Genomic DNA, 54,015 nt, shown 5'->3' on the forward strand with positions numbered 1-54,015 from the left:
GGCCGCCGAGAAGGCCGAGGCCGACCGCGTCGCCGCCGCCGAGGCCCGGCAGCGCGAGCAGGACGAGCGCCAGAACGACCGCTCCTACGATCGCCAGAACGATCGTTCCAACGACCGTCAGGGCGAACAGCCGCGCCGCGAATGGCGCGACCGCGACGACCAGCCGCGCGAGCCCCGCGCCGAGGGCGATGGCCCCGCCGGCGAGGGCGGCCGCCGCGAGACCCGCCGCGAGCGCTGGGAACGCCGCCAGCAGGAACGCAACGAGCGCTTCAGGAACGAGCGCGGCGAAGGCGATCAGGCGTCCGCGTCCGCGTCCGCGTCCGGGGACGACGGCGAACCGGCCCCCGCTCAAGCCCAGGCCTCCGACGGCCGCGAGGCCGAGCCGGCGCCCGCCCGCGCCGAGCGGCCGCAGCGCGAGCGTCGCCCGCGCCGCGACGCCGCCGCCGACGCCGCGGGCGACGACGCCCCCACGGCCCTGCCGGGATTCCTGACGCGTTCCGCCGCCCCGGCCGCTCCGGCGCCGGACGGCCCGCCCGAGGGCGGCGAGGCCGAGGCTCCCGCCCCCCGGCGCCGCGCCCCACGCCGCAAGGCTGAGTCGCCGGCAAGCGAAAGCTGACGGAATCGCCCGCGACGGGCGAGGGCGCTTGACGTCCAACGCCCGGTCCGGTCAAGGAGCCTGTGTACGTTCTCGGACCCCCGCGGCGCGCTCGACGTAGGCGGCGGTCCGCGACCCCACGGGAGCGCCGCATGCTTCGTCTGTTCCGGCCGTCGGTCCTGGGCCTCCTCGCCGCCGCCACGATTTCCGCCTGCGCCGCCACCCCGCCGCCGCCGCCGGTTCCCGGCGGCCCGGGCTCCAGCCCCGTGCTGCGCGACTGGCGCGGCATCGTCACCGCCTCCGACCGGGACCGCTACAACCGCCTCGACGCCGCCTGGTCGCTGGCCCTGCAGCAGGCTCGGCGCCAGCGCGGCTCCGGCGATCTCGCCGCGACCGGCGAGCTGATCGAGCCGCGGGCCCAGCGGCCGGACGTCACGCCCCCCGCCGGCGACTACCGCTGCCGCACCGTCAAACTGGGGTCGCAGGGCGGCGAGGAGGGCCTCGGCTATGTCGTCTACGGCTGGTTCGCCTGCCGTATCGAACAGACTCCGAACGGCCTGAAATTCTCCAAGCTGACCGGCAGCCAGCGCCCCGCCGGCCTGCTGTTCCCGGAGAACGACCGCCAGATGGTCCTGCTCGGCTCCATGGCCCTGGCCGACGAGCCGCCCGCCAACTCCTACGGCCAGCGCCCCGACCGCGACCTGATCGCCGTGCTGGAGCGGATCGGCGAGCGCCGCTGGCGGCTGGTCATCCCGTGGCCCCAGGCCGAGTCCAATCTCGACCTGATCGAACTGGTCCCGGCCTGAGCCAGGCGGCCATGGCCGTCCGCCGCGTCGCCGTCGTCGGGGCCGGCCCCTCGGGCCTCGCCTGCGCCCTGATGCTGGCCCGGCAGGGCCGCGACGTCGTCGTCTTCGAGCGCTTCGAACAGGCCGGCCCGGTCGGCGCCGGCTTCATGCTGCAGCCGACCGGCCTCGCCGTCCTCGACCACCTCGGCCTGACCGGCGAAGTCGCGGCCATGGCCCAGCCGATCGATCACCTCTTCGGCCGCGAGGCCCGCCGCGGCCGCATCGTCCTCGACGTCCGCTACGCCGATCTGCGCCGCGCGCGTCCGGCCCTCGGCGCCCATCGCGCCGCCCTGTTCGAGGTCCTTCACCGGGCCTGCCGCGACGCCGGGGTGTGGTTCGAGACCGGCCGCGAGATGGTCGCGGCCGCGGCGGGCGTCCTCACCGACGCGCGCGGCCTCTCCACGCCCGCCTTCGATCTGGTGGTCGACGCCTCGGGCGCCCGTTCGCGGATCGCCGCGGCCCTCGGCGGGCGAACGCAGGGCCGGCCGCTCGCCTGGGGCGCCCTGTGGGCCACCGTCCCCTGGCCCGGCCCGCCCTTCGACGAACGGGCCCTGCAACAGGTCTATCGCGGCGCGGCGAAGATGATCGGCGTCCTGCCGGTCGGCGCGCGCCCCGGCGCTCCGGACCGGCTCGCCACCTTCTTCTGGAGCCTGAAGACCGCCGACCATCCCGCCTGGCGCGCCGCCGGTCTCGACCGCTGGAAGGCCGAGGTCCGCGCCCTGTGGCCCGAGACCGCCGGCCTGCTCGAGACCCTGACCGACCCGGACCAGCTGACCCTCGCCCGTTATGGCCACCACACCCTCGCCCGCCCCGCCGCCCACCGGCTGGCGGTCATCGGCGACGCCGCCCATTCGACCAGCCCGCAGCTGGGACAGGGCGTCAACATGGGGCTGCTGGACGCCCGGGCGCTGGCCGACGCCCTCGCCCGCCACCACGACCTGCCTGACGGCCTCGCCGCCTACGTCCGCGTGCGGCGCTGGCACGTCCGCCTCTATCAGGCGCTCAGCCTCGGCTTCACCCCCTTCTACCAGGCCGATGGCCGCGTGCTGCCGTGGGTGCGGGACCACCTGCTCGGCAAGGCGGCGCGTCTTCCCCTCTCGCCCCGGCTGCTGGCCGCCACCGTCTCGGGCCTGCTGCTCGACCCGCGGCCGCGCTGAACCCCGGCCCGCTTCAGCCGTTCGGCCCACTCGCCCCAAGGGAGTTCCGGATGCGCCTGCCCCCCGCCGCCCCGTTCGCCGCCGTCTCGCTGGCCGTCCTGCTCGCCGCCTGCGGCCCGGACCCGGAGACCGGGCCCGCCGATCCGGGCGCGGGCCCGGGCGAGGGAGCCCCGCCGCCGGCTGCGGCCGAGGCCGCGCCCGCCGAACCGGCCGGACCGGCCCCCGGCGAACAGGGCGGCGGCGCCGACTGGCGCCAGGTGGCCAGCACCGCCGACGCTTCCGCCCTCGGCCGCCTCGACCAGGCCTGGCGTCTCGCCCGCGCCGAGGCGGAGGATGCCGGCTTCGCCACGCAGGTCGAGGCGCTGGGTCCGCTGGTCGATCCCAATGCGGGCCAGACCGGTCGGCTCCAGCCGCCGCCCGGCGCCTACCGCTGCCGCACCATCAAGCTGGGCGCGAACAGCCCGGGCGGTCTCGCCTGGGTCGCCTACCCCTTCTTCCGCTGCACGGTCGAGCTGACTCCCGGCGGCGACCTGGTGCTGACCAAGGCGACCGGCTCCCAGCGCTCGCGCGGCCTGCTCTATCCCGACACCGACCGCCGCCTCGTCTTCATCGGCGCCCAGGCGTGGGGCTCGGACGAGACCGGCTACCCCGCCTATGGCCAGATGCCCGAGCGCGACCAGATCGGCGTCTTCGAGCGCATCGGTCCGGAACGCTGGCGCCTCGTCATCCCGTGGCCGAAGCAGGAGGCCAAGCTGGAGATCCTCGAACTGGTCGGCTGACTGCGCCTTGACCGCGGGGCCGGACGCCGCGACCCTTCCGCGAGCGGGACGGTCCCGCATCCTGTCCGGAGGAGGTCGCCATGCGCGGTTTCAGCATCACCATCGGCGCGGTCGTCGCCGTCGTCGTCGTCGGCGTTCTCGTCCTCATTGGTCTGCCGACATACAACGTCTACGCCCGGCAGATGCAGGGCAAGGCGGCCTATGAGCAGGCCGTGCAGGACCGTCGCATCCGCGTGCTCGAGGCCCGGGCCGCGCTCGACTCGGCCCAGCTGACCGCCCAGGCCGAGGTCGCCCGCGCCCGCGGCGCCAACGAGGCCAACCGCATCATGGCCGAAAGCCTCGGCGGCCCCGAGAACTACCTGCGCTGGGCCTACATTCACATGCTGGAAGAGTCCGCCGACAAGCCGGGCCGCGAGATCATCTACATCCCCACCGAGGCGGGCATGCCCATCCTCGAGGCGGGACGCCGCCCCGCTCAATAGGGGCCGGCGGCCCCCTGCGGCGCGGTTTGCGCCAGATCAAGGCGCCGGATCGCCTCCGGCGCCAGGTTCGGGCGTCTTCCGCGCCGGAGCGACTCCATGGCCAGCCAGATCACCGCCGCTTCCCGGTTTGAACCGCCGGCCTTCTCCCGCCTCTCGATCTCGATGCACTGGCTGATGCTGGTGCTGCTCGCCGCGGTCTACGCCTGTATTGAACTGCGCGAATTCTATCCGCGCGGCAGCGACCTGCGCGAGGCGCTCAAGACATGGCATTTCATGCTCGGCCTGTCGGTCTTCGCCCTGGTCTGGGTGCGGCTGATCGCCCGCGCCCGGTCGCCCCGCCGGGGCCCGCCCCGGACCTGGCCGGACCGGCTGGCGGCGCTCGTCCACCTCGCCCTCTACGGCCTGATGATCACCCTGCCGGTGCTGGGCTGGATGGTGCTCAGCGCCGAGGGCGAGCCCATTCCCTTCTTCGGCCTCTCGCTGCCCCCGCTGGTCGCCCCGAACGAGGGGCTCGCCGAACGCGTCGAGGATCTGCATACGACCCTGGCCACCGTCGGCTACTGGCTGGTCGGGATCCACGCCGCCGCCGCCCTGTTCCATCATTATCTGCTCAGGGACGGGACGCTCCGGCGTATGCTGCCGGGCTTCCGATGAGGGAAACGCCCGGCGCGCGCGGCGCCGCCGATCTGGAGTCTGCCCGATGAGCCGCCTGCCGACCCACCCCGAGCGACACCGGGTCTCGCGCATCGGCTGGCTGAGGGCCGCCGTGCTGGGCGCCAACGACGGACTGGTCTCGACCGCCAGCCTCGTCGTCGGCGTCGCGGCGGCCGAGGCGTCCCGCGGCGGCGTGCTGATCGCCGGCGTGGCCGGGCTTGTGGCCGGGGCCATGTCGATGGCGGCGGGCGAATATGTCTCCGTCAGTTCGCAGGCGGATACGGAACGGGCCGATCTCGCCCGCGAGCGGGCCGAGCTGGCCGGCGACCACGAGGCCGAGGTCGCGGAACTGGCCGGCATCTATGCCGCCCGAGGCGTGGATCCCGACCTGTCGCGGCAGGTGGCCCTGCAGCTGATGGCCAGGGACGCCCTCGGCGCCCATGCGCGGGATGAACTCGGCATCTCCGAAATCACCACGGCCCGCCCGGTCCAGGCGGCCCTGACCTCGGCCCTGACCTTCGCCCTGGGCGCCCTGCCGCCGTTGCTGCTGGTCCTGTGGGCGCCGCTCGGCGGCATGATCGCCTGGGTCGGCGCCACCGCCCTGGCAGGCCTGATGGGACTCGGCGCCCTCGGAGCCCTGGCGGGCGGCGCCGACATCGGACGCTCCGTTCTGCGGGTGGCCTTCTGGGGCGTCATCGCCATGGCCGCGACCGCCGGCATCGGCCGGCTGTTCGGAACGGTCGTCTAGGCCGGGCCGCCGCTCCGGGCTTGAAACCGTCACAGTTCCGCAGTCCTCTTCGTCAACGGAGACCTTGAATGAACCCCACGCCCGCCCCCCTGGAACTCGGAACGGTCCAGAAGCTGCGAAAGGTCGCCGTCGGCCTCGCCCTGGTCGGCCTGATGGCCCTGGCCGTGGCGACACAGTCGATCGGCGGCGTCGACAGCGCATGGCATGAGACGGTCGAGTCCATCGGCCTTGTGGCGATCGCCCTGTCCATCGTCGGCCGCGCCTGGTGCACCCTCTACATCGGCGGTCGCAAGAAGGCCGAGATCGTCGACCGGGGGCCCTATTCGGTGAGCCGCAACCCGCTCTACGTCTTCAGCTTCGTGGGCGCCTTCGGCATCGGGGCTCAGAGCGGCAGCCTCGTCATCGCGGCCGCCTTCCTCGCGGCGGCGGTGCTGGTCTTCCATTTCACCGTGCTGCGCGAGGAGGCCTTCCTGCTCCGCGAGTTCGGCGACAGCTACGCCCGCTACATGGCCCGCACGCCCCGCTTCTGGCCGCGCTTCTCGCTCTGGCGGGACGCCGACGAGCTGACCATCCGCCCGTCGCTGTTCCTGCTGACCCTTCGCGACGGTCTGGTCTTCCTGCTCGCCATCCCGCTGTTCGAACTGATCGACGCGGGCCAGTCGGTGCACTGGCTCAAGGTGCTGGCCCACCTTCCCTAGGGGCGGCGCGGCGGGCTCAGACCTTCGTGAGCCGCAGGTCGTGGAAGTCGTAGCTGAAGTCGGCGTCCGGTGAGACCGCCTTCATCGTCGCCGACACCGGCCGCCCGTTCTCGATCTTGAAGGTGACGAAGGTGTCCTCCTCGCGCTTGTCGGGGAAGCGGGTCCGCATCGTCTCGCCGTCATAGGGCTCCAGCGGGCCCTTCAGCGCGGGCGTATGGGTGAAGTCCAGCCACAGGCCGCTCTTGCGCGACCGGCCCCGGCCTGTCGTCCGGGTTTCGATGACGATGTCGCCGTACCACGGGTCCCGCCACGTTCCGGCATAGGCCTCGAGCGGCAGGGACGGCGCGGCGCCGGCCGCCTGCTTCGCGTCGATCTCCGCGGCTGCGGCGATCGACTTGGCGTCGCCTTCGTCGCGCAGCCGCACGCTGTCGGCGATCCAGTCGAACCCGGTCTTGCCCATGACGATGTCGGCGATGCCCGAGCGCAGGGCCCGCAGCAGGAAGCTCTCCTCGGCGTTCGAGAAGATCGAGAAACCGGCGTCCCGCCCGGGGATCAGCACGGTCGCGGAAATCCCGCCCGGCGAGCCGCCGCCATGGGTGATCATCCGCTCGCCGCGGTAGTCCTGGACCTGAAAACCCATGGCGTAGGTCGAGGCGATGGCCCGGCCCGGCAGCTCCGCCGTGGGCCCTTCCGACGAGCCGATGATGATATTCGGCCGCCACATCTCCTTCGCCGCCGCTTCCGAGAACAGCCGCGTCCCGTCCGGCAGCTCGCCCATGGCCAGGCGCACGCCGATCCATTTCGCCCAATCGGTCGCCGTGGTGCAGATGCCGCCCGCCGCCGCCGCCGAATCCCAGTTCCACACCTCGGCGATGGACTCGGCGATCTGCACCATCTCGCCCTGATAGCGCAGCGGCGGTCCGACGCGGGCGTGCGGCAGGGCCGACCTCGCCGGGTCGGCCAGGCTCGTCATCGGCACGGTCTCGCCCATGCCGACCCGGTCGAGGATGCGGGTCTGGATGAACCGCTCCCACCGCATCCCCGAGACCGCCTCCAGCACCGCCCCGGCGACCACGAACATCAGGTTGTTGTAGTGGTACTGCCCGCGGAACTGGTCCTCGATCGGCACGAACGGGACCGCCGCCAGCACCTCCTCGCGGCTCCGGTCGCTGTTGGGCCAGAACAGCAGGTCGCCGGCGCCGAGGCCGAAGCCGGCGCGGTGGCTGATGGTGTCGCGCACCGTGATCCGCTCGCCGATCACCGGATCCGACAGGGTGAAGCCGGGCAGGTAGGTCTTCACCGGCTCGTCCCACTTCACCTTTCCCTCGTCGACCATCATGGCCAGCGCCGCCGAGGTGACGTTCTTGGTGTTGGAGGCGATGGCGAACAGGGTGTGCTCTTCGGCCCGCGCCGCCTGCCCTTGCCGCTTGACGCCATAGCCCCGCGTCAGCACCGGGGCCCCGTCCTTGACCACCGCCACCGACAGCGCCGGCTGGTCCGGGAAGGCCGCCATGCACGCCTTCACATAGGCGTCGACCGCCTCCGCCAGCGCCTCGCCCGCCGGCGCGGGCCCGGTCTGGGCGTGCGACAGCGTGGGCAGGGCGAACCCGGCGGCCGCGGACGAAACCAGCGCCGCGCGGCGCGTGAGGCGGATGGACATAGGGACGCTCCCGACAGACTTTCGCCGGACGCTAGCCCGACCCGCGCCGACCCGTCCACTCACCCCTTGTGTGGCTCCCTCGCCACACCCAGATTTGCGGCAGCTCAAGGCGTTGCTTTCTGAAAGGACGTCTCTGGGCCCACACTCCGCCTGATCAGGGGACACGCCGTGAATCTCGACCTCTATTCCGACCGCGCCAAACAGGCCGTCCAGTCCGCCCAGTCGCTGGCTCTCGCCCGCCGGCACCAGCAGTTCGCCCCCGAACACCTGCTCAAGGTGCTGCTGGAAGAGCGCGACGGCCTCGCCCGCAACCTGATCACCGCCGCCGGGGGCGATCCGGCCAAGGCCGAGACGGCCACGGAAACCGCCCTGTCCAAGCGCGCCCAGGTCTCCGGCGGCTCGGGCCAGCTCTATCTGGACGGCGACACCGCCCGCGTCTTCGCCGCCGCCGAGGCCGCCTCGAAGAAGGCCGGCGACGCCTTCGTCACCACCGAGCGCCTGCTCGGCGCCATCGCCCGCGAGGGCGGGGTGGCCGCCACCGTTCTCGCCTCGGTCGGGGCCACCCCCGACAAGATCGACGCCGCCATCAACGAGATCCGCAAGGGCAAGACCGCCGACTCCGCCGCCGCCGAGGACGCCTACGACGCCCTCAAACGCTACGCCCGCGACCTGACCCTGGCCGCCCGCGACGGCAAGATCGACCCGGTCATCGGCCGCGATGAGGAGATCCGCCGCACCATCCAGGTCCTCGCCCGCCGCACCAAGAACAACCCCGTCCTGATCGGCGAGCCCGGCGTCGGCAAGACCGCCATCGTCGAGGGCCTGGCCCTGCGCATCGTCAACGGCGACGTGCCCGAGAGCCTCAAGGACAAGAAGGTCATGGCCCTCGACATGGGCGCCCTGATCGCCGGCGCGAAATACCGGGGCGAGTTCGAGGAGCGGCTCAAGGCGGTGCTGAACGAGGTGGCCGCGGCCGAGGGCGGCGTCGTCCTGTTCATCGACGAGATGCACACCCTGGTCGGGGCCGGCAAGACCGACGGCGCCATGGACGCCTCCAACCTGCTCAAGCCCGCCCTGGCCCGCGGCGAGCTGCACTGCGTCGGCGCCACCACCCTCGACGAATACCGCAAGCACGTCGAGAAGGACGCCGCCCTCGCCCGCCGCTTCCAGCCGGTCTTCGTCGAGGAGCCCAGCGTCGAGGACACCGTCTCCATCCTCCGTGGACTGAAGGAGAAGTATGAGGTCCACCACGGCGTGCGCATCGCCGACGGCGCCATCGTGGCCGCCGCCACCCTGTCGAACCGCTACATCACCGACCGCTTCCTGCCCGACAAGGCCATCGACCTGATCGACGAGGCCGCCTCGCGCGTGCGCATGGCCGTCGACTCCAAGCCCGAGGCGCTCGACGAGATCGACCGCCGCCTGGTCCAGCTCAAGATCGAGCGCGAGGCCCTGAAGAAGGAGACCGACACCGCCTCGAAGGCCCGGCTCGAGAAGCTCGAGGACGAGATCGCCGAACTGGAGGCCGAGTCCGACGACCTCACCGCCCGCTGGAAGGCCGAGAAGGAAAAGGTCGGCGCCGGCGCCCAGCTGCGCGAGACCCTCGACCGCCTGCGCGCCGAACTGGCCGCCGCCCAGCGCGCCGGCGACCTCGGCCGCGCCTCGGAGATCGCCTACGGCCAGATCCCCCAGATCGAGAAACAGCTCGCCGAGGCGGAAGCCAATGAAGCCGACAAGTCCGGCCCCCTGACCCCTGAGGTCGTCGACGCCGAACAGATCGCCGCCGTCGTCTCGCGCTGGACCGGCGTCCCGGTCGACAAGATGCTGGAGGGCGAGCGCGAGAAGCTGCTCAAGATGGAGGACGCCCTCGCCCGCCGCGTGGTCGGCCAGGACGAGGCCCTGGCCGCCGTCTCCGACGCCGTGCGCCGCGCCCGCGCCGGCCTCAACGACCCCAACCGCCCGCTCGGCTCCTTCCTCTTCCTCGGCCCCACCGGCGTCGGCAAGACCGAGCTGACCAAGGCCCTGGCCGAATTCCTGTTCGACGACGAGGCCGCCATCACCCGCCTCGACATGTCCGAATACATGGAGAAGCACAGCGTCTCCCGCCTGATCGGCGCGCCCCCCGGCTACGTCGGCTACGACGAGGGCGGCGCCCTGACGGAGGCCGTGCGCCGCCGCCCCTATCAGGTCGTGCTGTTCGACGAGGTCGAAAAGGCCCACCCCGACGTCTTCAACGTCCTGCTCCAGGTGCTCGACGACGGCCGCCTCACCGACGGCCAGGGCCGCACCATCGACTTCCGCAACACCCTGATCATCATGACCTCGAACCTCGGCTCCGACGCCCTCGCCGGCCAGTCGGAAGGCGATGATGTCGAGTCCGTCCGCCCCTACGTCATGGAGGCCGTCCGCGCCCATTTCCGCCCGGAGTTCCTCAACCGCATCGACGAGATCATCCTCTTCCGCCGCCTCGGCCGCGGCCAGATGGCCGGCATCGTCCGCATCCAGCTGTCGCGGTTCGAAAAGCTCCTCGCCGACCGGAGACTGACCCTCGCGCTTGACGACACGGCCGCCGCCTGGCTCGCCGACAAGGGCTACGACCCGGTCTACGGCGCCCGCCCCCTGAAGCGCGTCATCCAGAAGGAACTGATCGACCCGATCGCCCGCAAACTGCTGGCCGGCGAGATCGAGGACGGCAGCGTGATCGCCGTGTCAGCCGGGGAAGGCGGGCTGGAGATCGGGAAGGCGCGGGTGCATTAGGCGGCGCATCTCGCCGCGCCATTTTGAAGCGATCCTCAGTCCCTACTCCTGCGACAGACGCTTTCTGATCTCATCGGCAAGCTCAAGAATACGCGTTGATCTGATCGCCGAACCCAAGTGCATCATTGATTGGACCGAAACATCGAGGTCTTTCGTGAGCACAATACGGCCGCGTTGGTCGATAGTTGGGCCCGCATAAAGAATCCCAAGAAGCTTTATTCTTGGGGTCCCCATGTCGATGCCACCACGAGCTTTGTTGTAGAAGGCGTATGAATTGAAAAGGTAAATCGGCGAGCCTGAGCTACCGGGAAAGCAGGCCGCGTCTATCATGAATTCCTGCCTGCCGTCGTAGGGAAGAGCGGGATGTGAAGCGGTCGTCCCTCGCCTCATGATGGGCATACCATTGGTGCCATCGAAGAGGCCGTTTGGACAACCGACCATCACCACCTCTTCCAACGCATCCAAGTCTGTCCACATCTGTGCATCGGGTATCAGCGACTCGTCCAAGAACACCGCATAGACGTTCTTTCCACCCAAGCTTCCGGGCTTGACCAGCTCTCCTACGGTTATGGCGCACAGGTCGACGCTCGGGTCGAGATGTCGCACAATTCCGCCCTCCCTAAGGGAGATGGTGACGTTGTGGTGGGTGCCAGAGGGTCCCGAGCCATCATCAAGGGCCTGATGAACGCAGATGGACAACCCATCAGCCCCGTCAATAACGTGCTTATTGGTAATCAACAGAGGCGCGACGCCCGGTCCAACGTTGAGATTGAAGTAAAATCCTGTGCCATAGCTTGTGACTTGGCCAGCGCGCATCGCAGCGATGCGAACTGAATTGTACAGCATTTGTTCGGAAGGGCTGGGCATGAGTCAAAATAGCCGCGGAGGGAGATTGGGCAACACCTTGGTTGGCCCTCCGACGGTGCCAGTTCCGCGCGGTATGTTGTTTTCATATGCTTGGGCGACAGCGGCGGCTCCCCTTTCGTCATCCTCCGGCAAGCCGCGGCTTCGCGGCGCAGACCGGGGGACCCAGCGGCGCGCGGGAGCGCGACCCTGTCGGGAGCGCGGTCGGGGACGCGGCGTCCGGTGAGGGCCGCACGCCGCCGCCTGTATTTCGCCGCTTCGCGGCGCCGCTGGGTCCCCCGGTTCCGCGCTTCGCGCGGCCCGGAGGATGACGAAAGGAAGGAACCCCAGCGCGAACCCGCCGCCGCAACCTCCGCTGCGGCTGCATCACGTCGACGCCCGCCGCCGCCGGGCATAGCCTTCCCGCATGGCCACCCACCGCACCTTCATCGCCAGCTACATCATGGCCAGCGGGCGCAACGGGACCATCTACATCGGCTCGACCTCGAACCTCACGAGCCGGGTGTGGAAGCACAAGACGCGCGTGTTTCCCGGCTTCACCGATGACAACGACTGCACCGACCTGGTCTGGTTCCAGCGCCACGTCTGGATGACAGCCGCCATCCGGCGCGAGCGACGGCTCAAGAAATGGCTGCGCGACTGGAAGCTGGCCCTGATCGAGCGCGACAACCCCGGCTGGTGCGATCTCGCCGCCGACTGGCACCCGGTCAACGACCCCGACTGGATGCCGCCCGTAGAGCCGGACTGACCCTTCCTTTCGTCAACCCGGGGCAAGCGGTGCAGCCGCGCCGACCCCGGGACAGGGCGGCGCGCGCGAGCGCGAAGTCGGGAGCGCTGCTCCGCGAGGGATGACGAAAAGCGGGAATTGCTGCGCTGCAAATCCCGCCTCTGTCTCCATAGTTCGAACAGCCACCCCGCTGTTTTCCCTGCACATCATCCCCGCGCCAGCGTCACGAACGCGCCCTGGTGGAAACCTCCCGCATACTGTTCCCATCCCGTCGATGGGGAGGGCGTCGGATCCACGCTCCTCGACGACGGCGGGCTGTGGTCGAGCGATGAAGCCCAGACGATGGAGAGTCCGGGGGTCCTCGAGGGCAGGGATGGATCCTGCCCGCTTGCTCGCCGCGCGCCTTGGGTGCGGTCAGATGGCCTCGCGATGGCGGGGGTATGTCCGTCCCGCCCCGGTTCGTCGCAAGGCGTCCGGGGCGATCCGTCAAAGGCCCGAATGCAGGGCCGCCAGTCGGAGGGCGCGTGGATAACGGCTACGCGGGGCAGCCTGTCTCGTCGAAACGGTACCACTACACCAGCACCGGGCGAGGCCCGGTCGCCCCGCGCCCTCCCCACCTTCCGCGGCTCCCGCCCCGGAAGCCGATCCCCCGTGCCTACTGCCTACTGCCTGTTGCCTGATGCCTGTTGCCTGTTGCCTGTTGCCTCCCCCAGTCCCCAACCCCCGGAGCCCCCGATGAAACCCCGCCGCCCCGCCCGCCAGCGCCGCCGCGACGCCTTCTACCGCGCCGTCCAGTGCATCCGCCTCGACCGCATCGCCGCCGGCACGCTCGAGCCGCGCTTCGACCGCGAGCACTATTTCCTCTGGACGCTGAACGCGCGGGGGCGGGCCGACTACGCCGACTTCATCGTCCCCGGCCTGCTGTTCATGGCCGAATACACCGCCGGGGAAACGGAGGCGGCCGACGACGCGGCGGCGACGCCCGCGCTCCCGCCGCCGGGGGCCGGCGCGATCACCGCTTCCTGAACCGCCCCGCCTCGGCCTTCAGACTCGCCCCCCAGTCGGTCGCCGGGTGATCCGGCTCGGGGACGAAGGGCAGCGAGCCCGCCACGCCGCGGGCGGCCAGGGCCAGGGGCAGGGCGAACAAGGGCAGCAGGCGCAGGGGCTTGCGGCGTTTGTCCGCGACGTCCCAGCCCTCGGCCTCGAAGGCCTCGGCCAGGTCGGCGGGGGACCGGCGATGCAGGTCGCGCAGATGGTCGGGCCAGTCGGCGGGCAGGGGGATTTCGGCGGCCTCGGCCGGGGTCAGGCCGAAGGCGGCGCGGGCCACGGCGTCGACCTCGGGATGGTCGTCGATCAGGTCGGGATCGGCGAGGCGCGGCTTCATCAGCGCCTTCAGCTCCAGATCGTCGACGCCGGGCAGGTCGATCAGGCGGCGCAGGGTCATGGCGCGGCGGCCCTTACGCCGGGGCGCCGAGGAAGTCGCGCTTGCCCAGCGGCACGCCGGCGCCGCGCAGCAGGCCGTAGGCCGTGGTCAGGTGGAAGAAGAAGTTGGGCAGGGCGAAACCGATGACATAGGCCTGACCCTTGAACGGCCATTCGCCGCCGGGGAATTTCAGCACCACCTCGCGGTCCTCCTGCCCGTCGATCGCCTCCCTCGGGACCGAGCCGATCCAGGCCAGGGTGGAGGCGATGCGGGCCTGCAGCTCGGCGATGGTGGTCTCGGTGTCCTCGTTGACCGGGGCCTCGACGCCGGACAGGCGGGCGACGCACAGCTTGGGCCCGTCGCAGGCGATCTGCACCTGTTTGGCCAGCGGGTGCATGTCGTCGATCAGCCGCCGGGCCAGCAGGGCCTCCGGGCTCTGGCCGGTCTCCGCGGCGTGGGCGGCGGCCTTGTCCAGCAGGGCCGACAGGGCCTTGAGGCTGCGGGTGAAGACGGGGACCGTCAGGTCGTACAGTTCGGTGGCCATGGCGGTCTCTCCTCGCGGGTCGGTTACGGCCCCGCTTCTGGCACGGCGCTACGGGAAGGTCACCACCGTCCTGACCGCCGCCCCGTCGGCGAGGGCGTCGAAGGCGGCGTTGATCCGCTCCAGCGGGATGGTCCCGGTCAGCAGCCGGTCCACCGGCAGCCGCCCCTCGCGGAACAGGCGGACGAAGCGGGGGATGTCGCGGCTGGGCACGCAGGTCCCGATGTACGACCCCTTCAGCGTCCGCTCCTCGGCGACCAGCTGGACCACATTGACGGCCAGGGCGGCCTCGGGCGGCGGCAGGCCGGCGGTGACCGTGGTCCCGCCCCGCCGCGTCATCCGCCACGCCGCCTCCAGCGCCCTGACGCCGCCGGCCATCTCGAACACGAAGTCGGCCCCGCCGCCGGTCAGGGCCCTGACCTGCTCCACGGCGTCCGGGTCCGCCGCATTGACTGTCCTGACCGGGCCGAGGCTGCGCGCCAGCGCCAGCTTCTCCTCGCTCAGGTCCACCGCCGCCACCGGGCTCGCCCCACTGGCCAGCGCCCCCAGCACCGACGACAGCCCGACCCCGCCGAGGCCCACCACCGCCACCGACTGCCCGGCCCTGACCTTCGCCGTATTGACCACCGCCCCGACGCCCGTCAGCACCGCGCAGCCGAACAGGGCGGCGTGCTCGAACGGGAGGTCGGCGTCGACCTTCACCAGCGAGCGCCGCGACACCACCGCATGGCCCGCGAAGGCCGAGCAGCCGAGATGATGATGCAGCTCGCCGCCCTCGCCGTGCAGCCGCACCCCGCCGCCCAGCAGCTCGCCCCGGCCATTGGCCGCGGCCCCCGGCTCGCACAGGGCCGGCCGCCCTCCGGCGCAGGGATCGCAGTGGCCGCAGCTGGGCATGAAGACCATGACCACGTGGTCGCCCACGGCCAGGTCGCCGACGCCGGGGCCCAGCGCCTCGACCACGCCGGCGGCCTCGTGGCCCAGCGCCATGGGCATCGGCCGCGGCCGGTCGCCATTGATGACCGAGAGGTCGGAGTGGCACAGCCCCGCCGCCCTGATGGCCACCATCACCTCGCCCGGCCCGGGCGGATCGAGCGTCACCGTCTCCAGCGACAGCGGGCGGCTGTCGGCGTAGGGGCGGGCGGCGCCCATGCTGCGGAGAATGGCGGCGGTCGTCTTCATGCCGGCGAGGCTAGGCGCTTGACGCCGCGTCCGCCAAGCCCAAGGCTCGCCAATGAAGCGCGCGCCAGACGCGCTCAAGCAGCGAGCGACCGCGTCGCGAGCGGTAGCGCACCAACAAGGGGAGAGCTTAATGACCGGGACCATCGAGCGGACCAAGCGCGGCGACTACCGTCGCTTCCAGGCCATCTCGACGCGCTGGATGGACAACGACGTCTACGGCCACGTCAACAACGTCGTCTACTACTCGTGGTTCGACACGGCGGTGAACCGGCTGCTGGTCGTCAACGGCCTGCTCGACATCCACCATGGCAAGGTCATCGGCCTGGTCGCCGAGACCGGCTGCCGCTATTTCGCGCCGACCGCCTTCCCGGACGAGATCCAGGCCGGCGTCCGTGTCGCCCACGTCGGCACCTCCTCGGTCCGCTACGAGATCGGCCTGTTCCGCAACAACGAGGACGAGGCCGCCGCCGTCGGCCATTTCGTCCACGTCTACGTCGACCGCGACACCAAGCGCCCGGTCGCGGTGGACGACAAGATGCGAGGCTTCCTGGAGAGCCTGAAGACCTGAGCCGTCGGCGCCCGAAACGCGCAATGCGTGTTGACGCTCTCCCGGTCCACCTGACATAGCTTTGCCGGGGGAGTGCAGAATGATCATTCGAAACGCCACGCTCCTGGCTGTGGCGGTCGTGTCCGCCGCCAGCCTGGGCGGCTGTGCAGACCGTGAAGGAACCGCCGGCGTCGAGGCCGCCGGAGACGAGGCCCCGGCGCTGGACGCCGGAGCGGCGCAGGCGGCGCTGGCGATGATCGCCCAGGATCTTAATGCCCCCCTCGCCGAGGTGCAGGCCCTGCTCGCGAGCGCGGCGGAGGACGGCGACATCCGCGCCCACGAGCTGACGCTGTACACGCCGGAGGGCTCGCTTCCCCTCGACTGGTGGGTCTGGAACAAGGGGCTCGTTCGCCTGGCGGAGGAGCCGGGCTACGGACCCTATATCGGACTGTCGGAGAAGGGCTCCCGCTTCCTCGGACTCGACGCCGCCGCCTGGCTGAAGCCGTCGCTGGTCGGGTCGCCGCGCATGGAATGCCGCTCCGCCGGGAGCGCGACGAGCGCGGCCTGCAGCGCCGAGGTCGCCTATGCGACGGCCGTTGGACCTGGAATCGACCTGGGCGCGATCGACCTGCCTCAGGCCAACGCCCATCTCGAAGCGGTGTTCGCGCCGGGCCAAGGCTGGTCCGTCAGCCGTCTCTCCACCGACGGCCCGACTCCCTCCGCCATGGTCCGCGCCGCCCTGTTCGGCACGGCCGACGATCGGACCGCGGCGCGCGCCCAGTATTCGACGTCGCTGACGGCCGCGCTCGAGCGGCAGGCGGCCGCGTCGCGGTCGGCCGACGCTCCGGCGCCCGCCGGCCCGGCCTATGCCGCCCCCGCCGCCACCGTCGCCCCGCCGAGCACGGCGTCGAAGCCGGCCGCCCCGGCGGCGGCGGCCCGCACGATCGTCAACGCCAGCTACTCCCGCCAGCCCACGAACGAAGAGTTGACGACCGTCTTCCCGGCGCAGGCGCTCCGGGACGGGATCTCGGGCCGCTCCACCATGAGCTGCATCGTGCTCGTCAGCGGGCGGCTGGACGGTTGCGCCGCCACCGCCGAGACCCCGGCCGGCTACCGCTTCGGCCAGGCGGCTGTCGCGGCGTCGCGCTTCTTTCGGATGAACCCGCGGACGGAAGACGGGACCCCGGTGGCGTCGCGGGTCAGCCTCTCGATCATTTGGACACCCTAGGCCCGAGGGCCTCTCTGGACATCACCCATGCTTAATCGGCTTGAATCCCTCTATCTGAACATCCTACGGGTCGTGATCCTGGTGCTCGCGACCATCCTGCTGGTCGTGGCCGTGATCGGCGCCGCGGTCGCGGGGCCGATGCTGCTGTCATCCTTCGGCGGCGGCGAGACCAACGCCGCGCGCATGGTCAAGGATGACCGGCTGGCGGACTATCTGGGTCAGGGGACCAGCCGAGGCGCGTCGGTCGGGGCCGAGGAGGCCGCCGAATTGGAGGATGCCGCGCGACAGTCGGACCGTCGCCTCCGCGAGGCCGCCGCCAACATCAGCCGCTATGTGCAGGCGAAACAGGGGTACAGCCCGATCGTCGCCGCCGTCACCGGCTATATCCAGGATCGCGCGGACAGCCTGCCCGCCAGCCTGTTCGACCGCTACGCTGACAGCATCCTGAGACTCTCCAAGGACCTCGCCGCCGCCCCCGCCACGGCCGCGCCGATCGACGTCGACCAGCTGATCGACTGGCATTTCGGCCAGTTCGCGAGCGCCGCGGAAGCGGCCCAGCAGCGCGACGCGGCGCGGGCCATGGAAGAGGCGACCCGGCGCGGAACCGCCATGGCCGCCGGCGCGGCGGCGGTTAGCTTCTTCATGATGTTCCTCCTGCTCGTCTTCGTCTTCGTGCTGGTCAAGATCGAGCGGAACCTGCGCCGCCTTCCGGTCTTGGTGGAGCGGGTGGGGGAGGGGCCGACCCCGGTCCAGCCCTAGATCAGTCGTCCAGCCGGCCCATCAGGGCCAGGGCGCCGACGGCGGTCAGCACGCCGAGGGCGAAGGCGGCGACGATGGCGCCGGTGGCGACGGCGGCCGGCACCGTGACCGGGCGGGCCTCGTACCATTCGACGATGTCGGCCTCCTCGAGGTCCTCGTCCGAATAGAGGTCGGCGTCCTGAATGGTGTCTTCGGCGGTCATGGCGGGCTCCGGCGGGGTCTGTCCGGAAATGCCCGGCGAAGCTGGCGGTTCCTGCCCGTGACAGCCGCCCCGCCATCGGCTAGATGCGCGGCTCACTTTTCGCCAGACCCAGAACACATCCTCATGGCCGGCCATTCCAAGTTCAAGAACATCATGCACCGCAAGGGCCGCGCCGATGCGCAGCGGTCCAAGCTGTTCTCCAAGCTGTCGCGCGACATCACCGTGGCCGCCAAGTCCGGCCTGCCGGACCCGGCCATGAACCCGCGCCTGCGCCTGGCGGTGAACAACGCCAAGGCCGAGAGCCTGCCCAAGGACGTCATCCAGCGCGCCATCAACAAGGCCTCCAGCGGCGACGCCGATACGATGGAGGAGATCCGCTACGAAGGCCGCGGGCCGGGCGGCGTCGGCATCATCGTCGAGGCCCTGACCGACAACCGCAACCGCGCCGGCTCCAACATCCGCGCCGCCTTCTCCAAGAACGGCGGGGCCCTGGGCGAGATGAACTCGGTCGCCTTCATGTGGGACCGGGTGGGCCAGATCATCTACCCGGCCGAGGCCGGCACCGAGGACGAGGTCATGGAGGCGGCCATCGAGGCCGGCGCCCAGGACGTCGAGAGCGACCTGGTCAAGCCTGACATCTACGAGGACGCGCCGGGCCACACCATCTGGACGAAGTTCGAGGACCTCAACGAGGTCGCCGACGCCATGTCGAAGGTGCTGGGCGACCCGAAGTCCACGGCGCTTGTCTGGAAGCCGCAGTCCGAGGTGCCGGTCACCGGCGAGGCGGTCGGAACCCTGATGAAGCTGCTCGATGCGCTCGACGCCGAGGACGATGTGCAGAACGTCTATTCGAACGAGGACATCTCGGACGAGGACCTGGCGAAATACGCCGGCTGACGCTCAGCGGGCGAAGCTGCGCAACTCGTCTGTGACCCAGCCGTCCGGATTGCGCAGGGGCCGGCCGGGACGGCGCAGCCGGATCAGCCCGTGCAGGGCCTCGGTCAGGTCGACCAGCTGATCTTCCGACAATTCGACGGCGGCGCGCAGAACCTCGGCCCGAAGCTCGTCATAGGCCTGCGGCGGCAGGCGCCGTTCCACTGGATGCCCCATGCCAGGCCTCCGCCATGCGCAGCACGCGGCCGCGACCGACTGTAACCTCGCAGCGCGCGTCGGGTTCCCGACTCGATGCGCCGTCTCCCGGACGGACCGGCAGGGCGGGGGGAACGGCGCGGTCGCCACGCCCGTTGGCGCGTTATGGACCTGGCCTCGCTTCCGGACTTCGCCCTGCCCCTGCTCGCCGCCGTGCTGGCGGGGGGGCTGATCGGTTTCGAACGCGAGTGGCGCGGACGAGCCGCCGGGTTCAGGACCCACATCCTCGTCTGCCTCGCCTCCTGTCTGCTGATGGAGGCGGCGGTGTCGCAGGGCGCTTGGCGGTTCGCCGCCCTGCCCGGGACCGAGATCGTCAGCGACCCCACCCGGATGGCGCACGGGGTGCTGACCGGCATCGGCTTCCTCTGCGCCGGCGTGATATTCCGCGCCGGATTCTCGATTCACGGCCTGACCACGGCGGCGTCGCTGTGGATCACGGCGGCCATCGGCCTGCTTCTGGGGGCGGGGCTCTTCGAGCTCGCGGCGACGGGGACCGTGCTCACCGTCGTCATCCTGGCGGCGCTCCGGCTGGTCAGCGTGCGATTGCCGCAGCAGACCATCGTCGACGCGGCCGTGGTCTGGCGACGGGACGCGCCGGGTGCGGAGGAGGCGGTCGAGGCCGCCATCGGCGAGATCGGCGGGTCGCCCGGCGGCGACCGGTACGAACTGCTCGACGGAGGAGAGTCCGTGCGGCGGACCTTCCGGCTGAGGGCGGTCGGCGACGAAAGCCTCAAGGCCCTGGCGAGCCGCCTGCGCGCCCTCGAGGGCGTCACCGGCTACCGTCTCGACCCCCGTGACGACTGACGCCGCTTGCCCGGCCGGCGGAGACGGGCCTAGGTTGAGGATTCGTCAGTTTGCGGAGTGAATCTTGATAGATTGGGATCTGGTCTGGCCGGTCGCCGCGGCCATGACGGCGGGAGGGCTGATCGGGGTCGAACGCACCTATCACGGGCATCCGGCGGGGTTCAGGACCCACATTCTCGTCTGTTTGACCAGCTGCCTGCTGATGCTCGCGGCGATGCACCAGGCGACCTGGGAGTTCCTCGCCCTGCCGGGCCAGACGGTGGTCATCGATCCCACCCGGATGTCGCACGGCCTCCTGACCGGCATCGGCTTCCTGTGCGCCGGCGTCATCTTCCGCGAGGGCTTCTCGGTGCACGGCCTGACCACGGCGGCGTCGCTGTGGGTCACCTCGGCGATCGGAGTCCTCTACGGCGTGGGCATGCTGAATCTGGCCCTGATCGGCTCCGGCGCCACCCTCGCCGTCCTGGCCGTGCTGCGGCTGCTCGACGCCAAGCTGCCGCACGTCGGGGTCATGGACGTGACGCTGCGCTGGAAGCAAGGGGCGGCGCCCAGCGAGGCGGCGCTGCGCGACATGCTGCGCGCGCGGGGACTCCGCGCCGTGCGCATCGGCCACGTAATGAGCCCCGACTGCCTGATCCACGAGCACCTGCTCAAGGTGAAGGGCCCCATGCCCATTGACGCCGACGCCCTGGTCGCCGAGCTGTGCGGACGCGAAGGCCTGGCCGGCTTCTCGGTGCTGCCCCGCGACGAATAGGCCGCAGCGGGCGCTTGACCCGCCGCCTCGTCATCCCGATTTGCGGCTCTCCCCGCCGAAGGAAGGATCGCCATGCAAGGCTTTGTCGCCAACATCGAAGACCTGACCGTCAGGAACACCGACTTCCGGCGCGTGCTCTACACCGGCAAATATCTGCAGCTGGTGCTGATGACCCTCCAGCCGGGTGAGGAGATCGGCGCCGAGGTCCACGAGGACCACGACCAGTTCTTCCGCATCGAGAGCGGCTCGGGCGAGGTGTCGATCGACGGCAAGCGCACGCCGGTCAAGGACGACGACGCCATCATCGTTCCCGCGGGCGCCCGGCACAATGTCGTCAATACCGGCGACGCGCCGCTGATGCTCTACACCCTCTATGGCCCGCCCGAGCACCGCGACGGCGTGGTCCGCGCCACCAAGGCCGAGGCCGACGCCTCCGAAGAGCATTTCGACGGCAAGACCACCGAATAGGCTCGCGCGCACGCCGGTCATTGTCCGCTAACCCTCTTTGCGGCATGACTGGAACGGATGGCGAACACCTTGATTCCAGATGGGGCGACCCGGATACTCGGTCTCGACCCCGGCCTGCGCCGCACCGGATGGGGCGTGGTGGCGGCCGAGGGCTCGCGCCTGCGCTGGATCGCTCACGGCGTCGTCGCCCCGCCGGAGACCGCCCCGTTCAGCGAGCGCCTGCTCCATCTGCTTGACGCGATCGGCGAGATCTGCGCCGCCCACGCCTGCGACGAGGCGGCCATCGAGGAGGTCTTCGTCAACATGAACCCGGCCTCGACGCTCAAGCTCGGCCACGCCCGCGCCGCCGTCATGCTGGCCCCGGCCCGCCACGGGCTCAGCGTCGCCGAATATTCGCCCAATCTGATCAAGAAGGCGGTGGTCGGCGCCGGCCACGCCGACAAGACCCAGATCGCCTTCATGGTGAAGCGGCTCCTGCCCACGGCCGGCGATGTGAAGGCCGACGCCGCCGACGCCCTCGCCGTCGCCATCACCCACGCCCAGCTGCGCAAGCGGGCCCTGCTCGCGGGTGCGGCATGATCGGCCGGCTCAGAGGCGTGCTGGCCGAGGTCGAGCCCGACCACTGCCTGATCGACTGCGCCGGCGTGGGCTATGTCGTCTTCTGCGGCGCCCGCACCCTGCAGCGCCTGCCCGCGCCCGGCGACGAGGCCACCCTGCAGATCGACTCGACCTTCAACGCCGAGAGCGGCCCGCGCCTCTACGGCTTCCTGTCCCGCGACGAGCGCCGCGCCTTCCGCACCCTGACCGACATCCAGGGCGTTGGCCCCAAGGCCGCCCTGTCGGTGCTCGACGTCCTCCCCCCCGGGGAGCTCGCCGCCGCCGTGGCCCGCGAGGACAAGGCCGCCGTGGCCCGCGCCAACGGCGTCGGCCCCAAACTGGCCCTGCGCATCGTCACCGAGCTGAAGGGCAAGCCGCTGGGCGACACCTCCTTCACCCCCTCCGCGCCCGGCGTCCACGCCGAGGTCGCTCCGCCCGCGCCCAGCCTCACCGGCGAGGCCGTCTCGGCCCTGCTCGGCCTCGGCGTCGCCGAGGTCAACGCCCGCCGCGCCGTCGACCAGGCCCTGATCCGGCTCGGCGAAGACGCCGACCTGTCGGCCGTCATCCGCGCGGCGTTGCAGGAGCTGGGGCGTTGAGGGGCTCAGTTCTTGCCCTTCTCCCCTTGCGGGAGAAGGTGGCCCGCGCAGCGGGTCGGATGAGGGGTCGCACCGCCGTCACCCCACACGGCCCTGTCCTCCCGCCCGCGAGGCCCCGTCGACCCCTCATCCGTAATGCTTCGCATGCCACCTTCTCCCGCAAGGGGAGAAGGGAAGGGATGCTCCCATGACCGACGACCGCATCATCTCCCCCGAACCCGCCCCCGGCGAAACCTACGACCGCGCCCTGCGGCCCCAGACCCTGTCCGAGTTCGTCGGCCAGGAGCAGGCCAGGGGCAATCTGAAGGTCTTCATCGACGCCGCCCGCGCCCGCAACGAGGCGCTCGACCACGTCCTGCTGTTCGGCCCGCCCGGCCTGGGCAAGACCACCCTGGCCCAGATCGTCTCGCGCGAGCTCGGCGTCGGCTTCCGCGCCACCTCCGGCCCGATCCTCGCCAAGGCCGGCGACCTCGCCGCCATCCTGACCAATCTCGAACCGCGCGACGTCCTCTTCATCGACGAGATCCACCGCCTCGCCCCGGCGGTCGAGGAGATCCTCTATCCGGCCATGGAGGACCACGTCCTCGACCTGATCATCGGCGAGGGCCCCTCCGCCCGCTCGGTGCGCATCGACCTGGCCCCTTTCACCCTCGTCGGCGCCACGACCCGCGCCGGCCTGCTGGCCACGCCGCTGCGCGACCGCTTCGGCATCCCGCTGCGGCTGGAGTTCTACACCCCGGACGAGCTGGTGCGCGTGATCATGGGCGCGGCCCGCAAGATGGGCGCCCCGATCGCCGAGGACGGCGCCCGCGAGATCGCCTCCCGTTCCCGCGGCACCCCTCGAGTCGCCGGCCGCCTGCTGCGCCGCGTCCGCGACTTCGCCACCGCCGAGGGCGCCGCCTCTATCGACCGGCTCGCCGCCGCCCGCGCGCTCAGCCGGCTCGAGATCGACGAGGCCGGCCTCGACGCCAACGACCGCCGCTTCCTCAAGGCCCTGATCGAGAACTACGGCGGCGGTCCCGTCGGCATGGACACCCTCGCCGCCGCCATCGCCGAGGCCCGCGACGCGGTCGAGGACGTCATCGAGCCCTACCTCCTCCAGCAGGGTTTCATCCAGCGCACCCCCCGCGGCCGCATGGCCTGCGCCCGCGCCTACAGCCATCTCGGCCTGACCGAACCGCCGCGCGTCCCCGAGCAGGGCGGCCTGTTCGGGGGCAAGTAGCCCTTCACCCGGCTCGCGAACCCCGGCATGCTTGGCCGCGAACGGAGGACGCATGGCGCCACGGAGGATCAGGGTCGAGCGGTTGATCGCGGTGCTGGGCGCCGCGGTGCTGATCCTCGGCGGCCTGCTGCTCTGGCTCGTCACCCGCAGCGGCGGCATCGGCGGCGGCGAACCCTCGGTCGAGGAGCGGGCGGGGGCCCAGCTACGCGAGCACGTCGGGCCGAACGCCGTCGTCCGCTACACCGAACGCGGCCGCCGCCGGGCCGTCTGCGGCTACGTCTCGACCGACGGCCAGCTGGTCGTCTTCATCTCGCGCCCCAACCGCATCCTGCTGGAAACCGATCCGCTCAAGGCCGAGTTCGACGAGATGCTGCGCGACGTCTGCCCCGGCTTCCTGACCCGCGCCCCGGCCGCGGGCGGAGGCGCGCGCCCATGATCGACCGCCCCACCGCCGGCCGCTTCGAGGGGCGCGAGCACCGCCTGCCGGTCCGCGTCTACTACGAGGACACCGACTTCACCGGCCTGGTCTACCACGGCAATTACGTCCGCTATTTCGAGCGCGGACGGTCCGACGCCCTGCGCCTGATGGGGATCGGCCACGCCGAACTGCTGGACGGCGACCAGCCCATGGCCTTTGTGGTGACGAAGATGCAGCTGGACTTCCTCAGGCCCGCCCGCATCGACGAGGAACTCGTCGTCCGCACCCGCTACGAGGCGATCAAGGGGCCCCGGCTGCTGATCTCGCAGGTCATCACGCGCGGGGACGAAACCCTGTGCCGCGCCGCCGTCGAGGTGGTCTGCATCCACATGGACGGACGCCCTCGCCGCCCGACGGCCGCCTTGCGCGACAAGGTCGGACCGTGGCTGACGGGCGAACCCTGACCACATTGCGAACCTGTCACGTGCAGTCAGTCGACGGTGTGGCTAGACCTCGCTAGATCCGGCTGAATCGCCACATATCCGCCACGCCCGTCCGGTGCACAGGACACACGGACGAATGAGGACGACCGAATGACCATCGCCGCCGAAGCATCGATGATGCTGAACCCCGTGGACCTGTTCATGAAGGCCGATCTGGTGGTCAAGGCCATCATGGTCGGCCTCGGGGTCGCCTCGCTGTGGTCGTGGGCCGTGATCATCGACAAGGCGGTCCGCTTCATCTCGCTGAACAGCCAGGCCACGGCGTTCGAGCGTGCGGTCGGCTCCGGCCGCTCGCTCGAGGAAGTCGCCTCCCAGGCCGGGCCCGACCCGGCGCACCCGCTGCCGCGCATGCTGATCATCGCCCTGACCGACTGGCGCGAGGCGCGCACGCGCGGGCCGCTGACCGAGGGGCAGGGCAATTTGCTGATGGCGCGCATCGACCGCGCTCTGGACAGCCTGATCGCGCGCGAGGGCCAGAGGGTCGAGGGCGGGCTGGGCGTGCTGTCGGTGGTCGCCACCTCGTCGCCCTTCATCGGCCTGTTCGGCACCGTCTGGGGCATCATGAACGCCTTCGGGGCCATCGCCGCCTCGGGCAACACCAACCTCGCGACCGTGGCGCCGGCCATTTCGGAGGCCCTGTTCGCCACCGCCCTGGGTCTGGCCGCGGCCATCCCGGCCTATATCGCCTACAACAAATTCTCCATCGACGCGGGCAAGTTCACCGGCCGTCTGGAGAGTTTCGCCGACGACCTGCAGGCCGCCGTCGCGCGCCGCCTCGGCGCCCCGTCCAGCCCGTCGCCGCAGCCCGCGGCCGACTACAGCCGCCGGGAGCTCTGAGCATGGCTCTCGGAGGCGGTGGCGGCGCGGGCGGACACGTCCGGGGCCGCAGACGGGCCCGCAAGCGGCCCCTCAGCGAGATCAACGTCACGCCGCTGGTCGATGTGATGCTGGTGCTGCTGATCATCTTCATGATCTCGGCCCCGCTGCTGACCACCGGCGTGGAGGTCGAGCTGCCAAAGACCGAGGCGAGCGCCGTCGACGTCACCGATCAGCCGGTGACCGTTTCGATCGACCGCGACGGGGCCATCTTCGTGGGCGAGAGCGGCGTCGACTGGAACGATCTCGTGGCTCGGGTGGCCCGCGAGGGCGGCGCCGAGGCCCGCGACAAGCCGGTCTTCGTGCGCGCCGACGGCCGCGCGCCCTACCAGGCCGTGGCCCGCGTCATGGCCCGGCTCTCCGCCGCCGGCTTCACCAGGCTGAACCTGATCACCGACACCTCCGCTCCGGCCGAGGGAGGCTGATCCCTTGGAGCGTCCCGCCCCGGCCCTGATCGGATCCGTGCTCGTCCATGCGGCGGTCATCGGCGCGGTGCTGTTCGCCATGATGTTCGACGGCGGCCGGCCGCCGCCGCAGATCGTCAATGCGGTGCCGGTCTCGATCGTCTCCAGCGAAATCGTGCTCGGCGGCCCGGCCGACGCACCTTCCGAGGAGCCGGCGGTGGACGCCGCCGCCGCGCCGCCTGTCGAGGCGCCGGAGCCCCCGCCGCCGACGCCGACGCCGGTCCCCACGCCGCGCCCGCCCGAGCGGACGGTGGCGCCCCGGCCCACCCCGCGCCCGACCCCGCCGCCGCCGCCCGCCAACCCGCCGCCGGCGAAGAAGCGCGAGACGCCCCGCCCTCGCGAGGAGACGCTCGACCTCGGCAAGCTCGCCGCCGAGCGCCGCAACAACTCGCCCCGGCGGGACACGCGGCCTCCGTCCGGCCAGCAGTCCAGCGGCACGGCCGGCCAGACCAGCGGCCCGGTGATCACGGCGATGTTCGAGCAGGTCTACCCGAACTGGACGCCGCCCTGTCAGACGCCGGGCGCGGAGGATCTGCGCATCCAGATGGATGTGACCCTCGACGCCCGAGGCCGCATCACCGACGGGCCGACCCTCGTCGGGGCTCGCAACGAGTCCGTCTGGCGGGCCGTCGCGGCGGGGGCGATGCAGGCGGTGGTGCGCACCGCTCCCTTCGACGTGCCGCCGGGCTTTACGGGAGGCGAGTACCGGGCGACCTTCCTGACCCGGCGGATGTGTGGAGGCTGATCCGGCATGATTCTCGCCCTGACCGCGTCACTGGCCCTCGCCGGGCAGGCGGCGCCGCCAGCCCAGGCCTCCGAAGAGCAGCAGGTCCAGGCCGCCGCCGACTTCGGGCAGGTCTATCGAAACTGGACCGTCCATTGCTCCATCCCGGGCATTCGGGAGATGCGCATCTCCTTCGATGTTGAGCTGGACGCCAACGGCGCGATCGTCGGGCAGCCGGTGCTCGTCCGTCCCCGGAACACGCCGGCGTACCAGGCGGCGGCCCACGGCGCGCGACAGGCCCTGCTGGCCTCCGCGCCCTTCGATGTCCCGGAGGGGTATCAGGGCGGCCGCTATCGCCCGACCTTCCTTCCGGGGCGGGTGTGCCCGGAAGCTGACGAAGACTGATCAGGCCCGAAAGTCGCCCCATTCACGGCCATGCTGCTTCCTCACGAACGGTCCGGTGATAAGGATCGGCGAACGTCTGACTTGCGGGAGCTATCGATGCCTCTGAACCGACTTCTGGCCGGTGTCGCCATTCTGGCCATGACGGCGAGCGCCGTGACGGCGCAGACGCCCCCCGCCCAGCCCGGCCAGACGGGTCCCCAGGAAGTCATCATCGACCAGGGCGTGCTGCGCCCGTTCCAGATCGCGGTGGTCGATTTCAACGGCGAGAACGGCTCCGACCTCGCCAGCGTGATCCGCGCCGACCTGCGCCGCTCCGGCTATTTCGAGCCGCTGGACCCGGCCAGCTTCGTCGAGACCGGCCTGACCCTGGCCAACGCCCCGAACTTCCCGCAGTGGACCTCGATCGGGGCCCAGGCCGTGCTCTACGGGTCGGTCACCCCGCGGCCCGACAACCGCTACGATTTCGGCTTCCGCCTCTACGATCCGTACCGCCAGTGCCAGCTGGCCTCCTACCGCTTCACCGCCACGCTCGAGCAGTCGCGCCGCATCGGCCACAAGATCGCCGACCTGGTCTATCAGCGCATGACCGGCGAGGCCGGATTCTTCGACAGCCGCGTGCTGTTCGTGTCGGAGAGCGGCACCCAGCTGAACCGCCTTTCGCGCCTCGCCATCTCCGACCAGGACGGCTTCAATCCCGTCTACCTGACCCAGGGCGACGAGATCATCATGTCGCCGCGCTTCTCGCTGAACGATCCCAACGAGATCACCTACGTCGCGCTCGGCAAGGACTACAGCCGCATCTACCTGTTCAACCTGTCGACCGGGCGGCGGGAGTCGCTGGGCGAGTTCGACGGCCAGGTGCTGGCCCCGCGCTTCTCGAACGACGGCTCCAAGATGGCCTTCTCGATCATCCGGGGCGGCAACACCGACGTCTATGTGATGGACCTGGCCAGCCGGCAGGTGCGCCGCCTGACCAACGACCCGGCCATCGACACTTCGCCCTCGTTCAGCCCGGACAACAGCCAGATCGTCTTCACCTCGGACCGCTCCGGTTCGGCGCGACTGTACGTCATGCGCGCCGACGGTACCGGCCAGCGCCCGATCTCGCGCGGGGGCGGCATCTACACCGCCCCGAACTGGAGCCCGCGCGGCGACCTGATCGCCTTCACCAAACAGGGCGGCGGCCGCTTCTCGACCGGGGTGATGAACCCCGACGGCACCGGCGAACGCATCCTGTCGTCCAGCTATTTCGAGGAGGGGCCGTCGTGGGCTCCGAACGGCCGCTACATCATGTTCGCGCGCCAGTCGCCGGGCGGCGACACCCGGCTGTGGACCGTCGACCTGTCCGGCCGGGTGATCAACCAGGCCGGCTACAACGGCCGGGGCTCCGACCCCGCCTGGTCCCCGCTCCTCGACGAACAGCCGACCAACGTCGGAGGCGGTGGCCCGGACAGCTGTTCAACCTGAATGCGAGCGGAGCCTTTGGGCTCAATTCCGCGTTATCGCGGCTGGCGAAATCGCTGGCGCGACAGTACCCCGTGATTATAGCAAAGCTGGAGGCCGAGGCCTCGCACCAAGGAGACGATCGATGATGAAGACCTCGACCCTCGTCCGTCTGGCCGCCGTGGGCGTCGCCGTGACGGCCATCGCCGCCTGCACCCCGCGCCGCCCGGTCGACACCGGCGCCGGCGACGCCCCGGCCCCTTCGACGGGCCCGCAGTATCCGACCGCCCCGAGCGGTCCGGTCGACGGCGGCAACCTGGGTTCCGCCGCGCCTGGCTCCGAACAGGACTTCGTCGTCAACATCGGCGATCGCGTCTATTTCGACCTCGACAGCTATGAGATCCGTCCCGACGCCTACCCGCGCATGGACGCCCAGGCCGCCTGGCTGCAGCGCTATCCGCAGGTCACCGTCCGCATCGAGGGCAATGCCGACGAGCGCGGCACGCGCGAATACAACCTCGCCCTCGGGGCCCGCCGCGCCGAGTCGGTGCGCACCTACCTGGTCCAGCGCGGCGTCTCGGCCTCGCGTATCGACACCATCAGCTACGGCAAGGAACGGCCGATCGCCGCCGGCTCCAACGAGGAAGCCTGGGCCCGCAACCGCAACGCCCATACGGCCATCGTCAGCGGCGCCACGCGCTGATCGGGCTCCGTCGTCGAACGTCAGGAGGGGCGGCCGTTTCAGCGGCCGCCCCTTTCCTTTTGACCGGCGCGGGGCGGCGCCGCTAGATCGGGCCAGGCGGACAGGGGAAACGGGCATGGACATCGACGCGGCGGGCGGCGCGGCCTCGGCCGGGATTCTGGCGGGGGCCATTGAGCGGCCGACCGGCCACGCCGGCGACGCCGAGGGCAATTGCACCGACTGCGGCCAGCCGGTGGAGGGCAAGTTCTGCTCCAACTGCGGGCAGCCCACCCATGTGCACCGCTCGCTCCTGCACCTCGGCGAGGAGATGCTTCACGGCGTGCTGCATTTCGACGCCCGCATCTGGCGCACCCTGCCGCTGCTGGCCGTCAATCCGGGCCGGTTGACGCGCGAATGGGTCCAGGGCCGGCGCACCCGCTATGTCTCGCCGCTGGCGATGTTCCTGTTCACCGTCTTCCTGATGTTCTTCGTGTTCAGCTTCTCGGGGGGTCTGGAGCCCGACGTGAACACCACGATGTCGCCGGCCGAGCGGACCGCTCTGATGGAGGATCTCGAGGCGGCCCGGGCGGAACTGGCCGAGGATCTCAGGGCCTCCGAAGCGCAGCCCGGATCGAACGCCCTCAAGCTGACGGCGCGGGCGCAGGAAACCACGGTCAGCATGCTGGAGACGCGGCTCGGCCTCTCGTCCGGCTCCGCCGCGCAGCGCACCGACGGCTTCGTGCCCGGTAGCTGGCAGGCGCAGGTCCACGACGCCGTCGCCTCGGGCGAGATAAAGGTCAGTCTCGGCAACGAGCACCTGAACAAGACGGTGACCAAGAAGCTGCTCAACCCCGACCTGGCGATCTACAAGATTCAGCAGACCGCCTATAAATTCAGCTTCCTGCTGATCCCGATCTCGATTCCCTTCGTCGCCCTGCTGTTCCTGTGGCGGCGGGGCTTCACCCTCTACGACCATGGCGTCTTCGTGCTGTATTCGCTGACCGCCATGTCCATCCTGATGATGGTGATCTCCCTGTTCGGCCCCTTGTGGAGCGGGTTCGCCGTCGCCGGGGCCCTGCTGTTCGCCTTCGGTGTGCCGGCGCACATGTTCGCCCAGCTGAAGGGCGCCTACGGCCTGTCGTGGTTCTCGGCGGCGTGGCGGACCCTCTTCCTGCTGATGTTCGCCAGCATCGCCTTCAGCCTGTTTATTCTGGCCATCATCCTGCTGGGGCTGACCGGATGACGCCTTGCGGCGGCCTCAAATCGGTGGGACGAAAACAACCATGCTGAAGCTGCCCCCCGCCCTCCGCTCCCGGAACGCCCTCGTCGCCGTGCTGGGCGTCGTCCTGGTCGCCGGCACGACCACGGTCGTGGCCCAGACCGCCCCCATGGAGCCGATCCAGTGGGACAGGCGCAGCCTTGAGCGGCTGGACCGCAACGTGCGCCGCCTCGAGCGCGCCCTGACCCAGCGCAACGCCGCCGGCCAGCCGGTCATCATGGAGCCGGAGCCCGAGGTCGTGGCCCTGACCGGCCGCGTCACCATCATGGATCGCCGCCTCAACGACCTCGAGGCCACGCTGCAACGGGTCAATGGCGACCTCGAGCGGCTGACTTTCCAGCTGGACGAGACGACCCGGGACAACGCCGCCCTGGGCGCCCGCCTGCGCGACGCCGAGACCCGCCTGCGCGACATCGCGGCCGCGGCCGAGCGGGAGGCGGAGCTCAACGCCCCGATCAGCTCGACCTCTCCGACCGGCGACCCGGCCCGCGATCTGGCCGCCGCCGTGCGGCTGGCCGCCTCCGACCCGGCCATGGGCGACCGCGCCCTGCAGACCGTGACCCTCGCCTGGCCCGATACGCCGCAGGCCCGCGAGGCCAGCGCCCGCCTCGGCGACCTGCGCGTCTCCGCCGGCGACAGCGCCGGGGCCGTCGCCTATTACGCGGCGGCGCTTGAGGGCTGGCCGACCACGCCCTGGGCCGCGGCCACGGTGCTGGAGCTGGCCACGGCGCTGAACGCCAACGACCGCAAGACCCAGGCCTGCACCGCCCTCGGCGACTTCGACCGGCGCTACGCCGCAGGGGCCAGCGCCGCGGTGCGCGCCCGGGCGGCCGCCCTGCGCACCGAGTTCGCCTGCCCGGCGGCCCGGAGAGCCGGCTGAGCCTCACCGCCCCCGCCTGGATCGAGCGGATCCGCGAACGGCTGACCGCGCGGCTCGCGCAGACTACGGACCGGCCTGTCGCCCTGGCCCTGTCCGGCGGCGGCGATTCCATGGCGCTGCTGGCCGTCGCCTGCGACTGGGCCCGCGACCACGGGCGGCCCCTGCTGGCCCTGACGGTCGATCACGGACTCGATCGCGACAGCGCCCGCTGGACCGCCTTCGCCAGGGAGGCCGCCCGCGCCGCCGGGGCTGACTGGCGAGGCCTGTCGTGGACCGGCCCGAAGCCGGCGGCCGGCCTGCCCGCCGCGGCCCGCGCCGCCCGCCACCGGCTGATCGCCGACGCCGCCCGGGATGCGGGCGCCCGCGTCGTCCTCTTCGCCCACACCGCCGGCGACGTGGCCGAGGGCGAGCTGATGCGGACGGCGGGCTCGAGTCTCGGCCGCCTGCGCGACTGGTCGCCGTCCCCCGCCTGGCCCGAGGGCAGGGGCTTGATGCTGCTGCGGCCGATGCTCGATGTCGGCCGGGCGGAGCTGCGGGCGTGGCTGAAAGGGCAGGGGTCCGGCTGGGTCGACGACCCGGCCAACGACGACCCGAGATACGCCCGTGCCCGCGCTCGTGCTTCCCTTCTCCCATCGGGAGAAGGAGGGGCCCGCGCCGTCAGGCGTGGGAGGATGAGGGGGTACGGTGCAAGCTCTCCCGGCGCCGTATCCCCTCACCCTCCCGCTCGCCGGTCGGCGAGCGGGCCCCTCCCTCTCCCGATGGGAGAGGGATATTTCAGCATCGATCGCGCCGTCTCCGCCCGCACCCTGGCCGCCGCCCTCGTCTGCGCCGGCGGCGGCGACCGCCCCCCGCGCGGTGATCGCCTCCAGCGCCTTCTCACCCGTCTCGAGGCCGGCGAGACCTTCACCGCCACACTGTGCGGGGCCCGCCTGGACGCCGGACCCGATCAAGTCCTCGTGATCCGCGAGCCCGGCGAGTTCATCCGCCGCCCCGCGCCGCCCCTGCTTCTTGCGCCCGGCGTCGAGACCGTCTGGGACGGACGCTGGTCCTTCACCGCCGCGGAGCCGGGATGGGGGGTCGCCCCCGCCGCCGGCCGGATGGCCGCGCTGTCGAGGGCCGACCGCGGCCGGCTGAACGACTTGCCGTCGGCGGCCCGGGGCGGCCGGCCTGTGCTGATCCGGAACGGCGCGGCTGCCCCGGTTCTTGCAGACGCCGCCGTGACCGCGCGCTCGCTGGTCGAAGAGAGACTGGCGCTCGCACTGGACCGAATGACGCACGAGATGGAGCTGGAGCCGCGCGCGCATGGCGCTACGCCCCGGAACCACCTATTTTCTGGCACTGACTTAGGCGAATAGGGGAGCGCGCCGCGCTTCCAGGGATCGAACAAGAATGAATCTTCGCAATCTGGCCATTCTCGGCGCCGTCATCCTGGGCGCGCTCGCCTTCTATGTGGCTGTGGACCGGGGCAGCGGCGCGATCGCCACGCCCGGGCAGAAGGCCGCCTCCGCGCGTCCGCAGGAGATGACCTATTCCCAGCTGCTCGCGGCTCGCGACGCCAGGGACATCAAGGCGGTCGAGGTCAAGAACGAGACCCTGACCCTCCAGATGAAGGACGACCGCAAATACACCGTCGTCACTCCGGTGCCGAACGGCGACCTGATCGAGAGCCTTCAGGCCTCCGGCGCCCAGATCAATGTCAAGAACACCCGCCAGTCGATCTGGGTCAGCGCCCTGATCGGCCTGCTGCCGTTCGTGCTGATCATCGGCCTGTGGGTCCTGATCATGCGTCAGATGCAGGGCGGGGCGCGCGGCGCCATGGGCTTCGGCAAGTCCAAGGCCAAGCTGCTGACCGAGCACAAGGGCCGCAAGACCTTCGATGACGTCGCCGGCGTCGACGAGGCCAAGGAGGAGCTGCAGGAGGTCGTCGACTTCCTCAAGGACCCGGCCAAATTCCAGAAGCTGGGCGGCAAGATCCCCAAGGGCGCCCTGCTGGTCGGCCCTCCCGGCACCGGCAAGACCCTGCTGGCCCGCGCCGTCGCGGGCGAGGCGGGCGTGCCCTTCTTCTCCATCTCGGGCTCGGACTTCGTTGAGATGTTCGTCGGCGTCGGCGCCAGCCGCGTCCGCGACATGTTCGAACAGGCCAAGAAGAACGCCCCCTGCATCATCTTCATCGACGAGATCGACGCCGTCGGGCGTCACCGCGGCGCCGGACTCGGCGGCGGCAACGACGAGCGCGAGCAGACCCTCAACCAGCTGCTGGTCGAGATGGACGGCTTCGAGTCCAACGAGGGCATCATCCTGATCGCCGCCACCAACCGGCCCGACGTGCTCGACCCGGCCCTGCTGCGTCCCGGCCGCTTCGACCGCCAGGTCGTGGTGCCCAATCCCGACGTCAACGGCCGCGAGAAGATCCTCCGCGTGCACATGAAGGACGTGCCCCTGGCCGCCGACGTCAACGTCAAGACCATCGCCCGCGGCACCCCCGGCTTCTCCGGCGCCGACCTGGCCAACCTCGTCAACGAGGCGGCCCTGATGGCGGCCCGCAAGGACCGCCGCATGGTCACCCACCGCGACTTCGAGGACGCCAAGGACAAGGTCATGATGGGCGCCGAGCGCAAGTCGATGGCCATGAACGACGAAGAGAAGCGCATGACCGCCTATCACGAGGCCGGCCACGCCATCGTCGCCATGAACGTCAAGATGGCCGATCCGGTGCACAAGGCGACCATCGTTCCGCGCGGCCGCGCCCTCGGCATGGTCATGCAGCTGCCGGAGGGCGACCGCTATTCGACCAGCTTCCAGCAGATGGTCGACCGCATCGCCATCCTCGCCGGCGGCCGCGTGGCCGAGGAGAAGATCTTCGGCAAGGAGAATGTCACGTCGGGCGCCAGTTCCGACATCCAGCAGGCGACCAAGCTGGCCCGGGCCATGGTCACGCGCTGGGGCTTCTCCGACAAGCTCGGCACCGTCGCCTATGGCGAGAACCAGGAGGAGGTCTTCCTCGGCCACTCTGTCGCCCGTAGCCAGAACGTCTCGGAAGAGACCGCCCGGATCATCGACGAAGAGGTCAAGCGCATCGTCACCGAGGGTTGGAATGTCGCCCGCCAGATCCTGACCGACAAGGCCGAGGACCACGAGAAGCTGTCCCAGGCCCTGCTCGAGTACGAGACCCTGTCGGGCCAGGAGATCAAGGATCTGCTGGAGAAGGGCGTCGCTCCGAACCGCGACGAGAGCAACTTCCCCAACTCGGGCCCCTCGGTCTCGGTGCCGATCACCCCGGTCTCGGACGGCGTCGACGTCGAGCAGCCGACGGTCCACTAGGCGCGGCGCCCCCTCGCCGGTCTCCTGTTCCTTTCGTCATCCCGGGCTCTCGCTGCGCTCGCTCCCGGGATGACGAAAGCGGGAATTGCTGCGCTGCAAATCCCGCCTCTGTCTCCATAGTTCGAACAGCCAACCCGCTGATTTCCCGGCGCATCCTCCCCGCGCCAGCGTCACGAACGCGCCCTGGTGAAAACCTCCTGCATACTATTGCCCATCCCGTCGATGGGGGAGGGCGTCGGATCCACGTTCCTCGACGACGGCGGGCTGTGGTCGAGCGATGAAGCCCGGACGATGGAGAGTCCGGGGGTCCTCGAGGGCAGGGATGGATCCTGCCCGCTTGCTCGCCGCGCGCCTTGGGTGCGGTCAGATGGCCCCGCGATGGCGGGGGTATGTCCGTCCCGCCCCGGTTCGTCGCAAGGCGTCCGGGGCGATCCGTCAAAGGCCCGAATGCAGGGCCGCCAGTCGGAGGGCGCGTGGAAAACGGCCGCGCGGGGCAGTCACCTCGTCGAAACGGTAAAACCAGAAACACATCCGGGCGAGGCCCGGCTGTCCCGCACCCTCCCCACCTTGCGCCGGTCCGCCGGCGGAGGACGAACCCCCGCGCCCACTCCCTGTTGCCTGTTGCCTGTTGCCTGTTGCCTGTCGCCTGTTGCCTGCCGCCTGCCTCGCCCCCTCGCCGCGCCCCGTGCTAGAGCCCGCCGATGAAGCCTGAACCCGCGCCCGAAACCGTCGACGTCCTGATCGTCGGCGCCGGCGCCGCCGGCATGATGTGCGCCATCGAGGCCGGGCGGCGCGGCCGCTCGGTGCGCGTCCTCGACCATGCCCGGGCGCCGGGCGAGAAGATCCGCATCTCCGGCGGCGGGCGCTGCAACTTCACCAACCTCGGGACCGGGCCCGCCAACTTCCTCGGCGAGAATCCGCGCTTCGCCACCTCGGCCCTGAAGCGGTTCACCCAGCACGACTTCATCAAACGCGTCGACCGCGCCGGCATCGCCTGGCACGAAAAGACCCTCGGCCAGCTGTTCTGCGACGACTCGGCGAAACAGATCATCCGTATGCTGACGGACGACATGCGCGAGGCCGGGGCGCGCCTGTCGCTGGGCGTCTCGGTCGACCGCCTCGCCCGCTCCGGCGACGGCTTCGAGGCGGCGCTGTCGGACGGATCGACGGTGCGCTGCGCCTCACTGGTGCTGGCCACCGGCGGCAAGTCGATCCCGAAGATGGGCGCGACCGGCTGGGCCTATGACACGGCGCGGGCGTTCGGCCTGCGCGTCACCGAAACCCGCCCGGCCCTGGTCCCCCTGACCTTCGAGGCCGGCCTGCTCGAGCGGCTGAAGCCGCTGGCCGGGGTGGCGGTCGACGCCGTGGTCAAGGGCGGCGGGGCCGCCTTCGCCGAGGCGATGCTGTTCACCCACCGCGGCCTCAGCGGCCCGGCCATCCTGCAGATCAGCTCCTACTGGCGCGAGGGCGAGGCCATCACCGTGGCCATGGCCCCCGGCGAAGACGTCCACGCCCGGCTCAAGGCGGCGAAGGACGAGAACGGCCGGCAGATGGTGCACACGGCGCTCGGCCACCTGGTCCCGCGCCGCCTGGCCGAGAGCGTCTGCGAACGCGAGGGCGTGCAGGGCAAACTGGCCGAGGTCGGCGACAAGACGCTGCGGCGGCTCGACCAGGCCGTCAACGCCTGGAGCGTCAAGCCGGTCGGCAGCGAGGGCTACCGCACCGCCGAGGTGACCCTGGGCGGGGTGGCGACGGACCAGCTGGACCAGCAGACCATGGCCGCGAAATCCGTCCCCGGCCTCTATGTGATCGGCGAGGCGGTGGACGTCACCGGCTGGCTGGGCGGCTACAATTTCCAGTGGGCCTGGTCCTCGGGCTGGGCGGCGGGCCAGGCCTGCTGAGATGGCTCCCCCGGGCCGCGACGATGCGGCCCCTTGCCGCCGCGGTGCGACCACCCCAGTTTGGGCGTGCGGGACGGGCCCCTCTGGCGCGGCTCCGGCGGTTCCCCTGGCCGTCGGCGGCGCGTGATGTCGGACCGCATCGGGCGCTCCGGCGTTCGACTCCGGCCCAATCCGCGGCGCCGGGGCGCCCGACCCTCTCTGAATCCGCGTGGAGAACGCCCCGATGCCCCTGTTGATGTGCCCCAACGACAACGCCGCCATGCAGACGCTGGAGCGCGGCGGCGTCCAGTTCGACATGTGCCCCAGCTGCCGCGGCGTCTGGCTGGACCGCGGCGAGCTGGAGAAGCTGATGGCCGCCGCCACCGAGGAGGGCCGCGCCTCGGCCGCCGCCGCGCCGCAGCCGGCCGCGCCCCAGCCCTGGGGCCAGCCGCCGCAGCCCGCCTATCGCGAGCCGCCGCGATACAAGGACGATCGCTACCGCGACGACGACTACAAATACCGCAAGAAGAAGCGCGACAGCATCTTCGACATCTTCGACTAGGCCGCGTCGGGTCGAGAAGGCGGAGCCTTCTGACCGCGGCCGAACGATCAGGCCGCCAGGCCCGCCGCCCGCATCAGGCCCTTGAGCGGGGCCAGGGCCTCCGGCGCCGCCGCCAGGGCGGCGCGGTTGTCGGGGGCGCGGAACAGCTTGACCGCCTCCGCCTTGGCCCGGTCGGCGGCGGGCCCCGGCGGGGCCGTCTCGCCGGCGGCCATGCGCAGCAGCACCGACAGCTTCTGCTGCAGCGGGGCGGGGGACCGGGCCAGCATGGCCGTGATCCGGGCCTCGGCCTCGACGGCGCCGCCGACCGAGCCGATGGCGGCGGCGATCTCGGTCTCGTCGCGCTCGCTCAGGCCGCAGCCGCGCACGGCCCGGACCAGCCCGGCCAGTATGCCCAGCTTCTGGGCGGCGGTCTGCTCGGCGGAGGCGGCGCGCATCTCGCCCTCGAAGCGCAGCGAACCGACGCAGGCCGACAGCCAGCGGGCCGCGGCGCGCTTGTTCGCGGTGCCGGTGACGTTCTCGCACAGCCGGGTCAGGGCCTCGGCCTCGCACAGCACCGTGGTGCAGGATTTCACATAGGCGGCCACGAAGTCGGCGGTGACCAGGGCCTTCGACCGTTCGTTGAAGGCCGACTGGACCTCCTCCAGGGTCAGCAGCCGCCCCGCCGTCGCGGTCAGGGTCATGGCCAGGGTGCGCAGGATGTCGATCTCGCCGGCGGCGTCGTTGGGCCGCAGTCGGCGCGGGCTCATCAGCTCGCGCACCACCATCCGGGCCAGGGAGGCCGAGAGCAGCGGGAACTGGCCGGCCGCGACGCGCTCGCCCAGCCGGGCGGCGGGCCCCTCGACCACCGGCACCTGCAGCGCCAGGCGGGCGTCCTGGTTGATCAGGGCGGCGACCTCCCGCGGCGCGACCATTCGCACCACGGCGGCGAGCGACGCCCCCTGGTCGAGGGCCGGGCCGAGCACGTCGGCCAGATTGGTCCGCGCCGCGAACAGCTCGCACATGATCTGTTCGATGGCCACCATGACCATGGCGTGCGGCGGCCCGTCCATCGGGGCCCGCCCGGCCAGGTCCATCAGCCGGTCCAGCCGGGCGCGTCCCCCGCGTGCGCCCTTCATCGCGCCCGAGATGATGCCGCCCATGATGAAGGCGCGGTCGGACTGGCCGACCAGGCGATGGGCCAGATCGGCGAGCGAATGGTTCTCCAGGTCCGGAAACTGGTTCTTGCGTCCGGCGAACAGCAGCCGCTCGATCGCGCGCTCGCTGAGCTTCTGGTAGTGGCGGACCAGATCGTGGACGGGCTGGCCGACGGCCTGGCTCTCCGGCACGGCGACCTTCTGGATGGCGTGCTGCAGCTCGACGCCGGAGGCCTCCAGCTTCTCGGCCAGGTCGGGCCGGTGCAGCAGTTCGAAGGCGGTGACGCCCTGCCGGTTCAGCCAGTCCTCGAGCACCCGCCCGATCAGATCCCGAGCCGTCGGGGCGTAGAGGTCCTGGGGCGAGCCGCAGCGCGGCCCGGCCTCCTCTTCCGGCACCACCCGCTTGCGGGGCGCCTCGGGGGCGCCGCGGGTCAGGACGGTGACGCTGTTGAAGGCCATGGTGTCGGGGTCGAGGGTCTCCTTGGTGACCCGGACGGCGGCCGCCCGGTTGTCGTCCAGCAGTTCCTCGGCCGTCCGGATGGCGTGGGCGCGGTCCTCCGTCGCCATCTGGAGGCTCCAGGGGGCGGGCGCTGTCTTGCGGATATAGACTTCGTAGTGGACGGGGCCGGCCATGAAACACTCGCACTGATGACCCCGCATCATCGCGCCAAGGCTTTAAGGCCGGGTTTCATTGCGCATTCAGGCGGCGCGGCCCATTTTATCGCCGTAATCTCACCCAGTTGATTTAGAACGGTAACGCTTGCCGCGCGTTGAACGCGGGAACGGAAAGCCTGCAAGGAGACCGCCTTGGCCAACATCACCCTGGTCGACGACGACGAAAACATCGTGGCGTCCGTCTCGCTGGCGCTGGAAAGCCATGGTCACAAGGTCACCGCCTGGCACGACGGCGCCTCGGGTCTGGAGGCGCTGGAGTCGAATCCGCCGGACCTGGCCATCCTCGACGTCAAGATGCCCCGCATGGACGGCATGGAGGTGCTGCGCCGGCTGCGCCAGACGTCGCAGATCCCGGTCATCATGCTGACCTCCAAGGACGAGGAGATCGACGAGATCCTCGGCTTCAACCTCGGCGCCGACGACTACATCCACAAGCCGTTCAGCCAGCGGCTGCTGATCGAGCGGGTCAAGGCCCTGCTGCGGCGCACCGGCGCCGACGGCGGCGAGCCGGAGCCCTCGGGCGACGGTTCGACCAAGGCGATCAAGCGCGGCAAGCTGTCGATGGATCCGGCCCGCCACGAATGCACCTGGGACGGCAAGCCGGTGAAGCTGACCGTGACGGAATTCCTGCTGCTGCAGGCTCTGGCCCAGCGGCCCGGCTTCGTGAAGAGCCGCGACAATCTGATGGACGCCGCCTACGACGACCAGGTCTATGTCGACGACCGCACCATCGACAGCCACGTCAAGCGGATGCGCAAGAAGTTCCGGGTGGTCGATCCCGAGTTCGACGCGATCGAGACCCTGTATGGCGTCGGCTACAGATACCGCGAAAGCTGAACCGGACGACCGGTCGGACGACGACCGCCCGCGCCGCCCCCGGCGGTTCGGAGGTTCGCGGCTGGGCGGGTTCATCCTCGCCCTCAACCTGCTCAGCCTGCTGATCCTGTTCGGCGGCGCCCTGGTGCTGAACGAATGGAGCCGCGGCCTGATCGAGGCGCGGCAGGAGACCTTGGCGGCGCAGGCCGAACTGCTGGTGCAGGTCCTCGGCGAGGAGGAGATCGGCGTCACCCGCGGCGAGCCGACCCCGTATCTCGACGGCCCGGCGGCCAGCCAGTGGCTGCGCGACAACTTCATCCCCGAAGGACAGCGGGCGCGGCTGTTTGACGTCGACGGCGTGCTCGTGGCCGACAGCTATGACGTGACGGAGACCATCCCGGGCGAGCCCCTGCCTCCGGCCCTGCCCGCCGGCAGCCCCCCAGTGGCGCCCGACGCGGCCAGAAGGGCCCGCAACAGCCGAAACCTGGAGGAGGCCCGGGCGGCGCTGGCCGCCGAGATCGAGAACGCCCTCGAGGGCCGCTCCTCGGCGACCCTGCGGATGTCGGACAGCGGCGACCGGGTGGTTTCGGTGTCCATCCCCGTGCGTCACGTCGAGCAGGTGCTGGGCGTTCTGACGCTGGAGGCGGGCGACGTCGACGAGACGCTGGCGGCGCAGCGCCTCGCGCTGATGCCGTTCGCCCTGGTGGCGCTGGCCGTTTCGCTGCTGTCCTCCCTGCTGCTGCATCTGTTCGTCGCGCGGCCGGTGATGCGACTGTCGGCGGCGGCGGACGCGGTGCGGCTGCAGCGTGCCCGGGCCATCTCCCTGCCCGACCTCGACGGCCGCAAGGACGAGATCGGCGATCTGGCCCGGTCGCTGGAGACCATGACCGAGACCCTGTCGGATCGGATGGACGCCATCGAACGGTTCGCCGCCGACGTGGCGCACGAAATCAAGAACCCGCTGACCTCCATCCGCTCGGCGCTGGAAACCCTGCCGCTGGTCAGGACCGAGGCGCAGCGCGAGAAGCTGACCGCCCTGCTGCAGCAGGACGTGCGGCGGCTGGACCGGCTGATCACCGACATCTCCAACGCCTCGCGGCTGGACGCCGAACTGAACCGGGACCGGCCGCGCCCCGTCGACCTGACCGTGCTGCTGAGCGAGATCGTCGACGTCTACGAAGCCGCCGTCCAGCCGGGCGGGGGAGTGCATGTGAGCTTCACCGCAGCGGCGCCCGAACACGCCATGATCCGCGGCCGCGACGGGCCCCTGGGCCAGGTGTTCCGCAATCTGATCGACAACGCCCGCTCGTTCAGCCCGCCGGGCGGCGAGGTGCGGGTCAGCCTGTCGCGCGACGACATCGATCCCGACCGGCCGGTGCGGGTGCGGGTCGAGGACGACGGTCCGGGCATACCGCCTGAAAACCTGGAGACGGTGTTCGAGCGCTTCTATACCGCCCGGCCGCGCGGGACCGCCTTCGGGACCAACTCCGGGCTCGGGCTGTCGATCGTCAAACAGATCGTGGAGGCCCATGGCGGCCGGGTCTGGGCCGAGAACCGCCGGGCCCCCGACGGCGGAATCACGGGGGCGCGCTTCGAGGTCGCCCTTCCGGCGGCCCCGACGGGCCGCAGGCCGTGACCTCGGTCGCGACAGGCCGGCAGCCGCTTCACGGCACGGTCGCGGCGCGCTGGTCGCCGGGCGCGGGCTGGCTGGCGGTTCTGATCACCGGACCGTCGGGCGCGGGCAAGAGCGACCTGACGCTGCGGCTGATCGGGTGCGGCTGGCGGCTGGTCGCCGACGACTACGCCCATGTGATCGCCTCGGGCGGGGCCCTGTACGCGGTCGCCCCCGAGACCATCGCCGGCCGGATGGAGGTGCGCGGCGTGGGCGTCGTTCCGGTCTGCGCCCGCGGCCTGACCCGTCTGGCTCTGGCCGTCGATCTGATCGAGGGCGCCGTCGAACGCCTGCCGGAGCCGGCTGTGCGGACGCTCGAGGGGGTGGCGCTGCCGGTGCTCCGCCTCGACGGATTCGAGGCCTCGGCGGTCGAAAAGGTCGCGACCGCGCTCGCCCGGCTTTAACCGGCCGCGGAGTTGGGCTATTCCGCGCGGCTTGCGGCCTGTCCACGGGACGGCCGGACGCGGGGGCGCGAGCTTGGTGAAGCCTTCATGATAGGCCTGGTGATCGTCACCCACGGGGGTCTGGCCTCCGAATTCCTGTCGGCCATGGAGCACGTCGTAGGTCCCCAGCGCGGGGTCGCCGCGATCTGCATCGGGCCGGAGGACGACATGGAGCGCCGCCGGCGCGACATCGTCGACGCCGCCCGGGCCGTGGACGACGGCGACGGCGTCATCCTGCTGACCGACATGTTCGGCGGCACCCCGTCGAACCTCGCCATCTCGGTGATGGAGGAGACCCACGCCGAGGTGATCGCGGGGCTCAACCTGCCGATGCTGATCAAGCTCGCCAGCGTGCGCGGCCGCGAACCGCTGCAGGCCTGCGTCGCCCACGCCCAGGACGCAGGCCGCAAATACATCTCGGTGGCCAGCTGGGTGCTGCAGGGCGAGAAATGAGTGAAGCGGTGAGCGACCGGGGCGGCAAGGCGGCGGCGACCGCCAACATCTGCAACACGCGCGGCCTGCACGCCCGGGCCAGCGCCAAATTCGTCAAGCTGGCCTCGAGCTTCGACGCCGAGGTCCACGTCACCCGCGACGGCGTCACGGTCAACGCCCTGTCGATCATGGGCCTGCTGATGCTCGGCGCCGGCAACGGCTGCGGCATCGAGATCGTCGCCGAGGGGCCGGAAGCAGAGGCGGCGGTGGCTGCGCTCGCCGACCTGGTCGGACGCCGGTTCGACGAAGACCAGTAGGCGGCGGCGCTGAAGCAAAGCTGACAGCACCGGTGAGCGGGCGGTCGCCCCCCCGCTCACCGGCGCCAGTCGTGTCACCCGTCAGGGCGTCTCGGTGATCAGCAGGGCCGCCGAGGCGGTGCCGCCGTTGAAGGTGCCGACCCAGATGTCATAGGTGCCGCTGGACGGCCGGTTGAAGCGCACCTCGGCGTCGCCGTCGCCCCAGCTGTCGTCGTCGCAGTACCAGCGGCCGTCGGGGCCGTTGATGATCAGGGTGGTGTCGGTCGAGGAGCGGGTGCGGAACACCAGCGGCAGCGAGCCGGCGGTGTAGGTGACCTCGTAGTCCGGCGCGTTGGAGATGTCGCCGACGCAGGCCGCCGGCAGGTCGGTGTCGGTATAGGCGTCGATGGAGCCGCCGGCGGTGATGTTGACCCGGTACGGATCCGGCGTGAAGCCGGCGTTGAGGCGGATCTCGCCGAAATTGGCGGTCAGGCCGGCGTTCTGAGCGGCGGCCATGCCGGGCGTGGCGAGCACGGCGGCGAGCGCCATCGCGCTGATGAGACGTTTCATGATTATTCCCCCGATGAGTTGCTGTGGTTCAGCCCTGCACCGGATTCCACGCCAAACCCCGCCCGCCGTCAAGCTGGCAGAACGACGTTGTCAGGTTTCGTGGGGTCGGTGTGGCCGCGGGGGGCCCTGCCCAATCCGGCGAAGCGCGGGAGAAGGGGGGAACAGGAGCAGCCCTCCTTCGCCAAGGCTTCGGAGCGCATCCTGCTTCGCTATACCGCACCTGTCCTGCGAAGCGCGTCAGCGCGAAGCAGGATGGTGGAGCCGAGGGGAGTCGAACCCCTGACCTCGTCATTGCGAACGACGCGCTCTACCAACTGAGCTACGGCCCCGATTTCCGGGTACAGGCGAGGGCGCGACATACGAGCGGGGGCCCGGTGGTGTCAACGGTGTTCCGCGCCCTTCGCGCGCCGCCTGCGCGAATCCTTGGACAGGCGGGACCGACGCGCTAGAAGCGGGGGCAGATAGGGAGCGCTGAATCCATGGGCACCGCCATCGTCTGGCTGGTCAACGCCGTCCTCGGTCTCATGACCTGGGCGATCATCATCTCGGCGATCATGAGCTGGCTGTTCGCCTTCGACGTGATCAACCACCGCAACCGGTTCGTAAACCAGCTGGCGATGTTCCTGGACGCGGTCACCGCGCCGATCCTCGCGCCGTTCCGGCGGGTCATTCCGCCGCTGGGCGGGCTGGACATCACGCCGATCGTGGCGCTGCTGGCGATCCACTTCCTGCGCATCCTGTTCAACGAGATGAGCGCGCCCTTCCTGATGCAGACGCTGGGCTAGGAGCGTGGCTCCGGGGCGACAGCGGCGGCGGCGGGGCGCCCGCCGGGCATCGGGCGCTTGCTTGACGCCGCGACCGTCCTAAGGTGCCGCTCCGATCGGGCCCCGCGCCTGCCAGAACTCCGGACTTCATGACCACGATCCGATCAGTCGCCATCGTCGGCGCGGGCCAGATGGGGGCCGGCATCGCCCAGGCCGTCGCCGCTGGCGGCTACGAGGTGCTTCTCCACGACATCGCGGCCGAGCGTGTGCCGCAGGCCCAGGGGGCGATCGCCGCCAGCCTGGCGCGCCAGGTCGAGCGGGGATTGACGACCCGGGAGCAGGCCGACGCCGCCCTGGCCCGGATCCGCCCGGCGAAATCGCTCGCGGAGGCTGCCAAGGCCGACCTGGTGATCGAGGCCGCGGTCGAGGACGAGGCCGTCAAGAAGTCGATCCTGGCCGACCTGGTCCCGCATCTGGGCCCGGACACCCTGCTGGCCTCCAACACCTCCTCGATCTCGATCACCCGCCTGGCCTCGGCGACGGATCGGCCAGAACGCTTCATCGGCCTGCATTTCATGAAACCGGCGCCGGTGATGAAGCTGGTCGAGATCATCCGCGGCATCGCCACCTCGGCCGCCACCTACGACACCGCCGTGGCCTTCGCCGAAAGCCTGGGCAAGACCACCACCAACGCCGAGGACTTCCCCGCCTTCATCGTCAACCGCATTCTGGTGCCGATGATCAACGAGGCGATCTACACCCTGTACGAGGGCGTCGGGAACGTGGCGTCGATCGACAAGGCGCTGAAGCTCGGCGCCAACCATCCGATGGGGCCGCTGGAACTGGCTGACTTCATGGGACTGGACGTGGTCCTGGCCATCATGAACGTCCTGTACGACGGGCTGGCCGACAGCAAGTACCGGCCCTGCCCGCTGCTGGTGAAATACGTCGAGGCCGGCTGGCTGGGACGCAAGTCCGGCCGCGGCTTCTACGACTATTCCGGCGACACGCCGGCGCCGACCCGATGATCCGCGCCAAGCTTCCCCCGCTGGACCGCCCCGAGGACTTCCCGGGCCAGACCCGGGTGGTGTGGGCGCGCGAGCCCCACCGCATCGTGCTGGCGTCGATCCTCGGCGGTCTGTGGCCGCCGCTGATCCTGACCCTGCCGCTGTGGCCGCCGAAGAACTGGTTGCCCGGTCTCGAGATGGACTGGCGACTGGGCGTGCTGCTGCTCGGCCTGCTGGCTGTGCCCGGCGGCCTGTGGCTGCTCGACAGGGAGCGGCAGCGGACCGGCCGCCCCGCGACGCGCCTGGGCGTGATCTGGCGCTTCATGTTCTACGGCGGCCTGCTGGCGGCGGCGCTGGGCGCGCTGTTCGCCATCCTCCAGTCGGTGATGCAGTGGCTGCACGCGGCCAACGTCGGCGAGGCGGTGGGCGGCAGCGAGACCTCGCTGCTGATCTACGGCGTCGGCGGCCTTTCGGTCGCGGTGCTGGTCGGGGTCAGCTATGCGCTGTGGGCCGGGCTGTGCGCGGCCTTCATCGCCTTCCGGCCGCAGCCGGAGGTGCGCGACAGGCTCGGCCTGATGGGCCGGGGCGAACCGGACTGAGCCCGCCCGGGCAGACCGTTACAGCAAATTCAGTTTGACCGCCGGCCCGTCAGGGCCAAGCTGCGCCTCGCCTGAACGGGGGAAACGCCATGGCCGCAGTCGAGATCGAGCCGACGCCGCAACCGCAGCCGAAGCTTGGGCCCGTCGCGCCTAGGGACCGCATCTTCACGCTCGACATGCTGCGGGGCTGGGCCATCCTCGGCATTCTCGCCGTCAACGCCATGACCTTCGCCTGGCCGTTCGCATTGGAGGCGGGCGGCGACCTCGTCCCGCCCTACCCGCACGATCAGGCCAACATCGTCGGCCACTGGGTCACGGACGTCTTCTTCCAGGACAAGTTCCGCTCGCTGTTCTCCATGCTGTTCGGCGTGTCGATCTTCCTGATCGGCGGCGAGCGGTCCGACCCCGCCCGGGGCGGACTGCTGACCCGCCGGCTGCTGTGGCTGGGCGTGTTCGGCCTGATCCACGGCCTGGCCTTCTGGTACGGCGACATCCTGCTGCACTACGCCTACTGCGGCCTGATCGTCATGTTGCTGCGCTCCTGGTCGGCGAAGCGACTGATCTGGGTCGGCGGCGGCCTCAACCTGCTCTTCGCCCTGTTGTCGGCGGCAGCCATGATGGCCCAGACCCTCGCCTCCGGCGCCGCCGGCGACGGCGGCCAGGGCGGCAATCCCTTCGCCATCGGCCAGGACGATCTGATGGCGCTGATCCAGACCTATCAATCCGGCTGGCCGGGGGCGCAGGTCGAGAACGCCAAGGCCTGGCTGATGCTGCAGACCTTCAGCCTCGGCCTCATTCCCGTGACCATGGGCCTGATGATGCTGGGCCTCGGCCTGTTCAAGGCCGGCTTCCTGGTCGGCAAGTCGCCGACCTGGGTCTATCTGCTGATGCTCGCCATGGGGGCCGCCAACCTTGCGGCCCTCGGCTGGTATGACTGGATCGAGGCCAGCGCGCCCTGGGGCGCGGAGGACGCCTCCGGCGGGCTGGCCGGCGTGGCCGGCAGCTTCGCCTGGGTGATCACCCTCGGCTACGTCAGCATGTTGATCCTGATGACGCGTTTCGGGCTGAAGGTCCTGACGGCGCGGCTGGCGCCGGTCGGTCGGATGGCCTTCACCAACTACCTGACCCAGACCCTGATCATGACCACCCTGTTCTACATGCCGTGGGGCCTGCACTGGTTCGGCGAGCCAGCGTGGGGCCCGGGGCCGCTGTGGATGGCCGTGGGCGGCGTCTGGATCGCCCAGCTGATCTGGTCGCCGCTGTGGCTGTCGGTGTTCCAGATGGGTCCGCTGGAGTGGGTCTGGCGCTGCCTGACCTACGGGCGGATGGTGCCGATCCTGAAGCCCGCCGCCACCGCCGCCCAGGGGGATCCAGTCTCGATCTGACCGCCGGAACGACGCGGCGGGGCGGCCCGGCCCCGGTGAATAGTGCTAGTGAGCGGCGCGACCCTGCTCGCCAGCACTAGCCCTTCTCACCCTCGCCCCTCTAAAAGCCCGACATGACCGACGCCGTCTCCCCACGCCCTGAAGCCCGCAGTCCCCGGGGCTTCGCCGACCGTCGCGGCCGCGACCTCATCGCCGAGCGCCGGCTGGTGAGGCGCGTCTCCGCCGTCTACGAGCGCTGGGGATTCGAGCCGCTGGACACCGGGGCGTTCGAATACGCCGACGCCCTCGGCAAATTCCTGCCAGACGCGGACCGGCCGAACGAGGGCGTCTTCGCCCTGCAGGACGATCCCGACGAGGCCGGCAACGGCGAGTGGATGGCGCTGCGCTACGACCTGACCGCGCCCCTGGCCCGCTTCGCGGCCCAGAACTGGGAGACTCTGCCCAAGCCGTTCCGCCGCTACGCCTTCGGCCCGGTGTGGCGCAACGAGAAGCCGGGCCCCGGCCGCTTCCGCGAATTCGTGCAGTGCGACGCCGACACCGTCGGCTCCGACCGGCCCGAGGCGGACGCCGAGATCATCGCCATGGCCTGCGAGGGCCTGCAGGCCGCCGGCCTGTCCCCTGACCAGGCGGTCCTGCGGGTGTCGAACCGCAAGCTGTTCGACGGCCTGTTCGAGGCGGGGGGCGTCACGGACCCGGTGCAGCGCCTGACCGCCCTTCGCGCCATCGACAAGTTCGACCGGCTGGGCTGGGAGGGCGTCGCCGCCCTGCTGGGCGAGGGCCGTCTGGACGAGTCCGGCGACTACACCAAAGGCGCCAACCTGCCGCTGGGCGTGGCCGCGACGATCGAGGCCTTCCTCGCCTCGGCCGGCGACGCGGCCCTGTCGCGCGCGGCGACGCTGGAGGCCGTGGCCCGCGCCGGCGGCCTGGGCGCCGTCGGCGAGGCGGCCCTGGAGGAGCTGGCGGCCATCGACCGGGCCCTCAACGCCATGAAGGTCGACCAGTCGGCCGTGCGCTTCGACCCGACCATCGTCCGCGGGCTGGAATACTACACCGGGGCGGTGTTCGAGGCCGAGCTGCTGCTCCAGACCACCGACGACAAGGGGCGCGCCGTCCGCTTCGGCTCCATCGGCGGCGGCGGGCGCTACGACGATCTGGTGGCGCGGTTCACGGGCGAGCGGCTGCCGGCGACGGGCTTCTCGTTCGGGGTGTCGCGGCTGGCCTCCGCCCTGCGCGCGGCCGGACGGGACTCAGCGGACGCGGTGCGTGGCCCGGTGGTCGTGATCGTCTTCTCCGAGGCCGACATGCAGCACTACCTCGACGCCGTGGCCGAGCTTCGCAACGCCGGCGTCGCCGCCGAACTCTACCTCGGCCGCGCGGGCATGAAGGCGCAGATGAAATACGCCGACCGGCGCGGCGCGCCGGCGGTGGTCATTCTCGGCGGCGACGAGATCGCGGCGGGCCAGGTGACCGTCAAGGATCTCGACGCGGGCCGCGCCCTGGCCGCCGGCATCGCCGACAACGAGGCGTGGAAGACCGAGCGCCCCGGCCAGGTCGTCGCCTCGCGGGGGGACCTGGTCGCCACCGTTCGCCGGATCGTCGATCGTCCGCACACGGATGCGTGAGTTATCATTGATAAGAAATGAAAACGCGGCGTTTCGGCTGCGACTTCATTGACTTGGCGCCCGGAATGTCGTCATTCTGCGGCCACTCGAGAGCCGCCGCGTCTTGGCGCGGCAGCCTTTCGGAGGCGTTTCGGGGAGGAAACGTCCGCTCCGTAGAGAGCGAAAGAAGCCCGCCGCGATGTATCCCCCGCGGCGGGCTTTTTCGTGCCTGAAATGGAGGCCCCCATGGTTTACCTCGTCATCAAGGCCCTCGTCTCCGGCGTCATCATCGCCATCGTGTCGGAGATGGCGAAACGCAGTCCGGGGTTCGCGGCGCTCGTCGCCTCCCTGCCGCTGGTCTCGGTGCTCGGCATGATCTGGCTGTGGCGGGACACGTCCGATCCGGCGCGGATGGCGGCGCACGCGGGCGCGACCTTCTGGTACGTGCTGCCGTCGCTGCCGATGTTCCTGTTGATCCCGGCGCTGCTCAGGCGGGGGATGGCCTTCTACCCGGCCCTGGCGGCGGGCTGCGCCCTGACCGTGGTCCTCTATCTCGCCATGGTCTGGGCGGCCCCGAGGTTCGGCCTGTCTCTCTAGATCCCGCCGACCGGCCACGAAAAAGGGCCGGAGCGTCGCCGCCCCGGCCCCTCCCGTTCGATGCCGCGGACCGCTACCAGATGCGGACGCGGTCTTCCGGCGCGAGGTAGTATTTCGAGCCCGGCTGGACGTCGAAGGCCTCGTACCAGGCGTCGATGTTGCGCACCGGCCCGATGACGCGGAACTCGGCCGGGCTGTGCGGATCGCTGGCGATCTGGTTGCGCAGCGCGTCGTCGCGGTACTTCGACTGCCAGACCTGGGCCCAGCCGTAGAAGAAGCGCTGGTCGCCGGTCAGGCCGTCGAGCACCGGCGCCGGACGGCCGTTCAGCGACAGGTGGTAGGCCTCCAGGCCCACGGCCGTGCCGGCGGCGTCGCCGATGTTCTCGCCCATGGTCAGGCCGCCCTGGACCTTGAAGCCCGGGATCGGCTCGAACTGGTCGTACTGGGCGCCGAGGCGGGTGGTCAGGGCCGTGAAATTGGCCTTGTCCTCGTCGGTCCACCAGTTGCGCAGGACGCCGTCGCCGTCCGACTTGGAGCCCTGGTCGTCGAAGCCGTGGCCGATCTCGTGGCCGATCACGCCACCGATGCCGCCGTAGTTGACGGCCGGGTCCGCGTCCGGATCGAAGAACGGCGGCTGCAGGATGGCGGCGGGGAAGACGATCTCGTTATTGGTCGAGTTGTAGTAGGCGTTGACCGTCTGCGGGGTCATGCCCCACTCGTCCTTGTCGACCGGCTGGTTCAGGCGGTTCAGCTGGTAGTTCCACTGGAACAGGCCGGCGCGCTCGGCATTGCCGAACAGGTCGTCCGGCCGGACCTCGAGCGCGGAATAGTCGCGCCACTTGTTCGGATAGCCGATCTTGACCGTGAATTTGGCCAGCTTGTCCTGGGCCGCCGCCTTCGTCTCGGCGCTCATCCAGTCGTAGGTGTTGATGCGGTTGCCAAGCGCCGTGCGAAGGTTGGCGACCAGCTCCTCCATCTTGGCCTTGGACTCGGCGGGGAAGTACTCGGCCACGTACTGGCGGCCGACCGCCTCGCCCAGCATGCCCTCGGCGAAGCTGATGCCGCGCTTGTCGCGCGGGCGCTGCATCGGCTGGCCGTTGAGGTCCCGCGAGCGGAACTCCCACTGGGCGTCCGAGAAGCGGCGCGACAGGCGCGACGCGGCGTCGTCAGTGGTGTGGAAGGCCTGCCAGGCCTGGATCACCTCGATCGGGGTCTCGGCGTAGATGGCCGCGATCTTCGGCATGGCCGTGTCCTGGCGGACGATCAGCCGCGGCACCTCGCCGACGCCAATGGCCGAATAGTAGTCCTGCCACGGGAAGCCGGGCGCCTCGGCGGCCAGCTGGGCGATGGTGTATTCGTTGTAGGTCTCGTCGCGGTTGCGGTTCTGGACCGGGGTCCAGTGCGCCTCGGCGATGCGCGTTTCAAACGCCAGGATGGCGTCGGCGTTGGCGGCCGGGTCCTCCCAACCGATCATCTCGAGCATGCGCTCGATATAGGCACGGTAGAGCACCTTCTTCTCGGCCCAGCGCTCTTCCAGATAGTAGTCGCGGTTGGGCAGGCCGAGGCCCGACTGGCCGGTCGAGACGACGTAGCGGGTCGGGGCCTTCTGGTCGGTCGAGATGCCGGTGCCGAAGATCGAGCCACCGATGCGGCCCTGGGTCTCGCCCATGTAGACGGCGGCCTTGTCATGGGTGTCGGCGGCGCGAATGGCGGCGAGGTAGGGCTGCAGCGGCTGGGCGTCGAGCGCCTCGATGCGGGCCTCGTCCATGTAGGAGCGATAGGCGTCGGCGATCTTCTGCTCGTCCGAGCCGGGGGTCAGGTCGGTGCGCGCGGTCAGCCCCTCGATCATCGCCTTGACGCGGTTGTCGGACAGTTCGCGCAGCAGGGCGAATGAGCCGTAGCTGGTGCGGTCCGAGGGGATCTGCATCTCGTCGAGGGCGGCGCCGTTGGCGTGGCGGAAGAAGCTGTCGCCGGGCGAGACGGAGGTGTCGCGGCCGCCCAGGTCGAAGCCCCAGTCGCCATACTTCGGCGCCTCGATGCCCTGGTAGCCGAGCACGGTCGCGCCAGCCTCCGGAGTCTGGAACAGTTCGAAGACCGTGCAGCCCTCGTCGACGCAGGCGTGGTCGTGCCCGTCGTCGGCGAAATGCTGGGCCAGCGCTGGCGCGGCGGGCAGGAGCAGGGCGCCGACGGCGGCGCCGATGAGCAGCTTCTTCATGTGGGTTTCCCTCGACTTGACTTCGCTTTCCGGAAGGTCGGCGGCGACCCTACGCCGGGAGGGCGGACTGTCGCCTGAATTTTTTGTCATGATGCGACGGAAACGCGGACAGGACGGCGTTTCAGCCTGTAGGCTGAACCGTTCGGAGGGCGGATGACGGTTCACGGCGGCGCGGGCGGCGAATACAAGGATCTGGTGGTCTTCCTGGCCGCGGCGGGCGTCATGGTCCCGCTGTTCAACCGGCTCAGGATCAGCCCCATTCTCGGATTTCTGGCCGCGGGCGTGCTGCTCGGCCCCGATGGTCTGGCGCGATTGGCCGACACCGCCCCCTGGCTGTCCTGGCTGACCATTTCCGACGCCGGCCAGATCCGGTCCCTGTCCGAACTGGGCGTCGCCTTCCTCCTGTTCATGATCGGCCTGGAGCTGTCGTGGGAGCGGCTCAGGTCCATGCGCCGGCTGGTGTTCGGCCTCGGCCTGACCCAGGTCGCGGTCTGCACCGTGGCTCTGGCGGCCCTGTTCATGCTGATGGGCCAGACGCTGGTGTCGGCCGCTGTTCTGGGCATGGGTTTCGCCCTGTCCTCGACCGCGGTGGTGATGCCGGTTATGGCCGAACGCGGCCGGCTGGGCGGGGCGGCTGGGCGGACCACCTTCTCCGTCCTGCTGGCCCAGGACCTCGCCGTCGCGCCGATCCTGATCACCGTGACGGTGATGGCCGCCGCCGCCCTGGCCGGGGCGACGCCGGCGGGCGAGTTCGACCCGTCCGTGCTGAGGCCGGCGCTGCTGACGCTGGTCCCGGCGGCGGTGGGCCTGGCCCTGATCGTGGTGCTGGGACGGCTGGTGCTGCGGCCGATGTTCCGCTCAGTGGCCAAGGCCAAGGCGCGCGGCCAGGGGCAGGAGATGTTCGTCGCCGCCAGCCTGCTCGTCGTGGTCGGCGCCGGCCTGGCGGCCCAGGCGGCCGGGCTGTCCATGAGCCTGGGCGCGCTCGTCGCCGGCCTGCTGCTGGCCGAGACCGAGTTCCGGCGCGAGGTCGAACTGTCGATAGAGCCGTTCAAGGGACTGCTGCTCGGCGTCTTCTTCGTCGGCGTGGGCATCGGGCTGGATCTGGATGCGGTTGCCGCCGATCCGGCAGGGGTGTTCGGCCTCGCCATCGCCCTGACCCTGGTGAAGGCGATCCTGATCTATGGCGCGGCGCGGCTGTGGGGTGTCAGGAACCGCACCGCCATAGAGGCGGCGCTGGTGCTGGGTCCGGCGGGAGAGTTCGCTTTCGTCATCCTCGGGGCCGGCATGGTCGAGGGCATCGCCTCGCCGGACTTCACCCGCACCGTCATGCTGGCGGCGACGATCAGCATCTTCACCATCCCGCTGATGGCCCTGATCGCCGACCGGCTGACCCGGCAGGCCGTGGCCGCGCCGGATCTGCCCGCCGACGCGCTCGAACCGGTCGCCGCCGGGAACCAGGTGCTGATCGTCGGCTTCGGACGCGTTGGCCGGCTGGTCGGCGAGATGCTCACCGAACACGGCCAGTCCTATCTGGCGGTCGACGCCAACGCCTCCACTGTGGCCAAGGGCCGGGCCGAGGGGGCCAACGTCTTCTACGGCGACGCAGGTCGCGCCGAAATGCTGAAGCTGTGCGGCGTCGACACGGCCAGGGCCGTGGTGGTGACCATGGACGCGCCCGCCAAGGTCGACGAGGTGGTCCGGACCGCAAGGGGATTGCGGCCAGATCTGATCCTCATCGCCCGGGCCCGCGACGAGCGCCATGCAGAGCGGCTGTACCAGCTGGGCGTCACCGACGCCGTCCCGGAGACGACCGAGGCAGCCTTGCAGCTGGCCGAGAATACCCTGGTCGACCTAGGCGTGCCGATGGGGCTGGTGCTGGCCTCGATCCACGAGCGCCGGGACCGGTTCCGGATCCTGTTCCAGGACGCGATGCCCGACAACCAGGCGGGTCCGCGGCGGCCCCGCGCGCTGCGGTCGACAGCGCGGAACTGACCCGGCCAGGATGTCGCATTAACCCCGGCGCTCATTGCCCCGTTAATCTCCATACCCCATTTTGGTCATCGTTGCGTGATGACTGCCCCCGTCGTCGGAAGACGGCATTCGGCGGACGCACCGCATCGCGTTCCGCTTCCTCCCCATCGCTTCGGCGGTCAGTTATCGATCGGCAGGCGTCAGCCGCCATCTAGTCGAGTACCCGTTTCATGCGAGATATCGCCCTGTCCCCTTCCCAGTCCGAACCCCAGGCCGAAACCGAGACGCCCCGCCTGAACCGCCGCCAGGCCGCCAAGGTCCGCACCCGCCAGAAGGTTCTCGACGCCGCGCGCCAGCTCTTCGCCGAGCGCGGCTACGAGCCCGCCACCATCCGCGACATCGCCAAGGGCGCGGGCATGTCGACCGGCGCGGTGTTCGCCAACTTCCAGGACAAGGCCGAACTGTTCGAAGCTGTCTTGGCGACCGATATGGTCAAGCTGGCAGAGACCATGAAGGCCGCCGCCGCCACCGAGGGCTCGACCCGCACCCGCCTACTGTCCGCGCTCGGCGCCGGCTACCACGACTCGCTTGAGCAACTGCCGCTGGTGCAGGCGGTGATCGCCCGCTCGTGGTTCCAGCCCGTCGCCGCCGAGATGCGCACCCGCGACGCCATCAAGCCAATCCTGTCGGTCGTCACCGACACCCTGCAGGCCGGTGTGCGTGAGGGCGAACTGCGCCAGGACACCGACATCCGGTTGCTGAGCGAACTGATCTACGACGCCTTCCTGTCCAACTACCGCCGCGCCGCCTACGACGGCTGGGCCGAGGCCCAGCTGGGCGAACGCATGGGCAAGCAGGTGGACGCCATCCTCGCCGGCGCGATCAGCCGGCAGTAGGCGTCCCGCCACAACGCGCCAAGAGACGCCTGAATGCGCCAGTCCGGCGCTGGGTCAGAGATCCGTCGCCG

General features: G+C 70.7%; 58 protein-coding genes and 1 tRNA gene (1 of these 59 cut by a window edge). 48 read left to right on the forward strand and 11 right to left on the reverse strand.

What is annotated here, in order from left to right:
• The 8 genes from VEA62_RS13025 to VEA62_RS13060 form a co-directional block, all read left to right on the forward strand.
• Positions 1-616, forward strand: the 3' portion of a protein-coding gene (locus tag VEA62_RS13025; RefSeq protein WP_324822491.1) for a DUF4167 domain-containing protein. Its footprint begins 350 nt before the window's first position; only the last 616 of its 966 coding nucleotides appear in the window; the start codon falls outside the window, past its left edge; its stop codon occupies positions 614-616.
• Between the two features lie 131 nt (positions 617-747).
• Positions 748-1,401, forward strand: a complete 654-nt coding sequence (locus VEA62_RS13030) for a DUF4893 domain-containing protein (RefSeq protein WP_324822494.1) — start codon at positions 748-750, stop codon at positions 1,399-1,401.
• Between the two features lie 11 nt (positions 1,402-1,412).
• Positions 1,413-2,597: an NAD(P)/FAD-dependent oxidoreductase gene (locus VEA62_RS13035; protein WP_324822497.1), complete on the forward strand. Its 1,185-nt coding sequence runs from the start codon at positions 1,413-1,415 to the stop codon at positions 2,595-2,597.
• A gap of 50 nt (positions 2,598-2,647) precedes the next feature.
• Positions 2,648-3,376, forward strand: coding sequence for a DUF4893 domain-containing protein (locus VEA62_RS13040; RefSeq protein WP_324822500.1), 729 nt, complete (start codon positions 2,648-2,650; stop codon positions 3,374-3,376).
• Positions 3,377-3,456: 80 nt separating this feature from the next.
• Positions 3,457-3,858, forward strand: coding sequence for a hypothetical protein (locus VEA62_RS13045; RefSeq protein WP_324822503.1), 402 nt, complete (start codon positions 3,457-3,459; stop codon positions 3,856-3,858).
• A gap of 96 nt (positions 3,859-3,954) precedes the next feature.
• Positions 3,955-4,512 (forward strand): cytochrome b, encoded by a 558-nt coding sequence (locus VEA62_RS13050; protein ID WP_324822506.1) that lies wholly within the window; start codon positions 3,955-3,957, stop codon positions 4,510-4,512.
• 46 nt (positions 4,513-4,558) lie between these two features.
• Positions 4,559-5,260, forward strand: a complete 702-nt coding sequence (locus VEA62_RS13055) for a VIT family protein (RefSeq protein WP_324822509.1) — start codon at positions 4,559-4,561, stop codon at positions 5,258-5,260.
• Between the two features lie 68 nt (positions 5,261-5,328).
• Complete coding sequence (locus VEA62_RS13060) at positions 5,329-5,958, forward strand: isoprenylcysteine carboxylmethyltransferase family protein (protein WP_324822513.1); 630 nt, start codon at positions 5,329-5,331, stop codon at positions 5,956-5,958.
• A 16-nt stretch (positions 5,959-5,974) separates the two neighbouring features.
• On the opposite strand, the gene VEA62_RS13065 is transcribed toward VEA62_RS13060, so the two are convergent.
• A complete protein-coding gene (locus VEA62_RS13065; RefSeq protein WP_324822516.1) occupies positions 5,975-7,618 on the reverse strand; it encodes a serine hydrolase in 1,644 nt (547 codons plus the stop codon).
• Between the two features lie 168 nt (positions 7,619-7,786).
• Between VEA62_RS13065 and clpB the strand changes: the two genes are divergently transcribed.
• Complete coding sequence (gene clpB / locus VEA62_RS13070; protein WP_324822519.1) at positions 7,787-10,375, forward strand: ATP-dependent chaperone ClpB; 2,589 nt, start codon at positions 7,787-7,789, stop codon at positions 10,373-10,375.
• Between the two features lie 42 nt (positions 10,376-10,417).
• Here clpB and VEA62_RS13075 read toward each other — a convergent pair whose 3' ends face one another.
• Positions 10,418-11,242: a serine protease gene (locus tag VEA62_RS13075; RefSeq protein WP_324822523.1), complete on the reverse strand. Its 825-nt coding sequence runs from the start codon at positions 11,240-11,242 to the stop codon at positions 10,418-10,420.
• A gap of 403 nt (positions 11,243-11,645) precedes the next feature.
• Here VEA62_RS13075 and VEA62_RS13080 point away from each other — a divergent pair, with 403 nt between their 5' ends.
• Complete coding sequence (locus VEA62_RS13080) at positions 11,646-11,987, forward strand: GIY-YIG nuclease family protein (protein WP_324822525.1); 342 nt, start codon at positions 11,646-11,648, stop codon at positions 11,985-11,987.
• A 714-nt stretch (positions 11,988-12,701) separates the two neighbouring features.
• A complete protein-coding gene (locus tag VEA62_RS13085) occupies positions 12,702-12,992 on the forward strand; it encodes a hypothetical protein (RefSeq protein WP_324822529.1) in 291 nt (96 codons plus the stop codon).
• Here the strand turns inward: VEA62_RS13085 and VEA62_RS13090 are convergent.
• From VEA62_RS13090 to VEA62_RS13100, 3 genes are read right to left on the reverse strand one after another with little or no spacing between them, the layout of a single operon-like run.
• The gene (locus tag VEA62_RS13090) at positions 12,979-13,410 is read right to left on the reverse strand and encodes a hypothetical protein (protein ID WP_324822532.1); all 432 of its coding nucleotides are present in this window, start codon (positions 13,408-13,410) and stop codon (positions 12,979-12,981) included. The two genes, VEA62_RS13085 and VEA62_RS13090, sit on opposite strands and share 14 nt — an antisense overlap.
• 13 nt (positions 13,411-13,423) lie before the next feature.
• Complete coding sequence (locus tag VEA62_RS13095; RefSeq protein ID WP_324822534.1) at positions 13,424-13,933, reverse strand: DUF1993 domain-containing protein; 510 nt, start codon at positions 13,931-13,933, stop codon at positions 13,424-13,426.
• Positions 13,934-13,981: 48 nt separating this feature from the next.
• The gene (locus VEA62_RS13100) at positions 13,982-15,109 is read right to left on the reverse strand and encodes a zinc-dependent alcohol dehydrogenase family protein (protein ID WP_324822537.1); all 1,128 of its coding nucleotides are present in this window, start codon (positions 15,107-15,109) and stop codon (positions 13,982-13,984) included.
• Positions 15,110-15,239: 130 nt separating this feature from the next.
• Here VEA62_RS13100 and VEA62_RS13105 point away from each other — a divergent pair, with 130 nt between their 5' ends.
• The 3 genes from VEA62_RS13105 to VEA62_RS13115 all read left to right on the forward strand — a co-directional run bounded on the left by VEA62_RS13105 (position 15,240) and on the right by VEA62_RS13115 (position 17,643).
• Positions 15,240-15,677 (forward strand): thioesterase family protein, encoded by a 438-nt coding sequence (locus tag VEA62_RS13105; RefSeq protein WP_324822539.1) that lies wholly within the window; start codon positions 15,240-15,242, stop codon positions 15,675-15,677.
• Between the two features lie 79 nt (positions 15,678-15,756).
• Complete coding sequence (locus VEA62_RS13110) at positions 15,757-16,884, forward strand: energy transducer TonB (RefSeq protein WP_324822542.1); 1,128 nt, start codon at positions 15,757-15,759, stop codon at positions 16,882-16,884.
• A 27-nt stretch (positions 16,885-16,911) separates the two neighbouring features.
• On the forward strand, positions 16,912-17,643 hold the full coding sequence (locus VEA62_RS13115) for a hypothetical protein (RefSeq protein WP_324822545.1): 732 nt from the start codon (positions 16,912-16,914) through the stop codon (positions 17,641-17,643).
• Position 17,644: 1 nt separating this feature from the next.
• Here the strand turns inward: VEA62_RS13115 and VEA62_RS13120 are convergent, their stop codons facing one another.
• Complete coding sequence (locus tag VEA62_RS13120; RefSeq protein ID WP_324822548.1) at positions 17,645-17,845, reverse strand: hypothetical protein; 201 nt, start codon at positions 17,843-17,845, stop codon at positions 17,645-17,647.
• A 123-nt stretch (positions 17,846-17,968) separates the two neighbouring features.
• Here VEA62_RS13120 and VEA62_RS13125 point away from each other — a divergent pair, with 123 nt between their 5' ends.
• Positions 17,969-18,742, forward strand: a complete 774-nt coding sequence (locus VEA62_RS13125; RefSeq protein ID WP_324822551.1) for a YebC/PmpR family DNA-binding transcriptional regulator — start codon at positions 17,969-17,971, stop codon at positions 18,740-18,742.
• A gap of 3 nt (positions 18,743-18,745) precedes the next feature.
• On the opposite strand, the gene VEA62_RS13130 is transcribed toward VEA62_RS13125, so the two are convergent.
• A complete protein-coding gene (locus VEA62_RS13130; protein ID WP_324822553.1) occupies positions 18,746-18,955 on the reverse strand; it encodes a hypothetical protein in 210 nt (69 codons plus the stop codon).
• Between the two features lie 144 nt (positions 18,956-19,099).
• Between VEA62_RS13130 and VEA62_RS13135 the strand changes: the two genes are divergently transcribed.
• From VEA62_RS13135 to VEA62_RS13230, 20 genes are all read left to right on the forward strand, one after another.
• Positions 19,100-19,798, forward strand: coding sequence for an MgtC/SapB family protein (locus VEA62_RS13135; RefSeq protein WP_324822556.1), 699 nt, complete (start codon positions 19,100-19,102; stop codon positions 19,796-19,798).
• A 64-nt stretch (positions 19,799-19,862) separates the two neighbouring features.
• Positions 19,863-20,552 carry an MgtC/SapB family protein gene (locus VEA62_RS13140; RefSeq protein WP_324822559.1) on the forward strand — a complete coding sequence of 230 codons (690 nt, stop codon included), beginning with the start codon at positions 19,863-19,865 and terminating at the stop codon, positions 20,550-20,552.
• 72 nt (positions 20,553-20,624) lie between these two features.
• Positions 20,625-21,020 (forward strand): cupin domain-containing protein, encoded by a 396-nt coding sequence (locus VEA62_RS13145; protein WP_324822562.1) that lies wholly within the window; start codon positions 20,625-20,627, stop codon positions 21,018-21,020.
• Between the two features lie 57 nt (positions 21,021-21,077).
• Positions 21,078-21,599 (forward strand): crossover junction endodeoxyribonuclease RuvC, encoded by a 522-nt coding sequence (gene ruvC / locus VEA62_RS13150; protein WP_324822565.1) that lies wholly within the window; start codon positions 21,078-21,080, stop codon positions 21,597-21,599.
• Positions 21,596-22,213, forward strand: a complete 618-nt coding sequence (ruvA, locus tag VEA62_RS13155) for a Holliday junction branch migration protein RuvA (protein WP_324822568.1) — start codon at positions 21,596-21,598, stop codon at positions 22,211-22,213. Before ruvC ends, ruvA begins: the two co-directional genes overlap by 4 nt.
• A gap of 187 nt (positions 22,214-22,400) precedes the next feature.
• Entirely contained in the window at positions 22,401-23,435 is a 1,035-nt protein-coding gene (gene ruvB, locus VEA62_RS13160) for a Holliday junction branch migration DNA helicase RuvB (protein ID WP_324822571.1), read from the forward strand.
• Between the two features lie 52 nt (positions 23,436-23,487).
• Positions 23,488-23,871 carry a hypothetical protein gene (locus VEA62_RS13165; RefSeq protein WP_324822574.1) on the forward strand — a complete coding sequence of 128 codons (384 nt, stop codon included), beginning with the start codon at positions 23,488-23,490 and terminating at the stop codon, positions 23,869-23,871.
• Complete coding sequence (gene ybgC / locus VEA62_RS13170; RefSeq protein WP_324822576.1) at positions 23,868-24,317, forward strand: tol-pal system-associated acyl-CoA thioesterase; 450 nt, start codon at positions 23,868-23,870, stop codon at positions 24,315-24,317. The genes VEA62_RS13165 and ybgC overlap by 4 nt, the downstream gene beginning before the upstream one ends.
• 129 nt (positions 24,318-24,446) lie before the next feature.
• A complete protein-coding gene (tolQ, locus tag VEA62_RS13175) occupies positions 24,447-25,193 on the forward strand; it encodes a protein TolQ (protein ID WP_324822579.1) in 747 nt (248 codons plus the stop codon).
• Between the two features lie 2 nt (positions 25,194-25,195).
• On the forward strand, positions 25,196-25,657 hold the full coding sequence (locus tag VEA62_RS13180) for an ExbD/TolR family protein (protein WP_324822582.1): 462 nt from the start codon (positions 25,196-25,198) through the stop codon (positions 25,655-25,657).
• A 4-nt stretch (positions 25,658-25,661) separates the two neighbouring features.
• A complete protein-coding gene (locus VEA62_RS13185; protein WP_324822584.1) occupies positions 25,662-26,441 on the forward strand; it encodes a hypothetical protein in 780 nt (259 codons plus the stop codon).
• 6 nt (positions 26,442-26,447) lie between these two features.
• Positions 26,448-26,825, forward strand: a complete 378-nt coding sequence (locus tag VEA62_RS13190) for a hypothetical protein (RefSeq protein WP_324822587.1) — start codon at positions 26,448-26,450, stop codon at positions 26,823-26,825.
• Positions 26,826-26,921: 96 nt separating this feature from the next.
• The gene (gene tolB / locus VEA62_RS13195) at positions 26,922-28,292 is read left to right on the forward strand and encodes a Tol-Pal system beta propeller repeat protein TolB (protein WP_324822589.1); all 1,371 of its coding nucleotides are present in this window, start codon (positions 26,922-26,924) and stop codon (positions 28,290-28,292) included.
• Between the two features lie 124 nt (positions 28,293-28,416).
• The gene (gene pal / locus VEA62_RS13200; protein WP_324822754.1) at positions 28,417-28,971 is read left to right on the forward strand and encodes a peptidoglycan-associated lipoprotein Pal; all 555 of its coding nucleotides are present in this window, start codon (positions 28,417-28,419) and stop codon (positions 28,969-28,971) included.
• 115 nt (positions 28,972-29,086) lie between these two features.
• Positions 29,087-30,193, forward strand: a complete 1,107-nt coding sequence (locus tag VEA62_RS13205) for a DUF3667 domain-containing protein (protein ID WP_324822591.1) — start codon at positions 29,087-29,089, stop codon at positions 30,191-30,193.
• A 40-nt stretch (positions 30,194-30,233) separates the two neighbouring features.
• The gene (locus VEA62_RS13210; protein ID WP_324822593.1) at positions 30,234-31,109 is read left to right on the forward strand and encodes a tol-pal system protein; all 876 of its coding nucleotides are present in this window, start codon (positions 30,234-30,236) and stop codon (positions 31,107-31,109) included.
• A 110-nt stretch (positions 31,110-31,219) separates the two neighbouring features.
• Positions 31,220-32,464, forward strand: a complete 1,245-nt coding sequence (locus tag VEA62_RS13215; protein ID WP_324822595.1) for an ATP-binding protein — start codon at positions 31,220-31,222, stop codon at positions 32,462-32,464.
• A gap of 34 nt (positions 32,465-32,498) precedes the next feature.
• Complete coding sequence (gene ftsH, locus VEA62_RS13220; RefSeq protein ID WP_324822597.1) at positions 32,499-34,430, forward strand: ATP-dependent zinc metalloprotease FtsH; 1,932 nt, start codon at positions 32,499-32,501, stop codon at positions 34,428-34,430.
• Between the two features lie 701 nt (positions 34,431-35,131).
• On the forward strand, positions 35,132-36,331 hold the full coding sequence (locus VEA62_RS13225) for an NAD(P)/FAD-dependent oxidoreductase (RefSeq protein WP_324822598.1): 1,200 nt from the start codon (positions 35,132-35,134) through the stop codon (positions 36,329-36,331).
• A 223-nt stretch (positions 36,332-36,554) separates the two neighbouring features.
• A complete protein-coding gene (locus VEA62_RS13230) occupies positions 36,555-36,872 on the forward strand; it encodes a zf-TFIIB domain-containing protein (protein ID WP_324822600.1) in 318 nt (105 codons plus the stop codon).
• Positions 36,873-36,919: 47 nt separating this feature from the next.
• Here the strand turns inward: VEA62_RS13230 and VEA62_RS13235 are convergent, their stop codons facing one another.
• Positions 36,920-38,638 carry a hypothetical protein gene (locus VEA62_RS13235; RefSeq protein ID WP_324822602.1) on the reverse strand — a complete coding sequence of 573 codons (1,719 nt, stop codon included), beginning with the start codon at positions 38,636-38,638 and terminating at the stop codon, positions 36,920-36,922.
• A gap of 174 nt (positions 38,639-38,812) precedes the next feature.
• Here VEA62_RS13235 and VEA62_RS13240 point away from each other — a divergent pair, with 174 nt between their 5' ends.
• The 5 genes from VEA62_RS13240 (at position 38,813) to VEA62_RS13260 (ending at position 42,360) form a co-directional block, all read left to right on the forward strand.
• Complete coding sequence (locus tag VEA62_RS13240; protein ID WP_324822604.1) at positions 38,813-39,517, forward strand: response regulator transcription factor; 705 nt, start codon at positions 38,813-38,815, stop codon at positions 39,515-39,517.
• Entirely contained in the window at positions 39,486-41,132 is a 1,647-nt protein-coding gene (locus VEA62_RS13245; protein ID WP_324822606.1) for a HAMP domain-containing sensor histidine kinase, read from the forward strand. Before VEA62_RS13240 ends, VEA62_RS13245 begins: the two co-directional genes overlap by 32 nt.
• Positions 41,129-41,572, forward strand: a complete 444-nt coding sequence (locus VEA62_RS13250; RefSeq protein ID WP_324822608.1) for a serine kinase — start codon at positions 41,129-41,131, stop codon at positions 41,570-41,572. The genes VEA62_RS13245 and VEA62_RS13250 overlap by 4 nt, the downstream gene beginning before the upstream one ends.
• Positions 41,573-41,659: 87 nt before the next feature.
• Positions 41,660-42,064, forward strand: a complete 405-nt coding sequence (locus VEA62_RS13255) for a PTS sugar transporter subunit IIA (RefSeq protein ID WP_168045372.1) — start codon at positions 41,660-41,662, stop codon at positions 42,062-42,064.
• 8 nt (positions 42,065-42,072) lie between these two features.
• Entirely contained in the window at positions 42,073-42,360 is a 288-nt protein-coding gene (locus VEA62_RS13260) for an HPr family phosphocarrier protein (RefSeq protein WP_324822611.1), read from the forward strand.
• Between the two features lie 81 nt (positions 42,361-42,441).
• Here the strand turns inward: VEA62_RS13260 and VEA62_RS13265 are convergent, their stop codons facing one another.
• Both VEA62_RS13265 and VEA62_RS13270 read right to left on the reverse strand, forming a co-directional pair.
• Entirely contained in the window at positions 42,442-42,909 is a 468-nt protein-coding gene (locus VEA62_RS13265) for a peptidase S1 (protein ID WP_324822613.1), read from the reverse strand.
• 253 nt (positions 42,910-43,162) lie between these two features.
• A tRNA-Ala gene (locus VEA62_RS13270) sits at positions 43,163-43,238 on the reverse strand.
• A gap of 150 nt (positions 43,239-43,388) precedes the next feature.
• Here VEA62_RS13270 and VEA62_RS13275 point away from each other — a divergent pair.
• From VEA62_RS13275 to VEA62_RS13300, 6 genes are all read left to right on the forward strand, one after another.
• The gene (locus VEA62_RS13275) at positions 43,389-43,694 is read left to right on the forward strand and encodes a YggT family protein (protein ID WP_324822615.1); all 306 of its coding nucleotides are present in this window, start codon (positions 43,389-43,391) and stop codon (positions 43,692-43,694) included.
• 128 nt (positions 43,695-43,822) lie between these two features.
• Positions 43,823-44,701, forward strand: coding sequence for a 3-hydroxybutyryl-CoA dehydrogenase (locus VEA62_RS13280; protein WP_324822617.1), 879 nt, complete (start codon positions 43,823-43,825; stop codon positions 44,699-44,701).
• Positions 44,698-45,279 carry a phthalate transporter gene (locus VEA62_RS13285; RefSeq protein ID WP_324822619.1) on the forward strand — a complete coding sequence of 194 codons (582 nt, stop codon included), beginning with the start codon at positions 44,698-44,700 and terminating at the stop codon, positions 45,277-45,279. Before VEA62_RS13280 ends, VEA62_RS13285 begins: the two co-directional genes overlap by 4 nt.
• Before the next feature lie 89 nt (positions 45,280-45,368).
• Complete coding sequence (locus VEA62_RS13290) at positions 45,369-46,664, forward strand: DUF418 domain-containing protein (protein ID WP_324822621.1); 1,296 nt, start codon at positions 45,369-45,371, stop codon at positions 46,662-46,664.
• 113 nt (positions 46,665-46,777) lie between these two features.
• Entirely contained in the window at positions 46,778-48,286 is a 1,509-nt protein-coding gene (gene hisS, locus VEA62_RS13295; RefSeq protein ID WP_324822623.1) for a histidine--tRNA ligase, read from the forward strand.
• Between the two features lie 225 nt (positions 48,287-48,511).
• Positions 48,512-48,862: a DUF3147 family protein gene (locus VEA62_RS13300; RefSeq protein WP_324822625.1), complete on the forward strand. Its 351-nt coding sequence runs from the start codon at positions 48,512-48,514 to the stop codon at positions 48,860-48,862.
• 73 nt (positions 48,863-48,935) lie between these two features.
• On the opposite strand, the gene VEA62_RS13305 is transcribed toward VEA62_RS13300, so the two are convergent.
• On the reverse strand, positions 48,936-51,077 hold the full coding sequence (locus tag VEA62_RS13305) for a M13 family metallopeptidase (RefSeq protein WP_324822627.1): 2,142 nt from the start codon (positions 51,075-51,077) through the stop codon (positions 48,936-48,938).
• A gap of 153 nt (positions 51,078-51,230) precedes the next feature.
• On the opposite strand from VEA62_RS13305, the gene VEA62_RS13310 reads away from it, so the two are divergent.
• On the forward strand, positions 51,231-53,069 hold the full coding sequence (locus VEA62_RS13310) for a cation:proton antiporter (protein ID WP_324822629.1): 1,839 nt from the start codon (positions 51,231-51,233) through the stop codon (positions 53,067-53,069).
• Between the two features lie 209 nt (positions 53,070-53,278).
• The gene (locus VEA62_RS13315) at positions 53,279-53,944 is read left to right on the forward strand and encodes a TetR/AcrR family transcriptional regulator (protein WP_324822631.1); all 666 of its coding nucleotides are present in this window, start codon (positions 53,279-53,281) and stop codon (positions 53,942-53,944) included.
• Positions 53,945-54,015: the final 71 nt, after the last annotated feature.

The organism is Brevundimonas sp., assembly GCF_035627475.1.
Lineage (GTDB): Bacteria > Pseudomonadota > Alphaproteobacteria > Caulobacterales > Caulobacteraceae > Brevundimonas.

Excerpts from the sequence above, each read along its gene's own strand:
- VEA62_RS13090 (WP_324822532.1), bottom strand. The coding sequence starts at position 13,410 with ATGACCCTGCGCCGCCTGATCGACCTGCCCGGCGTCGACGATCTGGAG.
- VEA62_RS13230 (WP_324822600.1), top strand. The coding sequence starts at position 36,555 with ATGCCCCTGTTGATGTGCCCCAACGACAACGCCGCCATGCAGACGCTG.
- VEA62_RS13275 (WP_324822615.1), top strand. The coding sequence starts at position 43,389 with ATGGGCACCGCCATCGTCTGGCTGGTCAACGCCGTCCTCGGTCTCATG.
- VEA62_RS13060 (WP_324822513.1), top strand. The coding sequence starts at position 5,329 with ATGAACCCCACGCCCGCCCCCCTGGAACTCGGAACGGTCCAGAAGCTG.
- hisS (WP_324822623.1), top strand. The coding sequence starts at position 46,778 with ATGACCGACGCCGTCTCCCCACGCCCTGAAGCCCGCAGTCCCCGGGGC.
- VEA62_RS13135 (WP_324822556.1), top strand. The coding sequence starts at position 19,100 with ATGGACCTGGCCTCGCTTCCGGACTTCGCCCTGCCCCTGCTCGCCGCC.
- VEA62_RS13245 (WP_324822606.1), top strand. The coding sequence starts at position 39,486 with ATGGCGTCGGCTACAGATACCGCGAAAGCTGAACCGGACGACCGGTCG.
- VEA62_RS13045 (WP_324822503.1), top strand. The coding sequence starts at position 3,457 with ATGCGCGGTTTCAGCATCACCATCGGCGCGGTCGTCGCCGTCGTCGTC.
- VEA62_RS13265 (WP_324822613.1), bottom strand. The coding sequence starts at position 42,909 with ATGAAACGTCTCATCAGCGCGATGGCGCTCGCCGCCGTGCTCGCCACG.
- VEA62_RS13165 (WP_324822574.1), top strand. The coding sequence starts at position 23,488 with ATGGCGCCACGGAGGATCAGGGTCGAGCGGTTGATCGCGGTGCTGGGC.
- ybgC (WP_324822576.1), top strand. The coding sequence starts at position 23,868 with ATGATCGACCGCCCCACCGCCGGCCGCTTCGAGGGGCGCGAGCACCGC.
- VEA62_RS13290 (WP_324822621.1), top strand. The coding sequence starts at position 45,369 with ATGGCCGCAGTCGAGATCGAGCCGACGCCGCAACCGCAGCCGAAGCTT.
- VEA62_RS13305 (WP_324822627.1), bottom strand. The coding sequence starts at position 51,077 with ATGAAGAAGCTGCTCATCGGCGCCGCCGTCGGCGCCCTGCTCCTGCCC.
- VEA62_RS13050 (WP_324822506.1), top strand. The coding sequence starts at position 3,955 with ATGGCCAGCCAGATCACCGCCGCTTCCCGGTTTGAACCGCCGGCCTTC.
- VEA62_RS13035 (WP_324822497.1), top strand. The coding sequence starts at position 1,413 with ATGGCCGTCCGCCGCGTCGCCGTCGTCGGGGCCGGCCCCTCGGGCCTC.
- VEA62_RS13210 (WP_324822593.1), top strand. The coding sequence starts at position 30,234 with ATGCTGAAGCTGCCCCCCGCCCTCCGCTCCCGGAACGCCCTCGTCGCC.
- VEA62_RS13205 (WP_324822591.1), top strand. The coding sequence starts at position 29,087 with ATGGACATCGACGCGGCGGGCGGCGCGGCCTCGGCCGGGATTCTGGCG.
- VEA62_RS13080 (WP_324822525.1), top strand. The coding sequence starts at position 11,646 with ATGGCCACCCACCGCACCTTCATCGCCAGCTACATCATGGCCAGCGGG.
- VEA62_RS13115 (WP_324822545.1), top strand. The coding sequence starts at position 16,912 with ATGCTTAATCGGCTTGAATCCCTCTATCTGAACATCCTACGGGTCGTG.
- VEA62_RS13095 (WP_324822534.1), bottom strand. The coding sequence starts at position 13,933 with ATGGCCACCGAACTGTACGACCTGACGGTCCCCGTCTTCACCCGCAGC.
- VEA62_RS13255 (WP_168045372.1), top strand. The coding sequence starts at position 41,660 with ATGATAGGCCTGGTGATCGTCACCCACGGGGGTCTGGCCTCCGAATTC.
- ruvA (WP_324822568.1), top strand. The coding sequence starts at position 21,596 with ATGATCGGCCGGCTCAGAGGCGTGCTGGCCGAGGTCGAGCCCGACCAC.
- VEA62_RS13315 (WP_324822631.1), top strand. The coding sequence starts at position 53,279 with ATGCGAGATATCGCCCTGTCCCCTTCCCAGTCCGAACCCCAGGCCGAA.
- VEA62_RS13215 (WP_324822595.1), top strand. The coding sequence starts at position 31,220 with ATGGCGCTGCTGGCCGTCGCCTGCGACTGGGCCCGCGACCACGGGCGG.
- tolB (WP_324822589.1), top strand. The coding sequence starts at position 26,922 with ATGCCTCTGAACCGACTTCTGGCCGGTGTCGCCATTCTGGCCATGACG.
- ftsH (WP_324822597.1), top strand. The coding sequence starts at position 32,499 with ATGAATCTTCGCAATCTGGCCATTCTCGGCGCCGTCATCCTGGGCGCG.
- VEA62_RS13055 (WP_324822509.1), top strand. The coding sequence starts at position 4,559 with ATGAGCCGCCTGCCGACCCACCCCGAGCGACACCGGGTCTCGCGCATC.
- VEA62_RS13065 (WP_324822516.1), bottom strand. The coding sequence starts at position 7,618 with ATGTCCATCCGCCTCACGCGCCGCGCGGCGCTGGTTTCGTCCGCGGCC.
- VEA62_RS13280 (WP_324822617.1), top strand. The coding sequence starts at position 43,823 with ATGACCACGATCCGATCAGTCGCCATCGTCGGCGCGGGCCAGATGGGG.
- VEA62_RS13145 (WP_324822562.1), top strand. The coding sequence starts at position 20,625 with ATGCAAGGCTTTGTCGCCAACATCGAAGACCTGACCGTCAGGAACACC.
- VEA62_RS13110 (WP_324822542.1), top strand. The coding sequence starts at position 15,757 with ATGATCATTCGAAACGCCACGCTCCTGGCTGTGGCGGTCGTGTCCGCC.
- pal (WP_324822754.1), top strand. The coding sequence starts at position 28,417 with ATGAAGACCTCGACCCTCGTCCGTCTGGCCGCCGTGGGCGTCGCCGTG.
- VEA62_RS13130 (WP_324822553.1), bottom strand. The coding sequence starts at position 18,955 with ATGGGGCATCCAGTGGAACGGCGCCTGCCGCCGCAGGCCTATGACGAG.
- VEA62_RS13100 (WP_324822537.1), bottom strand. The coding sequence starts at position 15,109 with ATGAAGACGACCGCCGCCATTCTCCGCAGCATGGGCGCCGCCCGCCCC.
- VEA62_RS13040 (WP_324822500.1), top strand. The coding sequence starts at position 2,648 with ATGCGCCTGCCCCCCGCCGCCCCGTTCGCCGCCGTCTCGCTGGCCGTC.
- ruvC (WP_324822565.1), top strand. The coding sequence starts at position 21,078 with ATGGCGAACACCTTGATTCCAGATGGGGCGACCCGGATACTCGGTCTC.
- VEA62_RS13085 (WP_324822529.1), top strand. The coding sequence starts at position 12,702 with ATGAAACCCCGCCGCCCCGCCCGCCAGCGCCGCCGCGACGCCTTCTAC.
- VEA62_RS13180 (WP_324822582.1), top strand. The coding sequence starts at position 25,196 with ATGGCTCTCGGAGGCGGTGGCGGCGCGGGCGGACACGTCCGGGGCCGC.
- VEA62_RS13225 (WP_324822598.1), top strand. The coding sequence starts at position 35,132 with ATGAAGCCTGAACCCGCGCCCGAAACCGTCGACGTCCTGATCGTCGGC.
- VEA62_RS13285 (WP_324822619.1), top strand. The coding sequence starts at position 44,698 with ATGATCCGCGCCAAGCTTCCCCCGCTGGACCGCCCCGAGGACTTCCCG.
- VEA62_RS13190 (WP_324822587.1), top strand. The coding sequence starts at position 26,448 with ATGATTCTCGCCCTGACCGCGTCACTGGCCCTCGCCGGGCAGGCGGCG.
- VEA62_RS13235 (WP_324822602.1), bottom strand. The coding sequence starts at position 38,638 with ATGGCCGGCCCCGTCCACTACGAAGTCTATATCCGCAAGACAGCGCCC.
- ruvB (WP_324822571.1), top strand. The coding sequence starts at position 22,401 with ATGACCGACGACCGCATCATCTCCCCCGAACCCGCCCCCGGCGAAACC.
- VEA62_RS13125 (WP_324822551.1), top strand. The coding sequence starts at position 17,969 with ATGGCCGGCCATTCCAAGTTCAAGAACATCATGCACCGCAAGGGCCGC.
- VEA62_RS13120 (WP_324822548.1), bottom strand. The coding sequence starts at position 17,845 with ATGACCGCCGAAGACACCATTCAGGACGCCGACCTCTATTCGGACGAG.
- tolQ (WP_324822579.1), top strand. The coding sequence starts at position 24,447 with ATGACCATCGCCGCCGAAGCATCGATGATGCTGAACCCCGTGGACCTG.
- VEA62_RS13300 (WP_324822625.1), top strand. The coding sequence starts at position 48,512 with ATGGTTTACCTCGTCATCAAGGCCCTCGTCTCCGGCGTCATCATCGCC.
- VEA62_RS13075 (WP_324822523.1), bottom strand. The coding sequence starts at position 11,242 with ATGCCCAGCCCTTCCGAACAAATGCTGTACAATTCAGTTCGCATCGCT.
- VEA62_RS13030 (WP_324822494.1), top strand. The coding sequence starts at position 748 with ATGCTTCGTCTGTTCCGGCCGTCGGTCCTGGGCCTCCTCGCCGCCGCC.
- VEA62_RS13105 (WP_324822539.1), top strand. The coding sequence starts at position 15,240 with ATGACCGGGACCATCGAGCGGACCAAGCGCGGCGACTACCGTCGCTTC.
- VEA62_RS13310 (WP_324822629.1), top strand. The coding sequence starts at position 51,231 with ATGACGGTTCACGGCGGCGCGGGCGGCGAATACAAGGATCTGGTGGTC.